This is a genomic window from Lentzea fradiae, assembly GCF_900100955.1.
Classification (GTDB): Bacteria; Actinomycetota; Actinomycetes; order Mycobacteriales; family Pseudonocardiaceae; genus Lentzea; species Lentzea fradiae.
Genome location: NZ_FNCC01000010.1, coordinates 319,628 through 377,298 on the forward strand (window position 1 = coordinate 319,628; position 57,671 = coordinate 377,298).

General features: G+C 69.5%; 52 protein-coding genes, 1 tRNA gene and 1 pseudogene (1 of these 54 cut by a window edge). 18 read left to right on the top strand and 36 right to left on the bottom strand.

Annotation, left to right across the window (positions count from 1 at the left end; all coding sequences use genetic code 11):
- The 3 genes in view from BLT23_RS24985 to BLT23_RS24995 are tightly spaced (at most 33 nt apart) and all read right to left on the bottom strand, a layout consistent with a single transcriptional unit that may run on beyond the window.
- Positions 1-329, bottom strand: the 5' end (the start) of a protein-coding gene (locus tag BLT23_RS24985) for a prenyltransferase/squalene oxidase repeat-containing protein (RefSeq protein WP_425434408.1). 607 nt of this gene lie to the left of the window's left edge; the window shows 329 of its 936 coding nt (coding positions 1-329); the start codon lies at positions 327-329; its stop codon lies off the left edge, out of view.
- 33 nt (positions 330-362) lie between these two features.
- Positions 363-698, bottom strand: coding sequence for a hypothetical protein (locus tag BLT23_RS24990; RefSeq protein WP_090052708.1), 336 nt, complete (start codon positions 696-698; stop codon positions 363-365).
- Positions 699-716: 18 nt separating this feature from the next.
- A complete protein-coding gene (locus tag BLT23_RS24995) occupies positions 717-1,031 on the bottom strand; it encodes a hypothetical protein (protein ID WP_143036026.1) in 315 nt (104 codons plus the stop codon).
- A gap of 68 nt (positions 1,032-1,099) precedes the next feature.
- Here BLT23_RS24995 and BLT23_RS40945 point away from each other — a divergent pair, with 68 nt between their 5' ends.
- Genes BLT23_RS40945 through BLT23_RS25010 form a run of 4 tightly spaced genes read left to right on the top strand, consistent with a single transcriptional unit; the run spans position 1,100 to position 3,507 of the window.
- Complete coding sequence (locus tag BLT23_RS40945; protein WP_176946908.1) at positions 1,100-1,252, top strand: hypothetical protein; 153 nt, start codon at positions 1,100-1,102, stop codon at positions 1,250-1,252.
- A gap of 55 nt (positions 1,253-1,307) precedes the next feature.
- A complete protein-coding gene (locus BLT23_RS25000; RefSeq protein ID WP_090052712.1) occupies positions 1,308-1,703 on the top strand; it encodes a GntR family transcriptional regulator in 396 nt (131 codons plus the stop codon).
- Positions 1,700-2,566, top strand: coding sequence for an ABC transporter ATP-binding protein (locus BLT23_RS25005; RefSeq protein WP_090052714.1), 867 nt, complete (start codon positions 1,700-1,702; stop codon positions 2,564-2,566). The genes BLT23_RS25000 and BLT23_RS25005 overlap by 4 nt, the downstream gene beginning before the upstream one ends.
- The gene (locus tag BLT23_RS25010) at positions 2,563-3,507 is read left to right on the top strand and encodes an ABC transporter permease subunit (protein WP_090052716.1); all 945 of its coding nucleotides are present in this window, start codon (positions 2,563-2,565) and stop codon (positions 3,505-3,507) included. Before BLT23_RS25005 ends, BLT23_RS25010 begins: the two co-directional genes overlap by 4 nt.
- Before the next feature lie 369 nt (positions 3,508-3,876).
- On the opposite strand, the gene BLT23_RS25015 is transcribed toward BLT23_RS25010, so the two are convergent.
- Both BLT23_RS25015 and BLT23_RS25020 read right to left on the bottom strand, forming a co-directional pair.
- Entirely contained in the window at positions 3,877-5,358 is a 1,482-nt protein-coding gene (locus BLT23_RS25015) for a flavin monoamine oxidase family protein (RefSeq protein WP_342713695.1), read from the bottom strand.
- 100 nt (positions 5,359-5,458) lie between these two features.
- Positions 5,459-5,803 (bottom strand): hypothetical protein, encoded by a 345-nt coding sequence (locus tag BLT23_RS25020; RefSeq protein ID WP_090052989.1) that lies wholly within the window; start codon positions 5,801-5,803, stop codon positions 5,459-5,461.
- A 272-nt stretch (positions 5,804-6,075) separates the two neighbouring features.
- On the opposite strand from BLT23_RS25020, the gene BLT23_RS25025 reads away from it, so the two are divergent.
- From BLT23_RS25025 to BLT23_RS25040, 4 genes are all read left to right on the top strand, one after another.
- A tRNA-Leu gene (locus BLT23_RS25025) sits at positions 6,076-6,158 on the top strand.
- A 243-nt stretch (positions 6,159-6,401) separates the two neighbouring features.
- The gene (locus tag BLT23_RS25030; protein ID WP_090052720.1) at positions 6,402-6,719 is read left to right on the top strand and encodes an AbrB/MazE/SpoVT family DNA-binding domain-containing protein; all 318 of its coding nucleotides are present in this window, start codon (positions 6,402-6,404) and stop codon (positions 6,717-6,719) included.
- Positions 6,716-7,726 (top strand): tyrosine-type recombinase/integrase, encoded by a 1,011-nt coding sequence (locus BLT23_RS25035; RefSeq protein ID WP_245744147.1) that lies wholly within the window; start codon positions 6,716-6,718, stop codon positions 7,724-7,726. Before BLT23_RS25030 ends, BLT23_RS25035 begins: the two co-directional genes overlap by 4 nt.
- Before the next feature lie 514 nt (positions 7,727-8,240).
- Positions 8,241-9,215 (top strand): LacI family DNA-binding transcriptional regulator, encoded by a 975-nt coding sequence (locus tag BLT23_RS25040; RefSeq protein WP_281248891.1) that lies wholly within the window; start codon positions 8,241-8,243, stop codon positions 9,213-9,215.
- A gap of 4 nt (positions 9,216-9,219) precedes the next feature.
- Here BLT23_RS25040 and BLT23_RS25045 read toward each other — a convergent pair whose 3' ends face one another.
- Genes BLT23_RS25045 through rhaI form a run of 6 tightly spaced genes read right to left on the bottom strand, consistent with a single transcriptional unit; the run spans position 9,220 to position 16,641 of the window.
- Positions 9,220-9,798, bottom strand: a complete 579-nt coding sequence (locus tag BLT23_RS25045; protein ID WP_090052727.1) for a LutC/YkgG family protein — start codon at positions 9,796-9,798, stop codon at positions 9,220-9,222.
- The gene (locus tag BLT23_RS25050; RefSeq protein ID WP_090052992.1) at positions 9,785-11,212 is read right to left on the bottom strand and encodes a LutB/LldF family L-lactate oxidation iron-sulfur protein; all 1,428 of its coding nucleotides are present in this window, start codon (positions 11,210-11,212) and stop codon (positions 9,785-9,787) included. Before BLT23_RS25050 ends, BLT23_RS25045 begins: the two co-directional genes overlap by 14 nt.
- Before the next feature lie 11 nt (positions 11,213-11,223).
- Positions 11,224-11,949 (bottom strand): (Fe-S)-binding protein, encoded by a 726-nt coding sequence (locus tag BLT23_RS25055; RefSeq protein WP_090052998.1) that lies wholly within the window; start codon positions 11,947-11,949, stop codon positions 11,224-11,226.
- A complete protein-coding gene (locus BLT23_RS25060; RefSeq protein ID WP_090052729.1) occupies positions 11,946-13,409 on the bottom strand; it encodes a rhamnulokinase in 1,464 nt (487 codons plus the stop codon). The genes BLT23_RS25055 and BLT23_RS25060 overlap by 4 nt, the downstream gene beginning before the upstream one ends.
- Positions 13,406-15,436: a bifunctional aldolase/short-chain dehydrogenase gene (locus BLT23_RS25065; protein WP_090052995.1), complete on the bottom strand. Its 2,031-nt coding sequence runs from the start codon at positions 15,434-15,436 to the stop codon at positions 13,406-13,408. The genes BLT23_RS25060 and BLT23_RS25065 overlap by 4 nt, the downstream gene beginning before the upstream one ends.
- A gap of 5 nt (positions 15,437-15,441) precedes the next feature.
- A complete protein-coding gene (rhaI, locus tag BLT23_RS25070) occupies positions 15,442-16,641 on the bottom strand; it encodes an L-rhamnose isomerase (RefSeq protein WP_090052731.1) in 1,200 nt (399 codons plus the stop codon).
- Between the two features lie 105 nt (positions 16,642-16,746).
- Here rhaI and BLT23_RS25075 point away from each other — a divergent pair, with 105 nt between their 5' ends.
- From BLT23_RS25075 to BLT23_RS41765, 7 genes are all read left to right on the top strand, one after another.
- Positions 16,747-18,054, top strand: a complete 1,308-nt coding sequence (locus tag BLT23_RS25075) for an MFS transporter (protein WP_245744149.1) — start codon at positions 16,747-16,749, stop codon at positions 18,052-18,054.
- Between the two features lie 10 nt (positions 18,055-18,064).
- Positions 18,065-20,554 carry a glycoside hydrolase family 78 protein gene (locus tag BLT23_RS25080; RefSeq protein ID WP_090052735.1) on the top strand — a complete coding sequence of 830 codons (2,490 nt, stop codon included), beginning with the start codon at positions 18,065-18,067 and terminating at the stop codon, positions 20,552-20,554.
- A complete protein-coding gene (locus BLT23_RS25085; protein ID WP_090052737.1) occupies positions 20,554-22,755 on the top strand; it encodes a glycoside hydrolase family 3 C-terminal domain-containing protein in 2,202 nt (733 codons plus the stop codon). The genes BLT23_RS25080 and BLT23_RS25085 overlap by 1 nt, the downstream gene beginning before the upstream one ends.
- A gap of 19 nt (positions 22,756-22,774) precedes the next feature.
- The gene (locus BLT23_RS42195) at positions 22,775-23,242 is read left to right on the top strand and encodes an SDR family oxidoreductase (RefSeq protein WP_342713693.1); all 468 of its coding nucleotides are present in this window, start codon (positions 22,775-22,777) and stop codon (positions 23,240-23,242) included.
- A gap of 23 nt (positions 23,243-23,265) precedes the next feature.
- Positions 23,266-24,210 (top strand): alpha/beta hydrolase, encoded by a 945-nt coding sequence (locus BLT23_RS25095; protein ID WP_090052739.1) that lies wholly within the window; start codon positions 23,266-23,268, stop codon positions 24,208-24,210.
- Positions 24,207-26,834 carry a family 78 glycoside hydrolase catalytic domain gene (locus tag BLT23_RS25100; RefSeq protein ID WP_090052742.1) on the top strand — a complete coding sequence of 876 codons (2,628 nt, stop codon included), beginning with the start codon at positions 24,207-24,209 and terminating at the stop codon, positions 26,832-26,834. The genes BLT23_RS25095 and BLT23_RS25100 overlap by 4 nt, the downstream gene beginning before the upstream one ends.
- A 131-nt stretch (positions 26,835-26,965) precedes the next feature.
- Entirely contained in the window at positions 26,966-27,925 is a 960-nt protein-coding gene (locus tag BLT23_RS41765; protein ID WP_090052744.1) for a MarR family winged helix-turn-helix transcriptional regulator, read from the top strand.
- Positions 27,926-28,003: 78 nt separating this feature from the next.
- Here BLT23_RS41765 and BLT23_RS41350 read toward each other — a convergent pair.
- From BLT23_RS41350 to BLT23_RS25165, 12 genes and pseudogenes are all read right to left on the bottom strand, one after another.
- A pseudogene (locus tag BLT23_RS41350) lies at positions 28,004-30,226 on the bottom strand (MMPL family transporter); the annotation flags it as partial.
- A gap of 19 nt (positions 30,227-30,245) precedes the next feature.
- Positions 30,246-30,917: a response regulator transcription factor gene (locus BLT23_RS25115; RefSeq protein ID WP_090052748.1), complete on the bottom strand. Its 672-nt coding sequence runs from the start codon at positions 30,915-30,917 to the stop codon at positions 30,246-30,248.
- Complete coding sequence (locus tag BLT23_RS25120; RefSeq protein WP_090052750.1) at positions 30,914-32,050, bottom strand: sensor histidine kinase; 1,137 nt, start codon at positions 32,048-32,050, stop codon at positions 30,914-30,916. The genes BLT23_RS25115 and BLT23_RS25120 overlap by 4 nt, the downstream gene beginning before the upstream one ends.
- The gene (locus BLT23_RS25125) at positions 32,047-33,282 is read right to left on the bottom strand and encodes an NAD(P)/FAD-dependent oxidoreductase (protein ID WP_090052752.1); all 1,236 of its coding nucleotides are present in this window, start codon (positions 33,280-33,282) and stop codon (positions 32,047-32,049) included. The genes BLT23_RS25120 and BLT23_RS25125 overlap by 4 nt, the downstream gene beginning before the upstream one ends.
- Complete coding sequence (locus BLT23_RS25130; RefSeq protein ID WP_245744150.1) at positions 33,279-33,620, bottom strand: 2Fe-2S iron-sulfur cluster-binding protein; 342 nt, start codon at positions 33,618-33,620, stop codon at positions 33,279-33,281. Before BLT23_RS25130 ends, BLT23_RS25125 begins: the two co-directional genes overlap by 4 nt.
- A complete protein-coding gene (locus BLT23_RS25135) occupies positions 33,617-34,837 on the bottom strand; it encodes a cytochrome P450 (protein ID WP_090052754.1) in 1,221 nt (406 codons plus the stop codon). Before BLT23_RS25135 ends, BLT23_RS25130 begins: the two co-directional genes overlap by 4 nt.
- Positions 34,838-34,858: 21 nt before the next feature.
- Positions 34,859-35,764: an SDR family NAD(P)-dependent oxidoreductase gene (locus BLT23_RS25140; protein WP_090052757.1), complete on the bottom strand. Its 906-nt coding sequence runs from the start codon at positions 35,762-35,764 to the stop codon at positions 34,859-34,861.
- Positions 35,765-35,862: 98 nt separating this feature from the next.
- Positions 35,863-36,789, bottom strand: a complete 927-nt coding sequence (locus tag BLT23_RS25145) for an SMP-30/gluconolactonase/LRE family protein (RefSeq protein ID WP_090052759.1) — start codon at positions 36,787-36,789, stop codon at positions 35,863-35,865.
- 36 nt (positions 36,790-36,825) lie between these two features.
- Positions 36,826-37,770: an alpha/beta hydrolase gene (locus BLT23_RS25150; RefSeq protein WP_090053004.1), complete on the bottom strand. Its 945-nt coding sequence runs from the start codon at positions 37,768-37,770 to the stop codon at positions 36,826-36,828.
- A 4-nt stretch (positions 37,771-37,774) separates the two neighbouring features.
- Positions 37,775-38,644 (bottom strand): SDR family NAD(P)-dependent oxidoreductase, encoded by an 870-nt coding sequence (locus BLT23_RS25155; RefSeq protein ID WP_090052761.1) that lies wholly within the window; start codon positions 38,642-38,644, stop codon positions 37,775-37,777.
- The gene (locus BLT23_RS25160; protein ID WP_090052763.1) at positions 38,641-39,795 is read right to left on the bottom strand and encodes a serine hydrolase domain-containing protein; all 1,155 of its coding nucleotides are present in this window, start codon (positions 39,793-39,795) and stop codon (positions 38,641-38,643) included. Before BLT23_RS25160 ends, BLT23_RS25155 begins: the two co-directional genes overlap by 4 nt.
- Positions 39,796-39,899: 104 nt before the next feature.
- Complete coding sequence (locus BLT23_RS25165; protein WP_245744151.1) at positions 39,900-40,310, bottom strand: nuclear transport factor 2 family protein; 411 nt, start codon at positions 40,308-40,310, stop codon at positions 39,900-39,902.
- A gap of 128 nt (positions 40,311-40,438) precedes the next feature.
- On the opposite strand from BLT23_RS25165, the gene BLT23_RS25170 reads away from it, so the two are divergent.
- Positions 40,439-41,230 (top strand): enoyl-CoA hydratase/isomerase family protein, encoded by a 792-nt coding sequence (locus BLT23_RS25170; RefSeq protein ID WP_245744152.1) that lies wholly within the window; start codon positions 40,439-40,441, stop codon positions 41,228-41,230.
- A 46-nt stretch (positions 41,231-41,276) separates the two neighbouring features.
- Here the strand turns inward: BLT23_RS25170 and BLT23_RS25175 are convergent, their stop codons facing one another.
- Complete coding sequence (locus BLT23_RS25175; protein ID WP_090052765.1) at positions 41,277-43,232, bottom strand: flavin-containing monooxygenase; 1,956 nt, start codon at positions 43,230-43,232, stop codon at positions 41,277-41,279.
- Positions 43,233-43,281: 49 nt separating this feature from the next.
- The gene (locus BLT23_RS25180; protein ID WP_090052767.1) at positions 43,282-44,115 is read right to left on the bottom strand and encodes an IclR family transcriptional regulator; all 834 of its coding nucleotides are present in this window, start codon (positions 44,113-44,115) and stop codon (positions 43,282-43,284) included.
- A gap of 174 nt (positions 44,116-44,289) precedes the next feature.
- Here BLT23_RS25180 and BLT23_RS25185 point away from each other — a divergent pair, with 174 nt between their 5' ends.
- Positions 44,290-44,889, top strand: coding sequence for a TetR/AcrR family transcriptional regulator (locus tag BLT23_RS25185; RefSeq protein ID WP_245744153.1), 600 nt, complete (start codon positions 44,290-44,292; stop codon positions 44,887-44,889).
- A 3-nt stretch (positions 44,890-44,892) separates the two neighbouring features.
- On the opposite strand, the gene BLT23_RS25190 is transcribed toward BLT23_RS25185, so the two are convergent.
- The 7 genes from BLT23_RS25190 to BLT23_RS25220 form a co-directional block, all read right to left on the bottom strand.
- Entirely contained in the window at positions 44,893-46,083 is a 1,191-nt protein-coding gene (locus BLT23_RS25190) for a CaiB/BaiF CoA transferase family protein (protein ID WP_090052769.1), read from the bottom strand.
- Entirely contained in the window at positions 46,080-47,096 is a 1,017-nt protein-coding gene (locus BLT23_RS25195; protein ID WP_090052771.1) for an acyl-CoA dehydrogenase family protein, read from the bottom strand. The genes BLT23_RS25190 and BLT23_RS25195 overlap by 4 nt, the downstream gene beginning before the upstream one ends.
- Positions 47,093-48,241 carry an acyl-CoA dehydrogenase family protein gene (locus BLT23_RS25200; protein ID WP_090052773.1) on the bottom strand — a complete coding sequence of 383 codons (1,149 nt, stop codon included), beginning with the start codon at positions 48,239-48,241 and terminating at the stop codon, positions 47,093-47,095. The genes BLT23_RS25195 and BLT23_RS25200 overlap by 4 nt, the downstream gene beginning before the upstream one ends.
- A gap of 80 nt (positions 48,242-48,321) precedes the next feature.
- Positions 48,322-49,008 (bottom strand): GntR family transcriptional regulator, encoded by a 687-nt coding sequence (locus tag BLT23_RS25205; RefSeq protein WP_090052775.1) that lies wholly within the window; start codon positions 49,006-49,008, stop codon positions 48,322-48,324.
- Positions 49,009-49,091: 83 nt separating this feature from the next.
- Positions 49,092-49,838, bottom strand: a complete 747-nt coding sequence (locus tag BLT23_RS25210) for an SDR family NAD(P)-dependent oxidoreductase (RefSeq protein WP_090052777.1) — start codon at positions 49,836-49,838, stop codon at positions 49,092-49,094.
- 41 nt (positions 49,839-49,879) lie between these two features.
- Positions 49,880-50,269 carry a VOC family protein gene (locus BLT23_RS25215; RefSeq protein WP_090052779.1) on the bottom strand — a complete coding sequence of 130 codons (390 nt, stop codon included), beginning with the start codon at positions 50,267-50,269 and terminating at the stop codon, positions 49,880-49,882.
- 200 nt (positions 50,270-50,469) lie between these two features.
- Positions 50,470-51,948: an NAD-dependent epimerase/dehydratase family protein gene (locus BLT23_RS25220; RefSeq protein WP_090052781.1), complete on the bottom strand. Its 1,479-nt coding sequence runs from the start codon at positions 51,946-51,948 to the stop codon at positions 50,470-50,472.
- A gap of 494 nt (positions 51,949-52,442) precedes the next feature.
- Here BLT23_RS25220 and BLT23_RS42300 point away from each other — a divergent pair, with 494 nt between their 5' ends.
- On the top strand, positions 52,443-52,571 hold the full coding sequence (locus tag BLT23_RS42300; RefSeq protein WP_425434409.1) for a hypothetical protein: 129 nt from the start codon (positions 52,443-52,445) through the stop codon (positions 52,569-52,571).
- 670 nt (positions 52,572-53,241) lie between these two features.
- Here the strand turns inward: BLT23_RS42300 and BLT23_RS25235 are convergent.
- The 4 genes from BLT23_RS25235 to BLT23_RS25250 all read right to left on the bottom strand — a co-directional run bounded on the left by BLT23_RS25235 (position 53,242) and on the right by BLT23_RS25250 (position 57,534).
- Positions 53,242-54,330 carry an integrase core domain-containing protein gene (locus BLT23_RS25235; protein WP_090052784.1) on the bottom strand — a complete coding sequence of 363 codons (1,089 nt, stop codon included), beginning with the start codon at positions 54,328-54,330 and terminating at the stop codon, positions 53,242-53,244.
- Between the two features lie 27 nt (positions 54,331-54,357).
- Positions 54,358-54,678, bottom strand: coding sequence for a hypothetical protein (locus BLT23_RS25240; protein WP_143036027.1), 321 nt, complete (start codon positions 54,676-54,678; stop codon positions 54,358-54,360).
- Positions 54,679-55,066: 388 nt separating this feature from the next.
- On the bottom strand, positions 55,067-55,450 hold the full coding sequence (locus tag BLT23_RS25245) for a hypothetical protein (protein ID WP_089926798.1): 384 nt from the start codon (positions 55,448-55,450) through the stop codon (positions 55,067-55,069).
- Between the two features lie 1,727 nt (positions 55,451-57,177).
- A complete protein-coding gene (locus BLT23_RS25250; protein WP_245744155.1) occupies positions 57,178-57,534 on the bottom strand; it encodes an HPF/RaiA family ribosome-associated protein in 357 nt (118 codons plus the stop codon).
- Positions 57,535-57,671: the final 137 nt, after the last annotated feature.

The following is a 57,671-nucleotide window of genomic DNA, read 5'->3' on the forward strand; positions in this document are numbered from 1 at the left end:
CAGTTCTCCGCGAGCAGCTCCGGAGTCCGCCGCTCCCGCAGCACGGCCGGGTCCAGCCCCCACTCCCGCAACGAGTTCAGCGACCACGTGGTGGCCGTCCAGGGTTGCCCCTCCTCCTTGCCGTGCTCGAACCCGGCGGGGAAGAACGCCCCACCGGCCCACATGCCGTCGCTGCCCTGCTCGGCCAGCAACCGGGCCCCGAACCCCTCCACCGCGACCCGCCGCCGCGTCGCCCGCCACACCTCGGCCGGCTCGTCCAGCAGGTCCCGCTGCACCTGCCACCGCAGTGCCGGGTCGGAGTCGAGCAGCCACCCCATCAGCTCATCCACGCCCGCGACCGTAGTGCAGGAACCGCCGGTTCCTCAGCGGGTGGAGCGGTGCCCGGCGAGGGCCGCGGCCAGGGCGGTGAGCGCCAAAGCCGCGGCGACGACCGCGAGCGCGCGCACCGCGCTGCTCGGGTCACCCGAGGACGCCAGGACGAGGTACAGGCCGCCGAAGACCGAGATGCCCAGTGCCGCGGCGACCTCGGTGGAGGTGTTGAGCAGGGCGCTGATGTCGGCTGCCCACTCCTGCGGAGCCGTCTGAGTGAGGGTGTGGACCAGGGCGTTGAACCCGAGGCCGAGTCCCCCGCCGAGCACCCCCAGCAGCACCACCAGGGCCACGTAGTTGTGACCGAACAGCAGGAGCTGGCCGGTCAACCCGCCTCCGGCCGACCGTCAGCTCTCCCACGTCGACGACGCCGGCCAGACCGGCGACCGCCTCCACCCCGGCGACCCGGTCGAGCACCCCGACCGGTCCGCCACCAGGAAGCGGATCGCCGCACCCCCGTGCCGCCGCGGCACGATGTCGACCAGGTGCCCCACCGCGCGCCCGACGACACCTCCCACGAGATCGACGCCCAGGGCGTGGTGCACCAGCCGGGGGATCATGCCGCCGGCCAGCCTGGGGTTGACCTCGATGATCGCGGGCCCGGCCGCCCCGAGCCGCAGCTCCGTGTGCGTCGCGCCCCAGGCCACGTCCAGCACGCGCAACGCGCGTTCGGTCGTCGTGACGAGCGCGGAACGGACCCCGATCCGGAGACCGGTTTCAAGTCCACCAGGTGCCCGAGCCGTCCGGCGACCTCGACGGCCTCCCGCACCTGCTGCACCACAAGGACGAGTTCCTCGTCAAACCGGCGATCGGCATGCAGGGCACCGGCGTGGTCAGCCGGGACACCGGCGGTGCGCAGCAGAACGCCGTCGTCGCCTTGTGACACGGAAGCCCCTTACTGCTTTACTATGGTACTAGCAAAGCAGTAAGGGGCTTCCGTGTTCGTCTTCCGGCTCGACACCCACTCCGGCGTGCCGCCGTACCTGCAGCTCGTCCAGCAGGTCCGCCAAGCGGTGCTGCTGGGCTTCCTCCAGCCCGGCGACCGCCTCCCGCTCATCCGCGAGGTGGTCGAGGACCTGGCGATCAACCCGAACACCGTCGCCAAGGCGTACCGGCAGATGGAACAGGAAGACCTGGTCACCGGCCGGCCAGGCCAGGGCACGTTCGTCAACGAGCAGCAGTCGGCCGTGATGGCGGCATCGACGTACACGTCCCTGCGCCGCGGCCTCGTGACCTGGCTGCGCCGCGCCTACGACGCCGGTCTGGACGAGCAGGCGGTCAACGCGCTCTTCACGTCCGTTCACCAGGAGACGCGGAACGAGGGCGTGGCGTGACCGAGCTCGCGTTGCGCACCGAAGGGGTGGGCAAGCAGTACCGGAAGAGCTGGGCGCTGCGCGACTGCACCCTGGCCCTGCCCGCAGGCGGCGTGATCGCCCTCGTCGGCCCGAACGGGGCGGGCAAGACCACGCTGCTGCGCCTGGCCGTCGGATTGCTCGCACCGACCACCGGCATGGTCGAGGTCCTCGGCCACGACGTCACGGCCAGCACCCCGCACACCCTGTCCCGCGTAGGGTTCCTCGCCCAGGACCATCCGCTCTACAAGCGCTTCACCGTCGCCGAGATGCTCCGCTTCGGCCGCGCCTGCAACCTCCGCTTCGACAAGGACCTCGCCGAACGCCGGCTGGCGAAGCTCGGCATCCCGCTCGACCGCAGGACGGGCACGCTCTCCGGCGGCCAACAGGCCCAGGTCGCCCTGGCCCTGGCCCTGGCCAAACGCCCGGACCTGCTCGTCCTGGACGAGCCGGTGGCCAGCCTCGACCCGTTGGCCCGCCACGAGTTCCTGCAGACCCTCATGGGCGCCGTGGCCGAGGGTGACGTGACCGTCCTGTTCTCCTCCCACGTGGTGCACGAGCTCGAACGCGTCTGCGACCACCTGATCGTCCTCAACAACGGCCGCGTCACCCTCGCCGGCGACATCGACACCCTCCTCGCCGAGCACCGCTTGCTGATGGGCCCACGCACGTCCGCCGATCCCGCTCAAGGCAGCTCCGTCGTGGAGACCGTCCACAGCGACCGGCACACAACCCTGCTGGTGCGCGACGGCGGCCTCCCCACAGCACCCGGCTGGCAGGCCCACCCGGTCGCACTGGAGGACCTGGTGCTCGCGTACCTGCGCCGTCCCGTGGAGGCGGCATGACCTGGCTGATCTGGCGCCAGCACCGCACCGAGGTCTGCGTCCTGGGCTTGCTGGTCGGCATCTTCGGCATCACCCTGCTGGTGCTCGGGGCACAGGCCCACGACCTGTTCCCCCAAGGCCCCGCCCACTGCGCGGGCCAAGCCGGCCTCGACGACGCCTGCACGTCCTCCTTCCGCCGCCTCGACGACGAGTACGGCTTCATCGAGAACCTCCTGGCAGCCTTCTACCTGGTCCCGGTCGTCATCGGCGCCTTCCTGGGCGCGCCACTGCTCGCCCGCGAACTGGAAGACGGCACCTGGCAACTAGCCTGGACACAGGCCGTTCCGCGAATGCGCTGGCTGACAGCCAAACTGACCGCCCTGGCGGGCGTCACCATCGCACTAACCGGCATGTTCACCGCGGTACTCACCTGGTTCCGCCAACCGTTCGACGCCTGGGAAGGCCGCTTCCAATACGACTCCTTCGACCTGCAAGGACTCGTCCCGGTGGCATACGCGCTGTTCGCGTTCGCCGTCGCCACCACCGCAGGCGCGATCCTGCGCCGCAGCCTGCCAGCGTTCGGCGTCGCGTTCGGAGCCTTCCTCGCCGCCCGCATGGGCGTGGCACTGCTGGCCCGCCCCGCCTACGCCACACCGCTCACCACCACAGAACCCATCGCCCCGAAGAGCGGCAACACCGACTGGACGATCGAACACGGCTACGCCAACGCCGACGGCCGCAGGCTGAGCTCGACCGAGTACTACGACCTGGAGTCCGCCGCCAACCGTGCAGGCACCACCCTCACCCAGTTCCTGCGCGAACAGGGCGTCCAGCAGTACCGGGTCTACCACCCGGCCGACCGGTTCTGGACGTTCCAGCTCATCGAGACGACCCTGTTCATCGCCGTCGCGGCGGCCCTGGTCGGCGTGGTGGTGTGGCGGGTGCGGCGCCGCGTCATCTGATGCGTGCGGCACCGGCACGGACCATTCTCGACCGGTGATCTTTCGCCGCGCCCCGGCGCGTCAGTCTGCGCCGCCCTCCAGGCCACCGCTCGCGATCACGCCAGACACGACCGTGGATCCCTCATCGCCGCAAATCTCAACGGCACGATCCTCACAAATGCGCACCACGACGAGCGGACCAACATCACCGACGTCACGACCGACGAGAACACCCGAGGCGCATGGTGGTGATGGCCCGCAGGTAGTCGCCGATCAGGTGCCGGTGGGCGCTCAAACGTCCCAGCCGACCATCGGCACCACCCACGAACCAGGTGGCCCACCGCTCGGCCGGCGGCAGGCCACCTGCAACGTCCTGTCACGTCAGCACGCCTAGTCCTTCCAGGGCATCTCGTCACGCAGCCCTTCGTTGATGGCGAAGGCGTTCTTCACCGCGGCCTTGAGCGCACCCTCCACCCAACGGCGGTGCCGCCGGTCGCACGCGTCGTTGGCGAACCACACCCGCCCCACCGGCCGGATCACGTCCTCGTAGAAGCCCTCGCTCATCTCGAACGCGCGGAACAGCGGACCGATCCCGCACGCGAACCAGTCCAGCGCCCAGTCCTTGTAGACGCCGAACTCGAACGTGTCCCGAGCCTCCGGGTGAATCTTGACCAGGTCCTCCAACGCCTGCTGCACGCTCTCCTCGCCCGCCAGCGGCGTGTAGGGCATGCTGTCCTGCTCCCAGCAGTAGGACGCGATCATCACGCCCTTGCGGTAACGGGTGTCCTGCCCAGCCGGCGGGTAGACGATGTTGCGGATGGCCAGGTCCGTCACCGTGAGCCCGTGCGTGATGCCGTACGCGCTCTCCCACCACCGCTCACTGAACTGCATGAACAGTTTGTGCGCACGCCCGTAGTAGGTGTTGCGGATCGCATACCACTTGTCCGGGTCAAGCCCCTGGATCTCCATGTGCCGCAGGCTCGCGAACGGCACAGTCACCACCACCTCGTCCGCGACGACCGTGTGCGACCGCCGCCCCGACCGGTAGTAGACGCGCACCCCGCTCTCGTCCTGGTCGATGCCGTGCACCTGCGCACCGAGCCGGATGTTGTCCATCAGGTAGGGCTCGAACGCACGCGGCAGCGAGTCAGCCCCGTCCACGAGATAGGAGAGGTCGCCGAAAACATCCTCGTAGTAGTGGGAGAACCACTCGACGAGCGAGAAGTGGTAGCGCCCCTCGAGGTTGAACAACGGCCCGAGCATGGACAACGCCCCGTCACCAAGCCCGCGCTCCTTGAGATACCCCAGCAGCGTGTACTTGTCGTAGTCGACAAGGATCTTCTGCCAAGCCTTCTCCTGCCCCTCACTCTCCATGACGTCGATCAACGGCTGCACCGTGTGCCGAAGCAGTTCGTGCGGCGCCTTGTCGGCCTCCGCCGCCGACAGGTCGAAGTCGAACGAGGTCGAGTCGAAGTCCCGCCGCCGCACCCCTTTGCCCTGCAGGTAGATGAACGTGTCCTCGTCGTACATCGGAAAGGGCTTGGTCTCGAGACCGAACTTGTCCTTGATGAGCCACTGCACCAACGGGTGCTGTTCAGGAAACCGCATAGCGCCGAACTCGCCGTACATGTCGCCAGCGAACTCACGGTGGGTGAGAATGCGCCCACCCAACCGGTTCTGCCCCTCCAAGACGGTGACCTCGTGCCCGGCTTCCTTGAGCAACAAGGCAGCCGTCAAACCCGCCATCCCGGCACCAACGACAGCAACCCGGCGCTTCGGCGCCGAACTCTCCGGCAACCCGTCCTTCAACAGGTCGAGCACGTCCACAGCCATGACCGAACCTCTCACTCCATCGTCACCCTGAGCTGGTATGAGAGGCGGCCGTCCTCACTTCGACCGTACTGCGGGATCAAACGCCCGACTACAACACGATGGGGTGGTTCGGCTCCCAACGGCCCGCACGCCTGTTAGATCAGTCGCCGAGTCCCGGCAGGTCATAGCCGGTGCGGTCGTCCCACTCGATCTCATAGTCGTCGAGGGTGAAGGCCCAGTCAGCGTCAGGCACCGCCCTACGCAGCGCGGTGACCCCAGCCAGCCAGTGCACCAGCGACGGCACCACCCGCTCTTCCTCGGCGGGCAGCTTGGTCGACCCGTCGAGCACCGTTCCGGACTCCAGCCCGTCGTAGAGGTACAACACCTCTTCTTCCGAGAACGGCGCGTTCGCGTTGAAGGTGTCAACGACTCGACCAACGGCCGCGAGCTCGCCGTCAGTCAGCGGCACCGAACGACGAGCCGTGTAGTAAAGAGAAACGCCCACGCAGACCACCCTAACGAGCTGCGTTCAGGCAGCCTCCGCTGCCGCCCACTCTCGGCCAGCCCAGCGCGCCGCCCTCGATCACCGGAGGGAAGCACCTCAGCCCGTCCAACACCTCGCCAGCGAACCACCACCCGAACAGACACTGCCTCCTTGCCGCAACCCTGGTGCTCTCACCTGCACAAACGCCGTGCGGAACCCCCGATTTTGGCGCGCGACGACGATCATGTAATCTATGCACACACCACGGCGAGAGCCGAGGCGGAACTGAATACGTCCGGGTGGCGGAATGGCAGACGCGCTAGCTTGAGGTGCTAGTCCCCGCAAGGGGGTGGGGGTTCAAGTCCCCCCTCGGACACGCAAAAGTGGCAAGTTTGCCACAACTACGTGACAGGTGCTCAGGTCTACTTGAGCACCTGTTTCGCGTCTCGGCACCACGAACGGGTGGTGTCCGATGACCCGCTCCTATATCCGCCCTCTCATCCCCACCGTTACTCCGGCGGGTCCCGCGGATATCTCTCAGCGCTTTGTCGGCCAGCCACTCCCCCTTATCTCCGTACCCGTTTCCAAGCCTCCCCGCTCGACCAACGTCGTGTACGGAATGGCCACGGTCGACGACCGCGGCCGGGTCGCTGACCGGCACATCACGGCCGCGCTGGGGTGGGACGGCAGCACCCGGTTGAGCATCCGTGAACACGACGGCCTGCTCGTCGTCACCGCCGACCCGCACGGTGTCGTCAAGCTGAGCGCACAGGTCTACCTCCGCCTCCCCGCCCAAGCCCGCCGCGCGGTCGGCATCGTCGTCGGCGACCGGGTCCTGCTCACCGCCCACCTCGACCACCACACCCTGACCGCCTTTCCGCCACGTGCCCTGGACGAACTGCTCCTACCCGCCCTGCCGGGAGGTGAGGATCAGTGACCGGCGCACCCACCCAAGCTGAACTGGAAGCCGCCCGACTGGTCTTGGACCGGATGGGCGTCACCGCCGAGGACCTGCTCAGGTCGGTGAAACCGCCGGCACCCACGTTCGCCGAGTACATCCCTGTCGTGGCGGCCGCAGTCAGCGACGGAACGCGCCGCGCCTACACGCCCTACTGGAACCGCGTGCTCGAACAGTGGGCGGACGTCTCGCTCAGCGACCGCACCCCGACCGACATCCAGCGCCTGGTGCAGCACCTCAAGGCCAACCTCACCGTCCGACGCAACACCCGCAACGGCAACTCCGCCGCCGAACACCTCATCGCCGCCCTGCGCTGCCTCTACCGCCACGCCGTCGACGACGAACTCATCGACGAACGCTCCAACCCCGCAGCAAAGGTAGCCAAACCCCGACGTCAACCCAGCAACCGACGGGCCCTGTCCGGCAAACAGATGGACCAACTCAACGATGTCGTCGCCACCACCGGCAACGATCCGCAGTTGGACTCGCTGATCGTCCGATTCCACACCGAAACCGCAGCCCGGCGTGGTGGCGCCCTCGCCCTGCGACCGAAAGATCTCGACCAGGAGCAGTGCCTGGTTTATCTGCGTGAGAAGGGCGAGACCTCACGCTGGCAACCGGTCTCCCCCACGCTGATGTGGCATCTCCTGCAACACGTCGAGCATCGCGGCGCGCCGATGAACGGGCGGCTGCTGCGCAACGCCAACGGCAGCCAGATCACCTACCACCGCTACGACTACCTGTGGAACCGCGTCGGCCAACAGTTGGCCTGGGCGGGGAAGCAGGGCGTCAGCACCCACTGGCTCCGCTACACCACCCTGACCTGGGTCGAACGGCATTTCGGCTACGCGGTGGCCCGTGCTTATGCCGGGCACAACGACTCCAACAGCGACGCGGGCAGCACCACCACCTACATCCGCGCCACCCTCGAAGAAGTCGCCACCGCACTCGCCACCCTCACCGGAGAACACCACCCACTGACATAACCAGTCGATCCCCTGGGCTGGATCGCACGACGTAGCGATCCAGCCCAGGGCCCGTCAGCCTCACCACATCACCGGATCGGTCCTGCATCTGGCCATAGTGGCCCAGTACATCTGACTTTGGTTGGCGACGCGCCCAGCAGACAGCAGCCATCCCAGTTGATAGCCGACGGGAGGTAGATGTGGGCAAACGCGGCCCAAGCCTCTACCAGTCCCGGTTGAACACCTGGGAGCAGTGGAAGCATGTCGCCATTGCCGCCAACGGCCATTGACTTCCACTGTCGCCGCTTCTCGCCGACGGTCACGCAGCTCTGGTAGCCACCGGCGAGAAGCCTCGATCAGGACGTTCGACCGATCCACGCCGGGCTCGCGAGGATTTCGTCGGCAATGGCTGCGGCGCCACCGAACAGTTCGCAGCGAAGCGAAACGCTGCTCCTGGGTGCTAATCTCACAGCTAGCACGTGCAAGTGGCCGTGGGGCGAGAGGGTGGACGTTGGGGACGAAAGCGGGCAAGCGGGTGACAGCCGCGGACGTCGCGCGGTCGTTGGGTCTTTCCAGGGCAACGGTGGGATTCGTGCTCAACGGAACGACCGAGCAGAGGATTTCCGAGGCGACCAGGGACCGCGTCCTGGCGGAGGCCGCGCGCCTCGGTTATCGGCCGCACACGGCCGCCCAGGCACTACGTCGCGGCAGCAGCAGGCTGATCCTGCTGATCATCCCGGACTGGCCGGTCGACTTCAGCGTCAGCAAGTGCGTCGAGGAGGCCTCGCACACCCTGGAAGAGGCCGGGTACTCGCTCGTCACCCAGACGCATCATCCGGTGGGGACGGCGCGCCCGCTCTGGGAGCTGCTCGATCCAGAAGTGGTGGTGGGCTTTGCGCCGTTCACCCCTGACGACGTTACGGCGATGCAGGGCTGCGGTGTCACGAAGATCGTCCCGGGGCTGGAGCCGAACCCGTCGACGCCTGACCCGCTCGGTCTGCACGACGGCCCGCGTTTGCAAGTCGAGCACCTGCGTGCCCGCGGGCACGAGCGCCTCGGGTTCGCCGCGACGAGTGACTCGCGAGTGTCCGGCCTGGTCGAGTCCCGGCTGGCAGCGGCCCAGGAAGCCGCTGCGGCCTCGGGGTTGCCTCCGCTCGTCGTCCGAACCGTCGACGGCAGCCCGGACGCTGCGGGGCAGGCGGTCCAGGACTGGTTGCGGGGGGACGTGACGGGAGTCGTGGCCTACAACGACGACAGCGCTGCCAGGGTGATCGGCGCCGCCATCCGCGCGGGCCGGGACGTTCCGGCCGACCTCGCCGTCATCGGGCACGACGACAGTCCGTACACCGCGTTGTTCGTCCCCTCGATCTCGAGCATCCGGATCGACTACGCGGGCCTTGGACGACACCTGGCCGAACTGGCACTCCACGCGGCCACCGGTCAGCCGCTGTCCGGCGATGGTGTCGACGCCGCGACGGCGGTGGTCGCTCGCGAGTCCACCGCGTCCTGACGGATCACGCGTCGACGACGACCACCCGCAGGCTTCTCGGTCCGTGCACGCCTTCCACCCGGTCGAGCTCGATGTCGCTGGTCGCGCTCGGGCCGCTGATCCAGGTCTGGGCGCGCAGCGGATCCAGTCCCGCGATCGCGGCCGGCACGCCGGGCACGATCTGGTCGCCGCGCACGACGCAGACGTGGATGTCCGGCAGCAGGGAGAAGACCCTGGGACCCTGGCCAGGTCCGTGGTCGAGCACCACGGTTCCCGTCTCGGCGATGCCGATGGCCACCGTGGTCACCACGGCATCGGCGGTGCGCGGGCCGGACGGCGCCGGTCCGGTGACCGGGTGGGGAAACCCGTCCGGCACCGCGACGGTCCTCGCGTCGGCGAGGGCTTCCGCGATCGCGCCGGCCACCTCGGATTCCGCACACCGGCGCACGACCACGCCGTAGTCGGCGACCCGCTCGACGAAGAGCCCGACCAGGTCCGGCAGCTTGACCGGCTTCCGGTGAACGCCGGGCACCTCGCTCTCCTCCGACCGGGCCTGCGCAAGTGCACCGCGGGCCGCGGCCAGGATCTCGTCACGAGCGTTCATCGCGCCTCCACCACTTCCTGAACGACTCCGCCGGTGGCGCCGGGAGGTCGCGGGCATCCGTCCACAGCGAACCGGGCCAGGGCAGTCTCGTCACAGCGCGCCGCCCACCGGGAAGTCGCCTCCGGCCCAGCCTGCTGAACACGGCTGACACGCGTTCGGCGATCCGCAGCCGACCTGACCTGGCCAGCGTCCACGACGCCGCCTTCATCGCCACCGCCTCGGCGTGCGGTCGTGGTCCGCGTCGGACGTCGACGACCTGCGACCGCAGGTGAACCAACACCTCGGGGATGTCGATGCGGACCGGACAGGCGTCGAAGCAGGCACCGCACAGACTCGACGCGTAGGGCAGGGAGTCGGTCTGGGCGTCCGTTCCCACACCTTTGAGCAACGGGTTGAGGATCGCCCCGATAGGACCGGGGTAGACGGACCCGTACGCGTGCCCGCCGGTCCTCTCGTACACCGGGCAGACGTTGAGACAGGCGGAACACCGGATGCACCGCAACGCCTGACGGCCGATCTCGTCGGCCAGTGCGCGGGTACGGCCGTTGTCCAGCAGGACGACGTGCATCTCCTGCGGTCCGTCGCCCGGGGTCACACCGGACCACGTGGAGGTGTACGGGTTCATCCGCTCGCCGGTGCTCGACCGCGGCAGGAGCTGGAGGAACACGTCCAGATCGGCCCACGTGGGCACGACCTTCTCGATGCCGACGACCGACACGAGGATCTCCGGCAGGGTGAGGCACATCCGGCCGTTGCCCTCGGACTCGACGACCACGAGCGTTCCGGTGTCGGCGACGGCGAAGTTCGCGCCGGAGACCGCCATCCTCGCCGAGAGGAACTTCTGCCGCAGGTGCCGCCGGGCCGCTGCCGCCAGCTCGGCTGGTTCATCGCTCAGCTCAGGATCGGTTCCCTCCATCTTGGACAGGAAGATCTCGCGGATCTCCGCGCGGTTGCGGTGGATCGCGGGCACCAGGATGTGGCTGGGCAGGTCGTCACCGAGTTGCACGACGAGCTCGGCGAGATCGGTTTCCCACGCGGTGACGCCTTGGGCGGCGAGCGCCTCGTTGAGCCCGATCTCCTGCGTTGCCATGGACTTGACCTTGACCACTTCGTCGACACCGTGGCTGCGTGCGATGCGACCGACCACGTCGCACGCCTCGGCGGCGTCCCGCGCCCAGTGGACCGTGACTCCATGATCGGTCAGCGACCGTTCCAGCCGGAGGAGGTGCCGGTCGAGTTGCCGAAGGGTGTTGTCCTTGATGGCGGCGCCGGCTCGGCGCAGCTCTTCCCACTCCGGCACCTCGGCGACCACCGCCGCGCGCTTGGCGCGGATGGTGGCTGTGGCGTGAGCGAGGTTCCGCCTGAGCTGCGTGTCGCCGAGGGCTTCGCGGGCTGCCTGGGGAAACGGCGGCATGCCGAGGAACGTCACCGCTCCCCCTCCGTGCCGGCCAGGACGTCGGCCAAGTGCATCACCTTCACTCCGGAGCGCTGTCGTGAGAGCAGGCCTCCTATGTGCATGAGACAGGAGTTGTCGCCCGCGACGAGGACCTCGGCGCCGGTTTCCCGGACGTGCCGTGCCTTGTCGGCCCCCATCGCGACGGAGGTGTCGGTGTTCTTGAGGGCGAAGGTGCCGCCGAACCCGCAGCATTCGTCCGCTGCGGGCAGCTCGACCAGGTCGATGCCGCGAACAGCCCGCAGCAGGCGCAACGGCCGGTCACCGACCCGCAGCATCCGCAGCGAGTGGCAGGTCGGGTGGTAGGTGACGCGGTGTGGGAAGTAGGCGCCGACGTCCTCGACGCCCAGTACGTCGACGAGGAACTCGGACAGCTCGAACACCTTCGACGAGGCCGCTGCGAGCCGTTCGTCATTGCCCCGGCGAGCCACGATCCCGTGCTGGTGCCGGACCGACCCGGCGCACGAACCGGACGGCGTGACGATCGCGTCGTACCCGTCGAACGCCTTGGCGAAAGTGCGCACGACGGGCACGGCCTCGTCGAGGTAGCCGGTGTTCACCATCGGCTGACCGCAGCACGTCTGCGCGTCCGGGAAGTCCACGTCGACCCCGAGCCGGCGCAGCAACCGGACGACGGACTTGCCGGTCTCGGGGAACAGCGCGTCGTTGACGCAGGTGACCAGGAGCGCGACCTTCACGGCACCTCCGCCCCGCTCCACAGCGCTGTCCGCGCCGAAGGGGTGTACCTGCGCACCGGGTGGGTGCTGCGGATCAACGCGCGCATCGAGGCCAGGTCCGGCAAGTCCTCACCGAGGGCGCGGGCTTGCACGAGCACGTTGCCGAGCGCCGTCGCCTCCACGGGGCCGGCCACGACGGGCACGCCGCAGGCGTCGGCGGTCAGCTGGCAGAGCAGTTCGTTGCGAGCTCCTCCCCCGACGACGTGCACGACGTCGACCGGACGGCCGGTCACATCCGCGACCTCGCGCACCGCGCGCCGGTAGGCCAGCGCCAGGCTGTCGAGAACGCACCGCACGAACTCCGCCGGGCTGGCCGGGGGTTCCTGCTCCGTTGCCCTGCACGCGTTCTCGATCCTGGCGGGCATGTCACCAGGCGGGAAGAACTCCGGTGTGTTGATGTCCACCACAGCACGCAACGGTGGTACCTCGGCCGCCTGGGCGAGCAGGTCCGGCAGGTTCACCTCGAAGCCGCGAGCGCGCCACGCCCGCACGCACTCGGACAACACCCACAGGCCCATCACGTTGCGCAGGAAGCGGATCTTGCCGTCCACTCCCACCTCGTTGGTGAAGTTGGCCGCCATCGCGGCATCCGACAGCACGGGTGCGTCCAGCTCGACACCAACCAACGACCACGTGCCAGAGGAGATGTAGGCGAAGTTGGTTCCCGGTTCCGCGGGAACTCCCACGACCGCGGAGGCCGTGTCGTGGGAGCCGACCGCGATCACCGGGAGGGTCGGCAAGCCAGCCTCCCCGGCGACTTCCGGCAGCAACGGGCCGATCACGTCCCCAGCTGACCGCAGTGGCGGGAACAGCCCGCGCGGCACGCCCACCGCATCGGCGAGCCCGGTTGCCCAAGAGCGGGTGCGCACGTCGTAGAGCTGGGTCGTCGACGCGTTCGTGTGTTCGGCGCCGATCTGCCCGGTCAGCCAGTAGGCGAGCAGGTCGGGAACCATCAGCATCGTCGAGGCGTGGCGCAGCCGTGGACCGTCGAGCTCGGACACCAGCTGGTACAGCGTGTTGAACGGGAGCTGCTGGATCCCTGTGGTGGTGTAGAGGTCGCGGTCCGGCACGACCAGGCGCACCTGGTCGATGACACCGTCGGTCCGGTCGTCCCGGTAGTGCACCGGGTTGCCGAGCATCGTCCCGTCGGCAGCGAGCAGACCGTAGTCGACCGCCCAGGAGTCGATGCCGATCGCGTCGACCGGGGTCTGTGCGTGGGCGGCCCGGATCCCTTCCAGGACCTTCGCGTAGATGCCCAGGACGTCCCAGTGCAGGGTCGGCTTCTGGCGGCCGGCCACGCGCACCGGCCCGTTCGGGAACCGGTGCGCTTCCTCGAGCACGAGCCGGCCGGTGCCGACTGTGCCCACCATGACCCTGCCGCTGGTGGCGCCCAGGTCGACAGCCGCGACGCGCACGGTCATCGCAGGAATCCCGCGGCCACGCCCGCGTCGACGGGGATGTGCAGGCCGGTGGTCTGGACGAGGTCGCCGCCGGTGAGCGCGAACACGGCGGCGGCGACGTGCTCGGGCAACACCTCGCGCTTGAGCAGCGTGCGCTGGGCATAGAACGCGCCCAGCTCCTCCTCCGGCACGCCGTACACGGCGGCGCGCTGGGCTCCCCAGCCGCCGGCGAAGATGCCGGAGCCCTGCACCACGCCATCGGGGTTGACCCCGTTGACCCGGATGCCGTGGGCGCCGAGCTCGGCGGCCAGCAGCCGGACCTGGTGGGCCTGGTCTGCTTTCGCGGCGCCGTAGGCGACGTTGTTCGGCCCGGCGAACACGGAGTTCTTCGACGAGATGTAGACGATGTCGCCACCGATGCCCTGTTCGACCATCGCTTTCGCCGAGGCCCTGGAGACCAGGAACGAACCCTTGGCCATCACGTCGTGCTGCAGGTCCCAGTCGCGGTCGGTGGTCTCCAGCAACGGCTTCGAGATCGACAGGCCGGCGTTGTTCACGACCAGGTCGAGCCCGCCGAACGCCAACGTGGTGGCGTCCACTGCCGCCTGCACGGCGCCGGTGTCGGTGACGTCCGCGGTGATCGCAACGGCGTGGTCCGTGGAACCGATCTCGGCGGCTGTCCTGGCAGCGGCTGCGGCGTCGAGGTCGGCGATCGCCACGCAGGCACCCTCGGCGGCGAGCCGCAGGGCGATTGCCCTGCCGATGCCCGAGCCCGCACCGGTCACGAGGGCGATCCGCCCGGCGAGGGGTTTCGGCTTCGGCATCCGCTGCAGCTTGGCTTCTTCCAGCGCCCAGTACTCGATCCGGAACTTCTCGCTTTCCGGGATGGGTGCGTAGGAGGACACGGCCTCGGCGCCGCGCATGACGTTGATGGCGTTGACGTAGAACTCACCGGCCACGCGCGCCGTCTGCTTGTCGCGTCCGAACGAGAACATGCCGACGCCGGGAACCAGCACGATCGCCGGATCAGCACCGCGCATCGCTGGGGAGTCCGCGGTCGCGTGTCGCTCGTAGTAGGCGCGGTAGGAGTCGCGGTAGTCCGCGTGCAGCTGCTTGAGCCGCGCGATCACGTCCTCCAGCGGTGCGGTGCCCGGCAGGTCCACCACGAGTGGGCGGACCTTGGTCCGCAGGAAGTGGTCGGGGCACGAGGTTCCCAGTTCGGCCAGCGGTCCCAGCTTTTCCCGCGAGAGGAAGTCGAGCACGGCCTCCGAGTCGGTGTAGTGCCCGACCACGCGCTGGTCGGTCGAGGCGAGTCCGCGGATCAACGGCGCGAGTGCCGCCGCACGAGCCCGCCGGTCGGTTTCGAGCAGGGCCTCGAAGCCTGGTACCACCGCACCGAACGGCTCCGCGCAACCGCGCTCGACCAGGAACCTCTCGGCGGTCCGGATGATCTCCAGCGAGTTCTGCCGGCATTCCTCGGAAGTGGCTCCCCAGGCGGTGATGCCGTGCCCGCCGAGGATGACGCCGATCGCCTGCGGGTTGGCCGCCTTGACCGCGGCGATGTCCAGCCCCAACTGGAAACCGGGGCGCCGCCAGTCCACCCAGACGACGCGGTCGCCGAAGCACTCCTTCGTCAGGGCGGCACCGTCGGCGGCGGTGGCGAGCGCGATGCCGGAGTCCGGGTGCAGGTGGTCGACGTGTGCCGCGTCGACCAAGCCGTGCATGGCCGTGTCGATCGAGGGCGCCGCACCGCCCCGGCCGTGCAGGCAGAAGTCGAACGCGGCGACCATCTCGTCCTCACGCTCGACCCCGGGGTAGATGTCGACGAGCGCACGGAGCCGGTCCAACCGCAGCACGGCCAGCCCTGTCTCGGTCAGCGTGCCGAGGTCACCGCCGGATCCCTTGACCCACAACAGTTCCGCGAGCGAACCAGTCACCGGGTCGGTCGTGACGCCTTTCGCCGAGGTGTTGCCACCGGCGTAGTTGGTGTTGCGCGGGTCGGCGCCGAGCGCGTTGCTGCGCGCGATGAGCTGTTCGGGCACGGTCATGGTGGTCATGCTCCCCATCCGGCCTGAGCACCGCCTGCGCGGTCGGCCACGATCTGCTGCTGGTAGCCGCTGCGGTGGTACGCGGCAACGGGGTCCGGGTCGAGCCCGGCGTCTTCCCGGAGTTCGGCCAGCAACGGCCGTACGTCGGTGTTGTAGGCGTCCATCAGCACGGCGTTCGCCGCGAGGACATCACCTTCCCGCTGGGCGGTCCGCAGCGCGTCCCGGTCGACCAGCAGCGCCTTGGCGGTGGCCTCCTGGATGTTCATCACCGACCGGATGATCGCGGGGATCTTCGCCTCGATGTTGTGGCACTGGTCGAGCATGAAGGCGATGCCGGGGCCGAGCGCGTCGCCGCGGACGATCTCGTACATGATCCGGAACAGCTGGAACGGGTCCGCGGCACCGGCCATGAGGTCGTCGTCGGCGTAGAAGCGGGAGTTGAAGTCGAACGCGCCGAGCTTCCCGGCCCTCAGCAGGAACGCCACGATGAACTCGATGTTCGTGCCGGGCGCGTGGTGCCCGGTGTCGATGCACACCGTCGCCTTGTCCCCCAGCTCGAGGCAGTGGGCGTAGGAGGTTCCCCAGTCCGGCACGTCCGTGGCGTAGAAGGCCGGTTCGAACAGCTTGTACTCCAACAGGATGCGCTGGTCGGGACCGAGCCGGTCGTACGCGACCCGCAGCGCCGCCGCCAGCCGGTCCTGACGGTCGCGCAGGTCGTCCTGGCCGGGGTAGTTGATGCCGTCGGAGAACCACAGCTTCAGGTCACGCGAGCCAGTCTCGTCCATGATGGACACCGCGTCGACGAGGTGGTCCGTCGCCTTGCGGCGAATCCTCGGATCCGGGTTGGTCACCGACCCCAGCTTGTAGTCCTCGTCCTGGAACACGTTGGTGTTGATCGCACCGATCTCGACGCCCAGATCCCGCGCGTACTTGGACAGCGCGGCGTAGTCGTCCACGCGGTCCCAGGGAATGTGCAACGCGACGGTCGGAGCGACGCCGGTGAACCGGTGCACCGTCGCCGCATCGGCGATCTTCTCCTCCGGCGTGCGCGGTACGCCCGGTTGCCCGAACACCTTGAACCGGGTGCCCGAGTTCGCGTACGCCCACGACGGCGTCTCGATGCGCTGCTCCCGCAGGGCCTGCTTCACAGCCGTCAGGTCAGGCACGTCGGTCGACCTCCGCAAGTGTTTGAAACGTTTTAACATGAACGATGCTTGCACGTGCTAGCTCGGCGAGATTAGCATCGCCCTCCACGATCCGCTAGCACGTGCTAATGCTCTGGACCTCGACCTTTGGACAATGGAGTCTCCATGATCGACAGCCAAGCTGCCGCCGGCACGCCACCGCCGAAACCACTCCCGGTCGAGTCCTCTGCGGGCGCGGAGCTGCCCAGGGTCTCCTCCCGTTACATATGGCTTATGGTGTTCGCCCAGTTCGGTGTCTTCATGGCGTTCATCACGCCGCTCGCGATCTCTCTGTCGGTCCGCGTCGCCGCACTCGCACCCGGACACGAGGAGTACCTCGGTTACATCACCGGCGCAGGCGCCGGCGCGGTCGTCATCGCGGGTCCGCTGCTCGGGGTCCTCAGCGACCGCACCCGCAGCCGGCTGGGCCGCCGCCGCCCGTTCATGATCGTCGGCACGCTCGTCGGGATCGTGTCGCTGGTGGTCATGGCGACCGCTCCCAGCGTGCTCGTGCTCGGCGCCGGGTGGATCCTGGCCCAGCTGAGCTGGGGGCAGGCCCTCGGCGCCCTGATGAACTCCCAGGCCGACCGCCTGCCGGAGTCGCAGCGCGGCAAGGTCGCCGGTCTCGTGGGGTTCAGCACTCTCGTCGCGCCGGTGGTCGGCGTCACCCTCGCCAGCGGCTTCGCAGGCGATCCGCTGCTGCTCTTCCTGGTTCCCGGCGCGATCGGCAGCGTGCTGGTGGCGCTCTTCGTGTTCCTTGTGCACGAGCCGGACAGCCGCGGGATGACCTTCGACGACGCGCTGACGATCCGCACGCTCGGCCGCAAGTACGTGTTCGATCCGCGCAGGTACCCGGACTACTCCTGGGCCTGGCTCAGCCGCTTCCTGTTCTACTTCGGACTGACGCTCAACACGACGTTCGTCGCGTTCTTCCTCGCTTCCCGACTGGAAGTCGACGTGCAGGAGGTGGCCGGCACCATGGCCGCCCTGTCCGGGCTCGGCGTGCTCGCCACCTCCGCCGGAGCACTGAGCGGCGGCTTCCTGTCCGACAAGGTGCGCAAGCGCCGCGTGTTCGTCCTCGCCGGCGGCATCATCTTCGCGGTCGGCGCAGTGGTGATGGCCTCCGCCTCGGTCCTGCCCGTGCTGTTCGTGGGATCACTCACCACCTCGGTCGGGCTCGGCATGTTCTCCGCGGTCGACCAGGCGCTGGTGCTGGACGTCCTGCCGGAACGCGAGAGCGAGGCAGGGCGGTTCATGGGCATCATCGGCTTCGCGACCAGCATCCCGCAGTCCGTCGCTCCCCTTGTCGCCCCGGCGTTCCTGGCCATCGGCGCGACCGCCACCGAGAAGAACTACACCCTGCTGTTCCTCGTCGCCGCAGCGTGCACCGTCCTGGGTGGACTTGTGGTGCTACGCGTCAAGTCCGTCCGCTGAGGAGATCACCGTGTCACACACCTGGCAGGCCAGGTTCATCACCACGTCCAGGTCCTGGACCGAGCCCGGCGAGCCTGCGGCGTACTTCCGGCGCGCGTTCACCGTCGACGAGGCTCCCCGCCGTGCGACGGTGCACGTCACAGCAATCGGGCTGGTCGAGGCTCATCTCAACGGCGCCCGTGTGGGCGACGACGTGCTGACGCCCGGCTGGACGGCCTACCGCCACCGGCTGGCGGTCAGCAGCTACGACGTCACCGGCCAGATCGCGTCCGGCGCCAACGTCATCGGAGCGATCATCGGTGAGGGGTGGGCGATCGGCCGGATCGGCTACGAGGGCAGGCGCAACCACTACGCCGATCGCCCGGGGCTGTTCCTGCAGCTCGAACTGGAATACGACGACCATGTCGAGATCATCGGCACGGACGAGTCGTTCACCACCGGAACCGGAGCCGTGCTCGCCAACAGCCTGTACGACGGTGAAGAGCACGACGCGCGCCTCGAACCCGTCGGCTGGGATCTCCCCGGCTTCGACGACAGCACGTGGACACCGGCGGAACCCTTCGACTGGGATCTCGCTGCCCTCGTCACCACCGGTGCGCCGCCGATTCGCCGGACCCAGGAACTCGCCCCGGTCTCGATCCAGCAGAACCGCGGCGGAAACCCAGTCGTCGACTTCGGGCAGAACATCTCGGGCCGGGTCAGGCTGAGAATGCGCGGGCAGGCCGGGCAGACCGTGACGCTGCGGCACGCCGAGGTCCTGACCGACGGCGAACTGAACACCGAGACGTTGCGCACCGCCGCGGCGACCGACCGGTACACCTTGTGCGGCGACGGCGAGGAGACGTGGGAGCCGAGGTTCACCTTCCACGGCTTCCGTTACGTCGAAGTCGACGGCTATCCGGGCACGCTGACAGCAGATGACGTCACGGCGGTCGTCGTCCACAGCGACATGACCCGCACCGGCTGGTTCGAGTCCTCCAACGAGCTGCTCAACCAGCTGCACGCCAACGTCGTGTGGTCCATGCGGGACAACTTCGTCGGCGTTCCCACCGACTGCCCGCAACGCGACGAGCGCCTGGGCTGGACCGGGGACATCAACGCCTTCGCCCCCACCGCGGCCTTCCTCTACGACGTGCGCGGAGTGCTCGGTTCCTGGTTGGCCGACCTCGCCGCCGAGCAACGGAAGAAGGGCTACGTCCCCTGGGTGGTTCCCGACGTGCTGTCGACGCCGTCCTCCCCCACCGCGCTGTGGAGCGACGTCTCGGTCAGCCTGCCGTGGACCCTGTACACCGAGTACGGCGACGTCGAGATCCTGCGGCGCAGTTACGAGTCCATGTCCGCGTTCATCCGGGACGTCGAGACCCGGCTGAACGAGAACGGCCTGTGGGACAAGGGCTTCCAGTTCGGAGACTGGCTCGATCCGGACGCACCGATGGACAACCCTGCCGGCGGGAAGACCGACCGCCATCTCGTGGCGTCAGCCTTCCTGTGCCGCACCACTGCCGAGATCGCGAAGACCTCACGGTTGCTGGGCGAAACCGGCGACGCGGAGCACTTCGCGGCACTGGCGGACCGGGTGCGGACCGCCTTCCGCCACGAGTACGTCACCCCGTCCGGCCGACTGGCCAACGAGTCCGTCACAGCGCTCGCCCTCGCGATCTGCTTCGACATCCTCGACGAGCGGCAGGAGGTGAGGGCAGGCGAACAGCTGGCGACGCTGGTGGCCAAGGCCGGGTACCGGATCTCGACCGGTTTCGCCGGCACCCCGTTCGTCACCGAGGCGCTCAGCAGGACCGGCCACCTGGACGCCGCCTACCTCCTGCTCCTGGAGACCGGGTGCCCGTCGTTCCTCTACCCGGTCACCATGGGAGCGACGACGATCTGGGAACGCTGGGACTCGATCCGGCCGGACGGCACGATCAACCCGTCCGGGATGACGTCGCTCAACCACTACGCGCTCGGCGCGGTCGCCGACTGGCTGCACAAGGTGGTCGGCGGTCTGTCCCCCGCCGAACCCGGTTACCGCAAGATGCGCATCGCCCCACGGCCAGGCGGTGATCTCACCCATGCGACCGTCACCCACGACACGGTGCACGGACCCGCGTCCGTCGCCTGGCGCATCAGCGAGAACCAGCTGCACCTCGACGTGATGGTTCCGGAAGGCACCTCCGCGACCGTCGTGCTCCCACTCCACCCTGACGGCCTCGTCGCCGAGGTCGAGGCCGGTGAGCACAGCTGGCAGTACGACATCACAGGTGAGGGCGCAGCCGTCGTTGAGTACACGATGGACACACCGCTGCGGACCCTCGCCCAGGACCTCAAGGTCTGGCGCGCCGTCACCGAGGCGTTCGGCAAGCACTTCCCCGGCGTTCCCCTCGACGCCTCCGCTCCGGAGGCGGCAAGCATCTCGCTCAACATCGTTCTCGAACACGTGCCCGGCGCCTCGCCGGAACTCGCAGACGATCTCATGGCCGCTGTCGGCCAGGAAGGACACCGGTAATGCCACAGCACGATCCCTCCGACCTCACGCTGGAGCTGAAGGCGTCGCTGCTGTCGGGTAGCAACTTCTGGAGCACCAAAGCGATCGACGCCGCCGACGTGCCGTCGATGGTCCTGGTCGACGGACCGCACGGACTGCGTTACCAGGACGCCGAAACCGATCACCTGGGTGTGCACAGCAGCCAGCCCGCGACCTGCTTCCCCACCGCGGCTGCGGTCGGCAGCAGCTGGGATCCCGAGGTGGCCGCGGAGATCGGTGCCGCTGTCGGCCGCGAGGCACGCGCGGTCGGGGTGACCGTCAGCCTCGGTCCGGGCGTGAACATCAAGCGATCACCGCTGTGCGGCCGCAACTTCGAGTACTACTCAGAAGACCCGCTGCTCAGCGGCCTCCTCGGGGCTGCGCACGTGCGCGGCCTGCAGAAGGAGGGCGTGGGTGCGTCGGTCAAGCACTTCGCCGCCAACAACCAGGAAACCGACCGGATGCGGGTCAGCGCGGACGTCGACGAACGCACGCTGCGCGAAATCTACTTCCCGGCGTTCGAGACGATCGTGACCGAAGCACATCCGGCCACGGTCATGTGCTCCTACAACAAGGTGAACGGCGTCCTCGCATCGCAGAACCGCTGGCTGCTGACCGACGTCCTGCGCGACGAGTGGGGATTCGACGGTGCGGTCGTCTCCGACTGGGGTGCGGTGGCCGACCGGGTCGCGGCGCTCGCCGCCGGACTGGACCTGGAGATGCCGGGCACCGGCGGCACGACCGATGCCGAGATCGTGGCCGCGGTACGGCGCGGCGAACTGGACGAAGCGGTCGTCGACCGGAGCGTGCGACGCGTCGTCGAGCTGGCCAAGAGGGCCGCTCCCCCGACCGGCAGCGTCGACGTCGAGGCGCACCACGCGCTGGCGAAACGGCTCGCCGCCGACTGCGCCGTACTGCTCAAGAACCAGCAGGAGACCCTGCCCATCACGCCCGGTTCCACGGTCGCCGTCATCGGTGAGTTCGCCACAGAGGCTCGCTTCCAGGGCGGCGGCAGCTCCCACGTCAACCCGACTCGGGTCGACACCCCGCTTGACGCGATCCGGGCGCTGGGGACACCGGTCAGCTACGCCCGCAACCTCGACGACAACGCGGCGGAGATCGCCCGCGAGGCTGAGGTGACCGTCGTCTTCGCCGGATTGGAGGAAGCCGACGAGTCCGAGGGGTACGACCGCGAGAGCATCGATCTGCCGGCTGCGCAGGTGGAGTTGATCCGTCGCGTCGCGGCAGTGAGCCGCCGGACCGTGGTCGTGCTGTCGCACGGCGGGGTGGTCTCGCTCGAGGGCTGGCACGACGACGTCGACGCGATCCTCGACTGCTGGTTGCTCGGCCAAGCCGGTGGTGCCGCGATCGCGGATCTGCTGTACGGCACCGCTTCCCCCTCGGGCCGGCTCGCCGAGACCATCCCGGTCCGTCTCCAGGACAACCCGAGCTACTTCAACTTCCCCGGCGAACAGGGCCACGTCCGCTACGGCGAAGGCGTTCTGGTGGGCTACCGCTACTACGAGACCGCCGAGGTAGAGGTCCGGTACCCGTTCGGCCACGGCCTGACCTACACCACCTTCGAGACCAGCGGCCTCTCCGTCACGCCGACCGGCGACGACAGCGCACTCGTGTCGGTGACCGTCACCAACACCGGCCCCGTCGCCGGCAAGCACGTCGTGCAGGTCTACGCCGCCACCAGCGCGGGGCCCGTCCGCCGCCCCGCCCGTGAGCTCCGCGCGTTCACCAAGATCGCGCTCGCGCCCGGAGAGTCGCGCACCGTCGAACTGGAGCTGGGCCGCCGCGCCTTCGCGTACTACGACATCGAGCTCAGCCGGTGGGTGGTCGCTCCCGGTGACTACACCGTCCAGATCGGAGAGAACGCCGCGGTCGTCGTAGCCGAGGAACAGATCACCCTCGTCGGAGACGTGATCAGGCGCGAGCTGAGCCTCGACTCACCGGTCCAGGACTGGTTCAGCCACCCGGCCGTCGGCCCGGTCATCACCCGCACACTCGAAGCGGGGATGACCGCCGAGCACGCGAACCTGGCCGCGGAGAGCCCTGACGCCATGCGCATGGTCGCCTCCCTACCGATGAAGCAGTTCACCCACTTCCTGTCCCAAAGCGGGCTTCACCTGTCACCGGAGGCGCTCGCCGACATGATCGAACTCAGCAGGAGCTGACCTCAGAGGGGAACCACTGGTGTTCCGATCCACCGACCAGTGCGTCCTCGTCACGGGAGGTGCCTCCGGTGACGAGGACGTGCTGGTCGACGGCGCTCTCGTAGTCGCCCTCGACGTGAACGAAGCCGGGCTCGCGGAAACCGCCGAGCGTGCCGGCACCGACCGCCTCACCACGGCGTGCTGCACATCTCTCACGAGGAAGCGGTCAACGGTGTCGTCCCGAGACCGGCAACGGCGTGGTCGTCAACTTCAGCTCGACGTCCGCGTCCTTCGCACACCCGTACATAGCGGTCTACTCCGCGAGCAAGGGCGGCATCCGGTCGTTCACGCGCTGCTCGCCCAGGAGTACTCGAAGCAGGGGCTGCGGGCGGTGTGCGTCGCTCCCGGCAGCATCCGGCCTCCGGAAACCGTCGCCGGAGTCGGCGCCATGCTCGCCTCCGAAGACGGCGCGTTCGTCACCGGGACCGAGGTCCGTGTCGACGGCTGAACCGACCAGCAGCAAGGAAAGCCGTGCCCAGCAACACTTTCGACCAGCTCGTCGGCTTGTTCAGCAAGTCCGACGAACCAGTCGACCTCGCGACCGAGCGCGCCAACGCCGCTGCGGTCGGCGCCCTCTACCAAGCTGTCCCAGGCGTGGCCGACGAGCCCATGGCGGAACTGCGCGCCGGTTCCTACCTGATGACCCCGGAGGAGCCGCGAGAGGATCTGGTGATCGTGCTCGTACACGGCGGTGGGTTCCGATCGGGCAACGCGGCCGTGGTGCGCCCGCTCGCCGCCAGCCTCGCCGCGGACACACGCGCTCGCGTGATCCTGCCCGAGTACCGGCTGGCTCCCGAGAACCCGTGTCCGGCCGCGCTCACCGACTGTCTCGAGGCCTTCGACCACGCCGCGACACTGGCGCCGAACGTGGTGGTGATCGGCGAGTCCGCCGGTGCCAACCTCGCCGCGGCCGTGTTGCTGCAGCGCCGTGAGCAAGCCCTGGCGGGCGTGCTCCTCTGCGGCGTGTTCGACCTGCGGGAGGAGCGGTTCCACAGTGGCAGCTGGGTCGAGCACGCAGCCACGGAGTACCTCCTCAAGGCACACCTCGGACCACAGATGCGCATCGACTACCTGGGCACCCGTCCCGCTGACGACCCACTGGTCTCACCCGTGCTCGCCGATCTGCGTGGACTGCCTCCACTGCTCATTCAGGTGTCAAGCGCCGAACGCCTGCTCGACGACTCGTTGCACCTGACTACCGCGGCAGCGCGTGCGGGCGTGCACGTCGAACTCGACGTCTGGCCTCACATGTTCCACTGCTGGCAAATCGTCGCGGGGTTCCTCCCCGAAGGAACCGAGGCGGCGAACCGCGTCGCGGCGTTCGTGAACCGTGTGGCCGAAGGCCGTGTCGTCGACGGCGCGGCCCTCTCCACCGGCCCGTCGATTCCGCGACCAATCCGGAAGGATCATCCATGACCGCACCAACGCGTCTGCGTGTCGAACATCTCGACAACCCACTGGGCATCGATGTCGCCCGCCCGCGGTTGTCCTGGTGGCTGCCCGCCGGTGCCGTGGCGCAGTCGGCTTACCGGATCCGGACGGACGACTGGGATTCCGGGCGTCTGGACAGTGACCAGCACGTGCTGGTCCGGTACACCGGCCCGGATCCCGGTCCCGCACGGCGAGTGACCTGGCGGGTCAAGGTGTGGACCGACCTCGGTGAGAGCGACTGGTCGCAACCCGCGCACTGGGAGACCGGGCTCGGCGCCGAGGACTGGACGGCCGCCTGGATCGAACCTCACGAGCAGGAGCTCGCCGAACCGGGACATCGACCCGCACACCTGCTCCGGCGCGATTTCCCGCTGGCACAACCTGTCGTAAGAGCACGGCTGTATGCGACGGCCCACGGCATCTACGAGGCGTTCCTCAACGGGACGCGAGTCGGAGACCTCGAACTGACACCCGGCTACACCGCGTACCGAGATGTGCTGCACGTCCAGACCTACGACGTCACCGACCTGCTCCGCGCGGGTGACAACACGCTGGGCGCCATCCTGTCCGACGGCTGGTTCCGCGGCCGCACCGGCGCGATGCGAATCGCGAACTCGTTCGGCGACCGCACCGCACTGTTGTGCCAGCTGCACGTTGAGCTCAAGGACGGGTCCACAACGGTACTGGGCACCGATTCCGCGTGGACGACCACACCGGCGTGGATCACGGCGGATCTCATGGACGGTCAGACCACAGACCTGCGGCGGGCGATGCCCGGTTGGTCCGCTCCCGGCTACTCGGACGCGTCCTGGTCCAAGGCGTCGGTCGTCAGCGGCGGGATCTACGACGACTTCGCCCGTCTCACCGCATCGCCGGCGCCACCGGTACGGCGCATCGAGGAACTGACGCCGGTGTCGGTCGCCCAGCTGCCGTCGGGACGGCAGGTCATCGACCTCGGGCAGAACATCAACGGCTGGCTGAGGCTCGACGTTCCCGCTGGAGAACAGCTCCTTCTCACCCACGGCGAAGCACTCGGCCCGGACGGTGAGGTGACCCTCGATCATCTGCGTGGCGTCGACTGGCAGACCCGTGCACCGCTCTCAGCCGGTCAGGTCGATCAGGTGATCTCGGGCAGCAAGTCGGTCGAGGTGTTCGAGCCGCGGCACACCACACACGGATTCCAGTACGTCAGCGTGGAAGGCTCATCGCGTCCGCTCACACCGGACGACGCGCGGGGTGTCGTCGTGCACACCGACCTCCGGCGTACCGGCCGATTCCGGTGCAGCGACGAACGAATCAACAAGCTTCACGAAGCTGCCGTGTGGAGCTTCCGCGACAACGCCTGCGACGTCCCGACCGACTGTCCTCAGCGCGAGCGCGCCGGCTGGACCGGCGACTGGATGCTGTACGTGCCCACCGCCGCGTTCCTCTACGACGTCGCGGGGTTCTCGGTGAAATGGCTGCGCGACCTCGCGGCCGACCAATGGGACAACGGCTGCCTGACCAACTTCGCGCCCGACCCCGGCGGACGGGCCGTCCAGCTCCTGCCACCAGAAGTCCTGGACCAGTTCGCCGGCTCCTCCGGATGGGGCGACGCGTCGGTGATCGTGCCGTGGGAGCTGTACCTCGCCTACGACGATCTCGACGTGATCGAGGAGTTCCGGCCGATGATGACCCGTTGGGTCGACTTCGCCGCCGAACGCGCCCGTACCCTGAGTCACCCGAGCCGGACAGCCTGGGCGCCACACCACGAGTTCATCTGGGACGGCGGCTTCCACTGGGGCGAATGGTGCGAGCCGCACGTCGACGAAGAGGCCTTTCGCACCGCGGACCACGGCGCGGTGGCAACCGCGTACCTCTACCGCTCGGTATCGCTGCTTTCCAGGATCAGCGTCCTCACCGGACACCACCACGAGGCCCGCCGGTACGCGCTGCTCGCGGCGAACACGCTCGACGCCTGGCGCACGGAGTTCATCGCCACCGACGGCTCGCTGATCCCGGACACCCAAGCGACCTACGTACGGGCGCTCGCTTTCGGCCTGGTTCCCGATGATCTGCGCGCAGCCACCGCGGACCGGCTCGTCGGGCTGATCCGCGCAGCGGACACCCACCTGGGCACCGGATTCCTCGCCACGCCGTACCTGCTGCCCGTGCTGGCGGACACGGGTCACCTCGACGTGGCCCATGAGCTGTTGTTCCAGGACACGGAACCGTCGTGGCTGACGATGATCGATCGCGGGGCGACGACGATCTGGGAGCACTGGGACGGACTCGACGAGCACGGCACCCCGCACGCCTCGCTCAACCACTACAGCAAGGGCGCGGTGATCTCGTTCCTGCACCGCTACACCGCGGGAATCCGGCTGCTCGACGACGCACCGGGATACCGCCACTTCGAGGTGCGTCCACAGCTCGGCGGTGGCCTCACGTGGGCAGAGGCCGAGTTCGACTCCGTACGCGGCCGCATCACCTCTCACTGGCGCGTCACGGACGGTGTGTTCCACCTGTCCGTCACGGTGCCGCCAGGAACAACGGCGACCGTGACCATGCCGGACGGGCGGAGTTTCACCGCAGGCCCCGGCACCCATCGCGACAGTTGCAACGCCTAGCAAGACCGGATTCGAACCTCGTGGTGCGCACGACCGGTTCGGAGAAATACCGAACCGACGGCGACCACCAGTGATCCGTCCCCTCTTCTCGTCCGCCGACTAGGCTGGTCGGACGCGAAGAGGAGGACGGGGTGAGCGAGGCCGCGGACCAGGTCGTGCCGGTCGACGTCGACGAGGTCCGGTTGGTGTCCGCGACGCTGGACCTGGTCAACCTGATCGCCTTCACCGCGCACGGCCGCGCGTTCTCCCGCCGTTTCCGCGACGCCACCGGCGTCGACCTGCCCGCCGCCGAACTGCGCACGCTCCTCGTCCTGGCCCAGGGGGACGCGCGCAGCGGTGGTGACCTGGCGGCCGCGCTGGCGATCGACCTGGGTCAGGCCAGCAGGCAGGTGTCGGCGCTGGAGCGGGCCGGGTTGGCCGAGCGCTCTCCCGACCCGGCCGATCGCCGGCGCAGCCTGGTCGCGCTGTCCGAGCGCGGCGCGGAGGTGGACCGCCGGTGGCGGGCGGCGTGGTTGCAGGACTACCTGCGCGCGGTGGCGCGGTGGCCGGAAGCCGACATCGCGGACCTGACCCGGTGGCTGCGGCTGGTGGACGCCGCGTTGCGTCGAGGGCTGGGAGCGCCAGGTGGTCGGCGGGCCGCGGGGCTGGGCGCCGTTGCGCCGCACCTGCGTTCCTACGCCGACAGCGTCGTGAGCGTGGTGGAGCTGGTGGGCACCTCGCACGGGTTCGACGACCTGCTGCGAGAACTGCGGGCGCCGATCCGGCAGTCCGCTTACTTCATGTTGCGCCTGATCGACATCCACGGCCCGCTGCCCATCACCGAGGTGGGACAGCGGGCCGGGGTGGACCAGTCGCAGGCCAGCAAGCAGGTGCAGGTGCTGGAGGAGCACGAACTGGTGGAACGGGCCGCGGACGGCTTCGACCGGCGCAGCACGCTGGTCAGGACGTCACGGCGCGGCAGGACCCTGGTGCGACGGGTCCGCGACTTCCAGCTGGCCGGGTTGCGCGGACTGCTGAGCGGCGCTCCCCACGGTGACCGGGACCGCTGGGCGGAGCCGGTCGCCGGTCTGGTGGACGAGCTGGGCCGGTGACGACTCGTCCAGTGCCCGTCCTTCGGCGTCGAGCTGGGGCAGAAGGCGGTCCAGCCACTCGGGCAACCACCACGCGGCGCGGCCGAGCAGGGTGAGCAGGGCGGGCACGACGATCATGCGCACGACGAACGCATCGGCGACGACACCGGCGGTCAGCGCCAGGCCGATGGAGCCGATCAGCGACGACGGGCTGAGCGCGAACCCGGCGAACACCGCGGTCATGATCGTCGCCGCGGACACGACCACGACGGCGGTGCGTCCGAAGCCGTCCAGCACCGCCTCGACCGGGTCGAGACCGCGTACGTGCGCCTCGTGCATCCGGGAGACCAGGAACACCTGGTAGTCCATCGCCAGGCCGAACAGGATGCCGACGATGAGCACGGGCAGCAGGCTCAGCATCGGGTTGCCCTGCGGGGCCGCGAAGACCGGGTCGAGCCAGCCCCACTGGAACACCGCGACGGTGACGCCCACGCCCGCGCCGAGTGAGAGCAGGAAGCCGGCCGTGGCGATCAGCGGTACGAGCAGGGAGCGGAAGACGACGATGAGCAGCAGCAGGGACAGGCCGACGATGACGACCAGGTAGGTGACCAGGGCGGTGGACAGCCGTTCGTCGGTGTCGATGCCGATCGCGGTCTGTCCGGTGACCAGCAGGGTCACGCCGGGCACGGCGTCGGCGCGGTCACGGATGTCGTGCACGAGCTGTTCGGTGCGCTCGTCGACCGGGCCGGTGGTGGGCACGACCTGGAGCAGGGCGGTGTCACCGGTGGGGTTGACGCCGGCCGGGACGACGGAGGCGACCCCGTGAAGAGTGGCGAGGCCGGAGGTCACCTCGTCCAGGCGAGCCCGCACGCCGTCTCCTTGTGCGAGCACGACCAGCGGTCCCTGGGAGCCGGCACCGAACGCCTCGGCGACCTGGTCGTAGGCCGCGCGCTGGGTGCTGGTGGGGTCCTCACCGCCGGGGGTGGTCAGCGAGGTCGTCAGCGAGAGCACCGGCACGGCCAGCACGAGCAGCCCCGCCACGGCGCCCACCAGCACCGTGACCGGACGGCGGACGACCAGCTTGATCCAGCGGTCCAGGAAACCGATCCGGTCGGCGCGGACCGGCGTGCCACCGGCGCGCTCACGACGCGGCAGGGCTTTGCGTCCCATCAGCTTCAGCGCGGCGGGCAGCAGCGTGAGCGACATCAGCACGGCGACCGCCACCCCGACCGTGGCGGCCAGGCCCATCTCGGTGATGAAGCCGATGCCGACCACCGCCAGCCCGGCCAGGGCGATGATCACGGTGCTGCCGGCGAACACGACCGCCGACCCGGCGGTGCCGGTGGCACGCCCGATCGCGTCCTCCACCGGGCGGCCCGCGCGCAGTTCGGCTCGGAAGCGGGCCAGGACGAAGAGGCAGTAGTCGATGCCCACGGCCAAGCCGAGCATGACGGCCAAGACGGGTGTCATGGTGCCGATGGGCGAGAACGCGGAGAAGGCCAGCACCCCGAGCACCCCCACCGCGACGCCGATCAGGGCACCGGCCATGTTGGCGCCGGCGGCGGCCAGTGAGCCGTAGGTCAGCAGCAGAACGGCGAAGGCCAGTACCGCGCCGATGATCTCGGTGGGCCCGAACACCTCGGGCACGGGGTCGCTGAGCGAGCCGCCCACCTCCGCACCCAGGCCGCGGTCCCGTGCCTGGTCCGCCAAGGCGACGACGGCGTCGTGCACCGCGTCCCTGTTGTCCTCGGTGAGCTCGCGCAGCGACAGGGTGGCGACCGCGGTGGTGCCGTCCGGGGAGACCGACGGGCGAGCCGGGTCGAACGGGTCGGAGACCACGGCGACGTGGGCGGTGGCGGCGGCGCGGGCGAGCACGTCGGCGACGACGGTCCGCTGCGCCGCGCCCAGAGGTGTGCCGTTCTCCGTGAACAGCACGAGTTGCAGACTGCCGGTGCCCGGTTCCGGCTGCGGGGACGGGAACTCGCGCTCGACGACCTCCAAAGCGGTGCTGGACTCGGTGTCGCCGATCTCGAACCCGCCGTCCGCGAAGCGCATGCCGCCGATCGCGGCGGCGGCCAGGCCTGCGGCGAGCACCAACCAGGCGGTGATGACCAGCAGTGGGTGTCGGGCGCTGCCGGCACCCAGCCGGTAGAGTAGTCGTGCCATGCGGTTTTCTCTCCTGCGACGTCCCGGTGGGAGGCGCGGCGCGGTGCGCCGCCCGACCAGTCCCAACCAGGCACCAGCCTTCCGGCGAGACGCCGGCACGTCGTCGTCCGAGCACGGCATCCCTGCTGCTGTCCTGGCGGTAGACCCGCGAGGCATACCGCGCCTGCGGTACGTCTCAGGGAGAGCCGAGCAGACCCGAAGAGTGCACGGTGACGACCAAGGCCGCCCGGTCCCGTGCGCCGAGCTTGGTCATGGCGCGGTTGACGTGGGTCTTGGCCGTGAGCGGTGAGATGACCAGGCGCAGGGCGATCTCGTCGTTGCTCAGTCCCCGTGCCACGAGCAGTACGACCTCGCGTTCGCGGTCGGTCAGCGGGGCCAGCGACGATCGAGGTGGCGCCGGTGGCGAGACCGCACGGGTGGCGTGTGCGGCGAGGGCGGTCATAGCCCGCGCGGACAGCAGCGTCTCGCCTCGAGCGACCACGCGCACGGCGTCGACCAGCGCTTCGGGGGTCGAGTCCTTGCCGAGGTAACCGCGGGCCCCGGCGGCGACGGCGGACAGCACGTGCTCGTCGGTCTCGAAGGTGGTCAGCACCAGTACGGCGACCCCGCTCGATGCGCCGGGATCCGCGGTCAGCCTGCGGGTGGCCTCGACTCCGTCCACGTGCGGCATGCGCAGATCCATGAGAACCACGTCGACCCCACCTTCGCGGACGCGTCGCACCGCGGTGTCACCGTCGCCGGCTTCACCGACGACGGTGACACCGCTCTCGGACTCCAGCACTCCGCGCAGGCCCGCCCGGATGAGGGCCTGGTCGTCCACGACCAGGACGCGCACTGCGCGGGTCATCGCTCGTCCCCGCTCCGGCCGGACGAACCGCGGCCGACGGGCAGGGTCGCGCGGACCCGGAACGCCGCGCCGTCCCGTCCCGCCTCCAATTGCCCGCCGATGGCGTCCACGCGTTCCCTCATCCCCACCAGGCCATAGCCACCGGTCCGCGACGGCGTGGCATCGGACACCGGGTTGACGGCCTCGACGACCACGGTGTCGGACAGGCGGCGCACGCTCAGTTCAACGCGGCCGGTGCCGTGACGGGCAGCGTTGGTCAGCGCCTCCTGCACCACGCGGTAGCCGGTCACCGACACCAGATCGGGTACCTGCCCGTCGTCGAGACGCGCTACGACCTCGACACCTCCCCTCCGGACCGCCTCGACCAGGTCCTCGACCCGCTCCAACCCGGGCACGGGGGTGGCGGTGTCCACGTCGTCGGCGCGCAGCAGACGCAGGATGCCGGCCATCTCCCGCAGCACCGCGCGAGCCGCGCTCTCGGTCTCCACCAGGGCGTCCTCCGAGCGGGCGAGGTCGGTGCGCAACGTGCGGCGCGCCAGTCCGGCGTGGACGGTGATGACCGCGACGTGATGACCCACCACGTCGTGCAGCTCCCGCGCGATGCGCAGCCGCTCCTCCACCACCCGCCGCCGCGCCACCTCTTCCCTCAACTGCTCTGCCCGCAGCGCCCGGTCCTCCACCGCCAGCACGTAGTCCCGGCGCGAGCGCACGGCGTGACCGACGCCCACCGCCCCCGCGGTCCAGGCGACCATCGCCGCCACATCGGCCTCGACCGCGGCGCCCGCACCGCCGAGCAGCGACGGGAGGCAGAACACCAGTGCGGTGACGACGGCTGCAACCACCCACCTCCGTCGCCTGGCGGTCGACACCAGGTGGAGCAGGGCGAGCTGGCTCAACGCACCCAGCGACACCCACGCCGGGTCGGCGTGGCCGACCAGCGCGGCACCGGCCGTCGTGGCCGCCCACACCGTCGGCGGGTGCCGGTGCCGCAGCAGCACCGCAGCGAAGCCGGCGACGACGAAGGCGGCCGAGGGCCACGGACCGCCGGCGGCGATGATGCGCACCAGGGCGAGCCCCGTGACCAGGACGGCGACCAGGGTGACCACGGTGTCGACCCGGCTGAAACGGCTCACGCCACCAGCCTCTTCAGGGGCACGCCGATGATCGCCGCGGCGTCGCGGGACACCTCCCTGCCCTGTGCGAGCGCCTTGCGCACGACCATGAAGTCGGCGGGAGCGTTGACGCACTCGGCGGCGGTGAGGCGGTCACCGCGGTAACGCAGTGCGGTGAACCGGCCGGGTCGCTCGCCAGGACGGAGGACCACCTCGTCGCCGGGATGCGCCAGACCGGCGATCTGGATCTTCAGGCTGCCCTGGTCCGACCAGAACCACGGCACACCGGTGTAGGGGCGCGGGTCGCCCACCAGGGTGGTCGCGGCGGCCTTGGCCTGTTCCACGGCGTTGTCCACGCTCTCCAGCCGCAGCCGCCGATCGGAGCCGGGAGTGGGATCGGGCAGGTCGGCGCAGTCGCCGACGGCGAGTGTGTGTCCGTCGGAGGCGCGGGAGAAGGCGTCGACGACCACGCCGCCGTCGCAGTGCAGTCCGGCGCCGCGCGCCAGGTCGTCGCGCGGCCGAGCACCGACGCCGACCAGCACGAGACCGGCGGGCAGGCGCGTGCCGTCCGCCAGCTCGACGGCGGTCACCGAGCCCCGCTCGCCGCGGAAGCGCAGCGGGCGCACCCCGGTCAGCACCCGCACCCCGGCGTCCTGGTGCGCGGCTCGCACCAACTCGGCCGTCACCGGGCTGACCACGCGGCCCATCAGTGAGGGGCCGGCCTCTACGACGGTCACCCGCACACCGGCCGCCGCCGCGGTGGCGGCGACCTCCAGTCCGATGAACCCGCCGCCGACCACCACGAGGTCGGCGACGTCGAGGCGGCGAGCCAGCACCTCGGCGTCGGCCAGGTCGCGCAACACCACGACCCCGTCGAGGTCGGCGCCCTCCAGGTCCAAGCGGCGTGGTTCCGCGCCAGTGGCCAGCACGAGGCGGTCGAACAGCCAGGACCGGCCGGAGGCGGCCACGGCCGTACCCGCACCCTCACCGGACAGCTCCAACCGTGTGACGCGCTCGTCGAGGACGAGGTCCACGTGCTGATCACGGTAGAAGGCGGTGCTGCGCAGCACCAGCGACTCGGGAGTCGTCTCGCCGCGCAGCACCGCCTTGGACAGCGGCGGCCGGGAGTAGGGGGCGTGGGGCTCCTGCCCGACCAGGGTGATCGAGCCGTCCCAGCCGAGCTCGCGGACGCTGCTCACCACCTGGGCACCGGCTTGGCCCGCGCCCACGACGAGCAGGTGGCCGGTGCTCACAGCTGGGTCTCCGGGATGGTGACGTGGACCTCCTGCCCGGGGGCCAGGACGAGCTGGCAGGACAGGCGGGAGTTGTCCTCGCGGTCGGTGGCCGCGACGTCGAGCATGTCGTCCTCGTCCTCGCCGACCGGCGGGAAGTCGTCGGCGTGGCGCTCGTCGAGGAAGACGTGGCAGGTGGCGCAGGACAACGACCCGCCGCACTGGCCGAGGATGCCGGGGACGCCGTTGCGGACCGCGGTCTGCATCACCGAGTCGCCCGCCTCGGCCTCCACGACCCGTTCGATGCCGTCGGACTGGGTGTAGAACACCTTGGGCACGATCGTGTTCTCCTTCGTCACCAGGTGACCGGCAGGCTGGTCATCGGCTGGGTGAGCACGTCACGGCTGAACACCGGTTCACCCGCCAGCCGGAGGCCGGGGACGCGCTTGAACAGCTCGGCCAAGCCGACCTGCAGCTCCATGCGGGCCAGCGGAGCGCCGAGGCAGTGGTGCAGGCCGTGGCTGAGCGTCAGGTGGGGGTTGTCGGGGCGGCCGATGTCGAACCGCGCGGGTTCGGTCACCACGGCGGGGTCGTGGCCCGCGGCGCTCGGGTCGATGCTGACGGCCTCGCCCTTGGCGATGAGCTGCCCGTCCACGACAACGTCCTCGGTGGCGACGAACGGCACCAGGCCACCGCCACCGCCGGCGGGGCGGCCGGTGGCGAACCCGCCGTGCCGCAACACCTCCTCGGCGGCGGTGGCCGCGAGGCCGTCCGGGTCGGCCGCGAAGCGGGCGCGCTCCTCGTCGTTGCTCAGCAGGGCGAGCACGCCGGTGGACAGGAAGGTGGCGGTGTTGTCGAAGCCTCCGACGATGAGGATGAACGCGATCGGCAGGATCTCGGCGTCGGTGAGCGTCTCGTCCCGGTCGCGGGCGTGGGCCAGGGCGCTGAGCAGGTCGTCGCGCGGCTCCTCGCGGCGCTCGGCGATGAGTCCGGTCATGTAGGCGGCCAGCTCGGCCATGTCGGCCGCGACCTCGGCCTCGGTCTTGCCCGCCACCGCCAGGGTGGACGAGCTCCACCGCTCGAACTTCTCCCGGTCCGACGACGGAACTCCGAGCAGGTTGCTGAGCATCTCGATCGGCAGCGCCAGCGAGTACTCGGGTACCAGGTCGCGCACACCGCCGCGGCCGATCATGCCGTCGATCAGCTCGTTGGCGAAGGCCACAGCGGAGTCGCGCATCTCGCGCACCCGCTTGGGCGAGATGGCCTTCTGCACCAGCTTGCGCAGCTTGGTGTGCTGCGGCGGATCCTCGAACTGGAGCGTGCCGCGCAGGAAGTCGGGGAACGGCACGAAGAACGGCACGACGCGCTCGCCCGTGCGGAACGGCTCGCGCACGAACCGGCGGTCGCTGAGGATCTCGCGGGCGGCGGCGTTGCGGTGCACCAGCCACACGTCACCGCCGTACGGCATGGTCATCTTCGTCATCGGCCGGTCGGCGATGATGCGGCCCAGGTGCTCGACCGCCTCGGCCGGGGGCACCGGTGCGAAGGGGTACTCGGTGCCGGGAGTGGTGGTCATCGACAGGTCTCCGGAATCGGGTCAGGCGGTGGGCAGCTGGGGGACGGCGACCAGCTCGGGCCGCGCATCAGGGGTGAGGGCCATGACCTCGTCGAACCTCTCGGCGACGGTCTCCACGGTCAGGGCGGGGTCGTGGATGCCGGTGGTGGTGACCACGACGGCGCGGTTGACCGTGCCGCCGGCGGCGTTGAACAGCTCGCCGGTCACCGTGCACGAGGGGTGCACGAGGTAGGCGGCCAACGGGGCGACGTGCTCGGGCAGCAGCTGGGTCCGCAGGTACTCCATGACCTCGGGCGGCAGCGACGCCGCCGAGCTCTCGGCCATGCGGGTGCCCGCTCCCGGCGCGACGGCGTTGACCAGGATGCCGTGCTCGGCGCCTTCGAGGGCGAGATTGCGGGTCAGGCCGAACACCGCGCCCTTGGAGCTGCCGTAGTGGGTCATCATCGGGTTGCCGAGCATGGCGGCGGAGACGGTGTTGACCACGCGACCGCTGCCGGAGGCGATCAGGTGCGGCCAGGCCGCCTTGCAGATGTTGAGCGAGCCGAAGAAGTGCACGTCGAGGTGCCGCTGGTACTCGCGCGTGTCGACCTCGTCGAAGCGGGCCGTGCGCACGATGCCGGCATTGTTGATCACCGCGTCGAGGCCGCCGAACTCGTCGACCGCGGTGGAGACGACCTCGGCTGCGCCGCTTTCGGTGGAGATGTCCGCGCGACAGGCGACAGCGCGGCCGCCGGCGGTGCCGATCTCGGCCACGACGGCGCCCGCCGGGTCGTCTCCGTCCACGCCACCGCCGTCGACCTTCGCGCCGAGATCGGCCACGACGACGGACGCGCCGCGGGAGGCCAGCAGCAGAGCGTGGGCGCGGCCGATGCCGCGCCCGGCTCCGGTCACGACCACGGTGCGGCCGGTGAAGGAAAGGGTGTCCACGGGTGTTCCCCTCTGCTCGGCGCGCTCGCTGCCGCACCTGGGCACGACGCCAACGCTACCGAATACATGAGTTTGGTCAGGTAATGTGACGCGGTCGGTCAGGGGCGGTTGGCGCCTCCGCCGACCGCGACGTCGGCAGCCCAGACCGAGCCCCGGCGCCGGCGCCGGGACTCCTCCCAGTCCAGGACGTCCAGGCCCGCGCAGATGTAGAGGGTCCGGCGATCCTCGCCGCCGAGCACGCAGGCGGGAGGCAACGCCACCTGCGGGTCGAAGCGCACGACATCGCTCACCGCCCCGCCTTCGAGAACGCGGGCCACGGCGGCCACCGAGGGCATGCCCGTCCACACGCCGCCCTGCTCGTCCAGGCAGATGCCGTCCGGCAGCGATGAGGTGGTGGCGAACACGCGACGATTGCTCAGTCGACCGTCGACGTCGCGGTCGAGCACGGTGATGCGGTTGGCGAACGCCTCCGCGGTCACCACGCGAGTGCCGTCGGAGCTGACGGCGATGCCGTTGGCGCCGCCGAAGCCGCCCAGTTCGGTCAGGGCACGGGCGGTGCCGTCCGGTTCGACGACGAGCAGCGCGGAGTCGCGCGGCTCCTCTCCTGCGAACAGCTCGAAGCCCAACTGGGTCACGTAGGCGCGACCGTCGGCGTCCACGACCATGTCGTTGATCGGCCCGGTGGCCAGCTCCCGCAGGTCGGCGTGCACGGTGACCTGCTCGCCGTCGAAGGCCAGGACCAGGCGCTCGTGCATCGAGGTGACGATCAGCCGGCCGTCGGGCAGCCAGCCGAAGCCGCCGGGGATCACCTCGGCGCCGTTGACCGACGTGCGGCCGGACAGGTCCAGCACCGTTTCGGCCTCGCCCGCGGCGTCGAGGCGAACGAGGCGGTGGGCGTACATGTCGCTGAACCACAGCGCCCCGTCGTGCCAGCGCGGACACTCCGCCCACGTGTAGCCGCGCGACAGCTCACGCGGTGCGGTCTCACGCGCATCGGCCAGGGGATCGACGTCGACGTCGGTCACGATTTCTCCAAAGATGAGTTTGGTCAAGTTTTGTGGTCAGAACGGCAGCGGGTGGGCGAACTTGGCCCGCAGCAGCGCGCCGGTCTCGGCGAGGGCAAGACGGCCGCGGGCGAGGTAGTCGGCCTGGAGCACGAAGCCGTGCGGGACACCGGGGTAGCGAGTGAGTGTGGTCTGCACGCGCGCGTCACGCAGGCGGTGCGCGTAGCGCTCGCCCCAGTCGCGGATCGGGTCGCACTCCGCCGTCACCACGATCGCCGGCGGCAGACCGGCCAGGTCGGCCGCGTAGGCCGGGACGCGGTAGGGGCTGTCGGGCACGCCCTGCCCCGCGTCGGCCAGCCCGTTGAGGTACAGCACGTCGTCGCGGCTCAGGATCGGGGCGTCGGCATAGCGGGTGATCGACGCGGCGGCCAGGTCGCGGTCCACGCCGGGGTAGATGAGCACCTGACAGGTGATGATGGGTCCGCCTCGATCGCGGGCCGCCAGCGCGACAGCGGCGGCGAGGGTGCCTCCCGCGCTGTCGCCGGCCACGGCCAGCCGCGCCAGGTCCACCCCCAACTCGTCGGAGTGCTCGGCCACCCACGTGGTGGCGGCCCAGGCGTCGTCGAACTGCGCGGGCGGCGGGGCCTCCGGTGCCAGCCGGTACTCGACCGCCACGACCACCGCACCGCTGTGGTGGGCCAGGTTGCGAGCCACCGGCTCGAACGAGTGGTTGGAGCCCATGCACATCCCGCCGCCGTGGAAGTAAACGATCACCGGTGTCCCCCTGTCGGCGGTGGGGCGGTGCACGCGCACCGCGATGCCGCCGTGCGGACCGGGAACCACGTGGTCCTCGGTGGCGGCCATGACGGGCAGGTTCGGCGGGTGGGGCGCGGCCTCCAGGGACGCGCGGACGGCATCGATACCCCGCTCGCGCATGGCCGGGGCATCGGCCACGGCCGCGGCGATGGCCGCGGCGTCGGGATCCAGCGGGAACGCGGTCACGGTCTCACCCCTCACTCGCGGGGACGGTGAACTCGCCCTGGAGCAGAACCGGGGCACGACGGTGGATCAGGGTGTCGGCGCGGGCGGCCATGGTGTCGACGACGAAGCGTTGCGAGGTCAGGTAGAACTCGCCGGATGCCGCCTGGTCGAAGAAGACGCGAGCGGCGTCGAGGGGGTCCATCGCCTGCGACTTGACCTTGAGCATGGCCTCGCGGTGCTCCTCGGCGGCCGCGGTGTCACCGTCCTCGACAGCGCCCGCCGACTCGAAGATGTTGGAGGCGACCGCGCCGGGCAGCACCGCCTGGACGTGGACGTGATCAGCGTGCCCGGCCAGTTCGACCTCCTGGTGCAGACACTCGGTGAGGGCGAGCACGGCGTGCTTGCTCATGATGTAGGGAGCTTGGAGGGGTGCGGCGCTGACCCCGCCGATCGAGGACAGGTTCCACACCCACGACCGCGCGGGCTCGGCGAGCATGCGCGGCAGGAACGCGCGGATGCCGTGGAAGACGCCGCTGACGTTGATCGAGACCAGGCGCTCCCAGTTGGCGACCGGGGTGTCCCACAGGTAGCCGAACTGCTCGACGCCAGCGTTGTTGACCAGCAGCCGAACTGGGCCCACTTCGGTCACGGTGCGTTCGGCAAGCCGTTCAAGTGCCTGGGGATCACGCACGTCGCAGGCGATGTCGACCGCGCGGGTGCCGGCCGCCTCCAGCTCGGCGCGCAGGGCCGCGATGGCGGCGGTGTCGACATCGGCGAGCACGACGGTCATGCCCAGCTCCAGCGCGGCGTGGCGGGCCAGTCCCGCGCCGATGCCGGCGCCGGCGCCGGTGATCACGGCGACACCACCGCCGAACAGGGTCCTCGCGTCGTTCATCGGATGCTCTTCTCACGTTCGGCGACGATCTCGCGGATGGCCCGGACGACCGGCGCGAACGTCGTCTCCGGATCGGTGACGGCCGGGGTGTCCATGTTGTTGTGGCAGATCGCCACGGCGATGCGGTCGCGCAGGTCGGCCCAGGCGATCGACCCACCCGCGCCGGGGCTGTAGACGATCTCGCGGTGCTCGCCCACCAGCGGATCGGAAGCCCCCGGTTCACCGCCGAGCCAGTAGCCGGCCGCGCCGAACCACACCGGGATGGGCAGCACCCGGTCCGGGTCGTGCGCGTTCTGCCGCAGCCGGGTCAGGGACGCGGCCCGTTCACGGGACAACAGCCGCACGCCGTCGAGCTCGCCGCTTTCGGCCAGCAAGGCGAAGATCCGGGCCACGGAGGGTGCGGTGGCGATGGCACCCGCGCCGGGATCGACGGCCTGCCGCACGACCCGCTGGTTGTGCACCTCGGAGCCGGGGAACACCGCGGGCGGGCTGATGTTGTGCTCGTCGACGATGGCGAAGGTGTTGCCGCCGTAGAGCGTGGCGACCCTGGGCAGGTCCGCGTCGGACACGCCGAGGTGGAAGTCGGTGACGCCGAGCGGTGCGCAGATCTCCTCGCGGACGAACACGTCGAACGGCCGCCGGCCGGGGTCGGTGCGGCGCACGACCTCACCGAGGATCCAACCCCACACCAGCACGTGGTAGGCGTTGGCCGTGCCGGGTTCGAAAATCGGGGTGTGCGCGGCAACGCGTTCGACCATCCAGTCCCAGTCGGCCATCAGCTCCCGCGTGACCCCGTCGGGCATCTGTGGGATGCCTGCCCGGTGTGACAGCGCGTGCTCGACGGTGGTGGTGTCCTTGCCGTTGGCGGCGAACTCCGGCCAGTAGTGGGCGATCGGCGCATCGAGGTCGAGCAGGCCGCGCTCGGCCTGCAGGTGCACGGCGAGCGCGGTGACGCCCTTGGTCACCGAGAACACCGGGAAGAGCGTGCGGTGGTCGGCCGGGGTGCCGCGCTCGGCGTCGGCCGCCCCCGCGACGGCGTCGACGATCAGCTCGCCGCGGTGGTAGGCGGCGACGGCAATGCCGGTCTCCCCCAGTTCGAGGGCGCGCTCGAGCGCCGTGCGGATGCGTGGGTCGTCGTGCGAGACGGTCATGGATCTCCTCGTGCGGCGGCGAACGGCGGAGTCGGGCCTGGGGTCGCACGAGACTAGGGAGCCGGCGTCCACGCGGGAGTGCGGTGTTCCGGTGAGTGGACGGATCAGGAGGTCACCTGGCGACCGGCGAACAGCCAGCGGCCGTCGGCATCGCGTCGCAGTTCGTCGGTGTAGGAACCGATGGCGAGGATGCTCGACGGCGTGTCGCCGGACAGGAGCTGGAAGTAGGAGTGCGCCGCGGCTCGGTCGCCGTCCACGTGGATCTCGTGGTTGGTGATGACGTGTCGATTTCGGGAGGCGGGGCCGGCGTATCCCAGCTCGCGCATCGCTTCGAGTCCTTTCAGGACCTCCTCATGGCCCTGCCACGTCACCTCGGGCATCCACCACTCCACGTCCTGCGTGCAGAGGGCGCCGATCTCGGGAATCGTGCCCTCGTCGGCCATGCGGGCGAACTGGTTGAGGAGGGTGACGATGCGCAGCACATCGTCGGCGGTGTTCTTCTCGTCGTTACTCATCGGTTCTCCATAAGCTTGCCGGTGTCGGATCGGCGATGGTCGCCCCGAGTGCCCGGCAATGACGGTGGTCGTCCCGGTGAGCGGGACAACGAGCTCACCGAGCGCAGCCGTGCGGCAACCTCCGTGCTGTGACGACTTCTGCTGACGACGCGCACCTCGACCTGGCGGTGTCCGTGCGGGACGGCATCGCGCTGCTGGAGATGCGCCGCCCACCCGCCAACCACTTCGACGAACGGCTCATCGGCGAGATCGTCGACGCTGCTCTCGCACTCGACGACGACACCGCCTGCCGGGTGATCGTGCTGGCCTCGCAGGGCAAGCACTTCTGCGCGGGCGCGGACTTCGGCGGCGGTGGAGGTTTCGACCGGGACCGGGTGGCCGTGTCCGAGCGGTTGTACCGCCGGGCCGCGCAGCTGTTCGACGTGCGCACGCCGATCGTCGCCGCGGTGCAGGGTGCGGCGGTGGGCGGAGGCTTGGGCCTGGCGTGTGCGGCGGACTTCCGGGTCGCCGAGGCGTCGTCGCGGTTCGTGGCCAACTTCGCGTTGCTGGGCTTCCACCAGGGCTTCGGCCTGAGCGTGACGCTGCCGGAACTGGTAGGCCGTCGCGTCGCCGCCGATCTGTTGCTGACCGGACGGCGGGTCGGAGGCGAGGAAGCCGTCCACATCGGACTGGCTGACCGGCTCGCCGAACCCGGCCGTGTTCGCGAGACCGCGCTGACGTGGGCTCGGGAGATCGCGGCGGCGGCACCGCTGGCCGTGCGGTCGATCCGGGCGACGCTGCGGGCCGGTCTGGCCGACCGCGTCCGGGCGGCGTTGGAGCACGAACTGGCCGAGCAGGCCCGGCTGTGGCAGACCTCCGACTGCGCCGAGGGCATCGCGGCGAGCCTGGAGCGGCGTCCACCGGTGTTCCACGGCGAGTGAGAACGGGGGCGTCGCCGGTGTCCCGCCGACGCCCCCGGCACGTCCGTCAGCTCCTCGCGCGAGGAGTGAACGTGTAGTCCTGCGGCTCGGGGGCGCGCAGCATGGCCCAGTAGTCGACCAGCCGCCACGGGCAGGTCACCCACGCCCGCCCGTTCTTGTTGCGGTAGTAGCCGTTGGCGGTGCCGCCGTGCTGCCACACGGTCTTGTCCAGCGACTCGTCCACGCGGCGGTTGTAGTCGTCGGTGGCCTCGCGGGTCGGCTCCATCGCGGCGAGGTCGTTCTCCACCAGGTACTGCAGGCTCTCCACGACGTAGTGGACGTGTTCCTCGCTGGTGATGTTGTGCCCGCCGCCGTGGTTGGGCGCCGCGTTGGGACCGGCGGTGACGAAGAGGTTGGGGAAGCCGGGAACGGTGATGCCGAGGTAGGCGCGCGGGTCCTGGTCGGCCCACGCCTCGGACAACCTCAGCCCCTCACGGCCGACGACGTCGAGGAAACCCAGGTACTCCAGCTTGAAACCGGTGGCCCAGATGATGACGTCGGCCTCGATGAACTCGCCTTCGGTGGTGATCACCCCGTCGGGGCGGATCTCGCGGAAAGCTGCGCGGTGCACGGTGACGTGATCACGCTTGACCGCCTCGAAGAAGCCGGGGTCCTTGACGATGCGCTTGGCGAACGGCGGGAAGTCGGGGGTCAGCTTCTCCCTGAGGTCCGGGCGGTCGCTGAACGAGCGGTCCAGGTGGTCGAGGCAGACCTGCATGACCGCGTCGTTGGCTGGAGACGCGGAGACGTGGGTCGCGTACCAGTCCTCGTCGATGCGGGCGATCGGCCATCCCTTGTCGGCGGCCCACCAGTAGGACTTGAGCCGGAACCACTGGTGGTAGTACGGGATGTTCTCCAGTGCCCACCGCGCGCCCTCGGGGACGTCGGCGGCCACAGCGCGTTCGGGGATGACCCAGTGGGGCTGGCGGGCGACGACGTGCAGTGCCTCGACCTGGTCGACCACGGCGGCCACGACCTGTACGGAGGTGCACCCGGCGCCGAGCACGACGACCTTCTTCCCGGTCAGGTCGACGTCCGGTCGCCACTGCGCGGTGTGCATCGTCTGGCCGCGGAAGGTCTCCGCGCCCGGGACGTCGGGGATCGAGGCGGCGTTGAGCACGCCGGTGGCGGTGACCACGGCGTTGGCGCGGTGGGTGCGCGTCGTGCCGTCCGGTCCGCGCACGGTGAGCGTCCAGGCCTGGTCGGCCTCGTCCCAGGTGCAGCCGAGCACCTCCGTGGAGAAGGAGATGTGGGGGTGCAGGTCGTACTTGCGCGCAACACCGCGCAGGTACTCCAGGTACTCGGGGCCGGTCGGGTAGTACTTCGACCAGGTCGGGTTCAGCTCGAACGAGTACGAGTAGAAGTGGCTGGGCGTGTCGACCGCGGCGCCGGGGTAGGTGTTGCGCGACCAGGTTCCGCCGAGGTCGTCGCTCTTCTCGAACACGTGGTAGCGGAAGCCGGCCTCGCCGAGCTTGATCGCGGCGTTGAGGCCGATCATGCCGGAACCGATGACGGCGACGGTGAAGTCCTGCGGCGGCCGGCGGGTGGCGGGCACGACGCGGCGGGCGGGTTCGAACCCAGCCTGCTCTCGCAGGTGAGGCACGTACTCGGCGTCCACGATGTCGTTGACGCAGACGCCGGCGAGTCGACGGAAGAGCTCGTCGTCGGGGACGCCCACGCGCGGCACGAGCGAGGTGTCCAGCAGACGGTGGGCGCGGTCGCGGACCTCGGCGGCGACTTCCTCCGGGTACGCGCCCAGCCACGCCGGACCGTCCACGGCGCGGTGCCGGGCGAGCTTGGCCTCGAACTCGTCGACGAGTGCGGTGTCCCCGGTCAGGTGCACCAGGGTGGCGAGCAGCGCGCCGGGGTCGGCGGCGTCGATGGCGGCAGCCAGGGCACCCCGGTCGACGCCGGTCACGGGCGAGACGACGTAGGTGGGCTGGTCGTGGGTGATCACGGTCATCGGGACACCGGTTTCTCGTGGTGGCGGGGCGAAACGACGGATGCGCGGTTCAACCGCGGGCGACGGCGGTCAGCGCTTCGGCGAGCGGCAAGGCCGCGTGGACGGGGCGGGTGGGACGCCCCCGCAGGCGGGTCACGCCGGCAGCCGCGTACCAGATGTCGGTGGCCGCCCGGCGCACCGCGGCGACGGCACGGTCGACGGGAACGGCGGCCGCCGGTCCGCACAGCGACAGGGCTGCGGACAGCCCGTCCTCGGCTGGACCGATGGCGGCGGCGACCGCGATGACGCCGGCGGAGCAGCCCTCGGCGTCCACCGCGACGCCGTCGTGGTCGCGCACCCGGTCGATCTCACGGCGCAGGTCGGTCTCGGTGCGGACCCCGCCGGGCGTGGCGGGCGCGGGGTAGGTCAGGTCGGGCCAGTCGGCGTCGTCGAGCTGAGCGAGCAGGGCGCGACCCGCGGCCGAGTGCACGGCGGGTTGCCGGGCGCCCAGCCGCCAGCCCTCCCCCTTCTCCGGCCAGCCGCCGATGCGTTCCAGGTGCAGCACGTCCCCCGACTGCAGGGCGCTGAGGTGGACGGTCAACCCGGTCGAGCGGTGCAGGGCGTGCATGTGCGGCAGGGCGGCCTGGTGCACACCGTCGCGGCGGACCACCTGGGACCCCAGTTCGAACATGCGGATGCCCAACGCGTACTCGAAGCCACGGCGCTCGATCCAGCCGAGGTCGACCAGGCGGCCGAGGATGCGGTGCGCGGACGAGCGCGGCAGACCGGCACGCCGGGAGACCTCGGCCAGGGTGAACCGGTGGCCGCCGTCGAAGACCTGGAGCAGGGAGGCCACTCGGTCGATCATCGCGGCGGGCGCTTCGTGGCTCCGGGCCGTCGTCATCGGCACCTCCCGGCAACATCGCCTTATTGCATAATCTGCCGACATGGCAGAAACTGACATGTGTGAGCGTAGCCGCACATCAGCATCGTGTAAACAAATCGTGTCCAATTTCCGCATACGATCCTGCATCCCGTCTTGCGGCCGTAGGCGGTCGTCGCGTGGAGAGGTGTGGCCGTGCCGAGGGGTGAGCGCCCGACGCTGACCGAGCGACGCGCCGAGGAGCTGCGCGCCGCCATCGCCCGCACCGCGATGGAGATCTTCGTGGCCGACGGCGACACCTCGGCGAAGGTGGAACGGATCGCCGAGGCCGCCGGCGTCTCCCCACGCACCTTCCACCGACACTTCCCCGTCAAGGAGGACGTGGTGCGCCCGCTTTTCCGTGCCACGTCCGAGGCCGTCGCGGCCGCTCTGCGGGACGTCCCGGACACCACCGATCCGGTCGAGGCCCTCGTCGTAGCCTGGACCGCCGCCATGCCAGGTGGCCGCCTCAGCGAGTTCGACCGGCGCTTCCTCACGCTGATGGTGACCACCTCGGAGTACCGCCTGCGCTGGCAGGAGGCCGACCAGGAGCTCTGCGAGGTGATCGCCGGGTACCTCGACCGCCGCCTCCCGGCCGGCGGGCACCCGCTGCACCGGACGCTGCCCGCCTACCTGGTCGTGCACGCCACCCGGCACGTCTTCGAGCACTGGATCACGTCCGGCTCCGAGGAGGACCTCGCCGGGCTGTTGCGCGACGCGCTGCGGATGGTGCTGGCCGGCGCGGCCGTGCGGTGATGCTCAGCCGAACGCGCCGCACTCGCGCAGAGCCGCGAGATCCTCTACCCCGTAACCGCGGGCGGCCAGCACGCGTTCGGTGTCGGCCCCCTGGGCGACGGGCGCACGAGGCGGCACCGGTGCCGAACGGCTGAGCTTGATCGGCACGCCGATCCCCCGGTAACCGCCGTCGGAGACCACCATCCGCCGGTGGCGGACCTGGGGCGCGGCCAAGGCGGCTGCGACGTCGTTGACCGGACTCGCGGGAACCCCTCGCACCCTCAGGGCTTCGGCCAGTTCACCAGCGTCCCGGGCGCGGAACAGCGGGTCGAGCAGGGCCAGCAGGTCGGCGCGGTGCTCGACGCGGTCCCGGTTGCGCAGGAACCTCTCGTCCCCGGCAAGGTCCGGCCGGCCCAGCACTTCCGTGAGCGCGGCGAAGTGGGCGTCACTGGCCGCCGCCACGAACAGGCTGCCGCCGCGGGCGGTGCGGAACACCTGGTACGGCGCGACGGTCGGGTGCGCTGCCCCGGTGCGGACCGGCACGTGCCCGGACGCGAGGTGGGCGGCCGAGTGCGGGTGCATGAGCGACACCACGGCGTCCACCAACGTGATGTCCACCAGCTGCCCGCGACCGCTGACCGTCCGCTCGGCGAGAGCCAGCAGGACGCCCGCGAACGCTTGGTGCGCGGCGGTGATGTCCACGACCGGCACGCCGACGCGCAACGGGTCTCCGTCCGGTTCGCCGTTGACGCTCATCAGCCCGCCGTGGGCCTGCAACACCGCGTCGTAGCCCGGTTCACCGCCCAGCGGACCGTCCACGCCGTAGCCGGTGATGCGGCAGTACACCAGGCGCGGGAACCGTGCCGCCAGGTGCGACTCGTACCCCAGTCCCCAGCGTTCCATGGTGCCGGCTTTGAAGTTCTCCACGACCACGTCCGCGTCGGCGATGAGGTCGAGCACCACCTCCCGGGCCCGTCCGATCTTGAGGTCGAGCACGACGTTGGCCTTGTTGCGGTTGAGGCCCTGGTAGTAGGCGCTGGTGGTCTGCTCCTCGTCCACGAACGGCGGTCCCCAGCGCCGGGTCTCGTCCCCCGCAGGGGGTTCGACTTTGATCACCTCGGCTCCATGGTCGGCGAGCATCTGCGTGCACAGCGGCCCGGCCAGCACCCGGCTGAGGTCCAGGACCTTCAGGCCGCGCAACGCTCCCCCGCTCATCGGGCACCTCCTGCGACCGTCGACCACCAGGAGCCTTCCGCCACCACGGCGGCGGCCAGCCGGTCCTGCCAGTGGGCCTCGTTGCCGAACTCCTCGCGCCACGACCACAGCCGCGTGGTCGCCGCGCCGAGGTGGTGCTCGGCGGAGTAGCCGAGCGCACCGTGCAACTGATGTCCGATCGTGGCGACGACATGCGCGCCGGCCGACGTGGTGGCCTTGGCGGCGGCCACGGCGAACTCGGGCCGGTGGTGCGCCTCGACCGCGAGCAGGGCGGCGTCTGCGCTGATCCGCATGGCGGTGACCTCCGCCGCGAGCGCGGCCAGGTGTTGCTGCACGGCTTGGAAGCGGGCCAGCGGGCGGCCGAACTGCTCGCGTTCGGCCACGTACTGCCGCGCGGACTTCAGCACCGCACGCGCCGCACCCGCCAACTGCACCGACCGTGCCAGCGCCCCTCTCAGCCGCAAGTCGTCGACGTCGACCCCGACCGGTGCGGCGGTGAGCGCCTCGACATCGTCGAAGACCGCGATGTCGCGCGGTTCCCCGGCGAGGTTCTCCGCCTTCTCGAGCTCGCCCACAGGTACCACGGCCACCGACACCTCGTCACCGTCACGGGCGAGAACGACGATGTGGTCGGCATGTCGCGCCCACGGCACTGCCGCCCGGCCCGACAGCCGCAATGAGCCACCGCGCCGGTGCGCCTCGACCTCGTCGAGCGAGGCCACGACCAGACCACCTGGCACGGCCACACCGGCTTGGGCCAACAACCATCCCGCCAGGAAGGCCGACTCGGCGACCGGGGCGGCGGAGGCGTGGAAGGCGACGAGGTCGACCACCACCGCGAGGTCGCGCAGTCCCCCACCGCTACCGCCGACCTCCTCGGGCACGCCCAGTAGGTGGAAGCCCGTGTCGGACAGGTCTTTCCACAGCGCGGCGTCGAAGCCGCCGCGCGCCGACCGTCCTTTGAGGATCGCGCCGACCGCGGCCCGGATCTCCTCGTGCAGCTCGTCGTTCACCGGACCCCCAGTCCGCGGGCCACGACGGACCGCAGGATCTCGTTCGTCCCGCCGCGCAGGGTGAACGCGGGGGTGTGCGGGATCGCGTCCGCGAGCAGTCCCGCCAGTCCGTCGGCGCCCGGTCGGGGTTCGATACCGGCCAGCCTCCGCACGGTCTCCACGACATCGCCCTCGAAGCGCGAGCCCAGGTCCTTGACGAGTGCCGCGGCCACCTCGGGGGATCGTCCCGCAGCGAGTGCCGCGGCCACCGCCAGCGAGAGCTGCCGCAGCGTCCAGGCGCGGGCCGTGAGCCTTCCGACCTCGCGTGCGGCCACCGGGTCGGTGAGGCGAAGTTCCGACGACCACGTCTCGAGCAGCGGGGCGGTGCTGAGGAACCGCTCGGGACCGGAGCGCTCGTGCGCCAGCTCGGCGACGACCTGCCGCCAGCCCGCGCCACGTTCGCCCAGCAGCGCGCCGGCCGGGACGACAGCGTGGTCGAGAACGACCTCGTTGAAGTGGTGCTCGCCGTCGATCGTCGTGATCGGCCGGACGTGCACCGCCGGGTGCGGCAGGTCGACCACGAACTGCGACAGGCCGTTGTGCCGGTCCCCCGGTGCGCCGTCCGTACGTGCGAGCAACACGATCGCGTGGGCGAAGTGCGCGCCGGTGGTCCACAGCTTGGTGCCGGTGATCTCCCACCCGCCGTCCGCTTCGCGGGCGCGGGTGCGTACGGCGGCCAGGTCGGACCCCGCGTCCGGCTCGCTCATGCCGATGGCGAAGAAGCACTCGCCGCGAGCTATCCCGGGCAGGTAACGCCGCCGCTGTTCTTCGGTTCCGTTGCGCAGAACGGAAGGGGCCATCTGGCGGTCGGCGATCCAGTGCGCGGCGACCGGCGCGCCCGCTGCCAGCAGTTCCTCGACGACCGCGAAGCGCTCCAGTGGAGAGCGGTCGTGGCCGCCGTAGCGGGTGGGCAGGGTCATGCCCAGCCAACCGCGTGCGCCGAGCCGTCTGCTGAAGGCGGGGTCGGCGGCGGACATCCATGCGTCGCTACGCGGCCGGAACGCGCCTGCGGCACGCTGGTCGTCGAGGAACTGCCGCACCTCGTCCCGGAGCCGCAGCTCCGAGTCGCCGGGGCGGTGGGCGGCGAGGTCGATCGTGGCTGTCACCCGGACTCCTCTCTCGGGGTCCGGATCACACTAGAAAATTGGATCCAATCCTGAATCCATAGTTCCGCTGAGTGGACTCCTCATCCAGCTGACGGCCGAGGCGTCGCGCCGGCGCGGAACATCAGCGACAGTTGCGCCTCGGAACCCGCCCGGTGCGTGTCCATTAGCTCGACCAGGCGGTCCAGGTCACCCGAGCCCAGGGCGGCCACCATGTCCCGGTGCTCGGTGAGGATGCGTGCCCGCGCGGCCTCGTCGTAGAGGTACACCGCGTGGTAGGGCAGCGCCCACGTCCAGATGCGGTTGATCTCGGCGACCACCAGGTTCAGGCTGCTCATCTCGAAGATCGCCTGGTGGAAGGCGCTGTTGGCCTCCCTCATGCGGGGCAGGTCCAGATCGGCGGCGGCCCGTTCGACGTCCTCGGCGAGTGACCCGATCCGGTCCAGCTGTCCGGCGTCCGGGCGCGGCAACCCGCGGATCACCTCGGTCTCCAGCAGCCGGCGCATCAGGTACACCTGGTCGAACTCCGGACGGCTCAACCGCGCTACCGCGAAGCCCACGTTGTGCTCGTGCGCGACCAGCCCGTCGGCGACCAGCTGGCGCAAGCCCTCGCGCACCGGCAGCCGGCTCACCCCGAGCACGGCGGCCATCTGCTCCTGCCGGATCTGCTGCCCCGGCAGCAGGTCACCCGAGACGATCATCCGCTTGATGCCGTCGACCACGCGCGACACGGCCTGGTCGGCGGCGTCCGCGCTCCTCTTGGCTGGCATGGGCACTCCTCACGATCCGCACCACCGTACGGTGCGCGGTCGGGTGGGCGGGTGACGGCGCACCGGCCCGGCCCACCCACCGGTCAGGACGTGACGCTGCCGCCGTTGAGGTTCAGGATCTGCCCGGTCAGCCAGGACGCCTCCGGCGAGGCGAGGTAGACCACGGCCGCACCGACGTCCTCGGGCCTGCCCAGCCGCCGGGTGGGGATCTTCTGCGCGAACACCTCGGTGGCCGCCCCGGCGGCGTTGGTCTGCAGCCCGAGGGCCAGCGTGTTGACCGTGACGCCGGAGGGCGCGAGCTCTTGCGACAGGTGCCGCATGAAGCCCTCTACCCCGCTCTTGCCCGCCCCGTACAGCGACAAACCTTGGTCCGAGCCCGTGCGGGCGGCTCCGGAGGAGATCTGCACGATGCGTCCCCACCCGGTCTCGCACATGTCGTCCACGACCGCCGAAACGCAGTTCATCGCGCCGAACAGGTTGATCTCGATCGGCGCGCGCCACCGGCTCGGCTCCAGGGTGCGGAAGTGCCCCTGCCCGAAGTCGGCGGCGATACCGGCGTTGTGCACCATGATGTCGACGGACCGCCCCAACCCGTCACGAGCTCGCGCCACGGCCTCCCGGACCGCGTCGCGGTCGGTGACGTCGAACGGCACCGCCAACGCCGTGCCGCCCACCGCCGTGATCTCCTTCGCGACCGCCTCGGCCCGCTCGGCCACCAGGTCGTTGACCGCCACGGCCGCGCCCCGAGCCGCCAGCGCACGGGCGATGCCCGCACCCGCGTTCTGACCGGCTCCGGTGACCAGGGCCGCGTGGCCCGACAGATCGAACATCGTCGTCCTCTTCCCGTGTGTTGTGGTCGTCGAGACAGCTCTCACGAGCCCTGCACCAACTCCAGCGCGTGCCCCTCCGGATCGGTCACCACGGCCACCCGCATCCCGGTGCCGGGCAGCGCCCTGGGTTCGACGCGCACGGAGCCACCGGCCGCCACAGCGGCGCGCACGACCTCGTCGACATCGGTGACGCCGAAGCCGAGAACGACCTCACCGGCCGGCGGAACATCCCGATCGAGATACCGCACCAGCAGCACCGTCGGCCCCGCACCGGAGCCGGCGAGCACGAGCTGCTCGTAGCGACCCTCGCCCTCACCACCGGACAGCCGGTGCACGGCCGCCAGCGCGACGACGGACCGGTAGAACTCGGCCTGCGCGTCAAGGTCGTTCACGACGACCTTGACGAACGTCAACTGCCCACCGTCGCCCATGAACCCTCCGGAAGTGGCGTGTCACGACGGCGCGCAGTACAGCCGTTCCGGCTGCGACGAATCGGCCGGTGTTCCACTGAGCGGGAGCACGGACATCACCTGAGCGGTGTGCGGCGCCTTGGTCGTGAAAGTCAGCCCGCACCGATCACCGCGAAGACCGGAGACACCGATCGCAGCGGCAACAAGGCGAGTCTTCTGCTTCACGAGGTGCTGCCCGTGGCCGCCCGCGACTGAGCTCCCTCAACGGATTCGAGCTGAGCGAGAAAGGCGTTGCTCTCGGCCTGGCGCGGGTAGCCAGCGACGTCCTTGACGCATTCAGGGCACCAGTGACCGCCGGTCAGGACCAGACGCGGGCTGCCGATGAACTCATGGCCGAACGCGCACCGCCAGGACAGCGGCGTGGCGATATCGCCCTTCGGCACATCACCGGAGAGGAGCTCTCCCCCGCGGAAAGCGGCAGCGTCGCCGTAATCCGAGGCCGTCCACCGGGCGGGGTCCTTGTCCTCGTCGTAGCCGTGATCCAGCCGGGATGGCATGCGGTCCGGTTCAACGGGGTGGAAGCTGTCCCAACCGCCGATGGCCTCGAACTGCGCACGGGAACCGTAGTAGGCCGCGATCGCCTCCTCGTCCCGATCGCGGACGTAGGCAATGGTGCCCCGCTGCTTGCGGGTGAGCGGCTTCATGACGAAGTTCTTCACAACCCACGCCGGTATCCGACCCGCCATCTTCAACGAGGGGTTGGCGCGCAACGCCCGATCGAGTGCGGCGTCGAAGGTGTCACCGCGGAACGGCACCAGCTCCTGCAACCGGTCGGAGTCGGTGTACCACTGGCCGTGGAAGTTGCGGGTGGCGAACCAGTTCCGGTCGTACCAGCGCCGCGGGTCCCCGACACCCAGCGCCGCACTGATGCGTGTCTGCAGCTGCCAGTTGGTCAACCGCCATCCCTCGCCGCCGCCGATGTTGTAAATACCGCCCCAGAACTCATCGGGTATATCGGGTTCGCAGGCGTTGGCCAGCAACCGCGCCGCGTCCTCGGCAGACACCCACTCCATGACGCCGCCGAGCGTGGAGTGCGTCATGATCGGGTCGCGGATCTGCAACATGCCGGGGTGAAAGATGCCGGTCTGGCGCAGCCACGCCCAGCGGGGCAAGCCGGAGTCGACGAGTTCCTTCTCGGCGATCACCTTCGTCTGCCCGTACTCGTCATAGCGGGAAACGCGCAGCGGGTCTCCGACACGACCCCAATGGTGCGGCGGGTTGCGATCACCGGTCTGCGCGACGGAACCAATGCCGACGACGGCAGTACGGGCGGGGTCGGGCTGGGCACGCACCGCGCGGACGATGTTGCGGATGCTGCCCACGTTGACCCGGTGAGCCAACTCGGGGCGATCATCGGCGTACGGCGAAACCACCGCGCCGACGTGCAGAACGAAGTCCGCACCGCGCACGCAGCGCTCGACCGCCTCGTAGTCGGTGAGGTCCCCGTGGACGACCTCGAGGTTCTCCATGTCCGCGTAGCGGCGAATCACTTCGGTGTCGCGCTTGCTGGGCAGGACCAACGCCACGACCTCGACGTGGTCTGCGCGCACGCGGAATTCGTCGAGGACTGCGCGCCCCCAGTTACCTGTGGCACCGGTGAGGAAGACCCGAGTTCGCCTGTTTCGCAAGTGTGGCCTCATTTCGCGTGGTGAGGGCGTTGTGGAGCGACGTGAGCCGCCCCGACCTGGTGGGCGATTGCGCTGTCATGGGGAACTGCTGCTCAGGTCTGGACTCGACCGGCCCCAGCTCGCTCGGTATTTCGGCCGGAGCCGTCGAAGGCAAGGGCCGTAAAGCCGGCGGCAGATGCGTTAGATCGTTGAACAGCGCTCCGTCGTCGGCACTAGCACGTGCTAGCCGCCGTGCCGCAAAGTACACGCGAGAGCTAGCACGTGCAAGCAAAGGTGGCGTCAAGCTAACCGACAGGTTCCAGCTTGTACGTGCCGACTAATGCATCTGCGCAGATCAAACGGGTGGCGGCGCTAGGGCGTGTCCTGCGGATCTTTCTCATGATCGTGTGCAGATGATGGTCTGTGGTCGGACGTGGTGAGCTGACGGACAAGGCCTGGGCGGCGATCGCGCCGTACTGCCTGCGCAGAGCGGGCAGCGCGGTGGCCGGTGGCGCAGCCACCGGCAGGTGATCAACGCGATCCTCTGGAAGGAACGCACCGGCGCCCCGTGGCGTGACCTTGCGCGTGCCGGAAACTACGTCCATGCAGGTCAAGGCACATGGCGATACTCGTGGATGACTCAGTCGAGAAGATAATGTCGGTCTATGATGCGGCGTTCAATCTGAGCGGGTTCGCCAGGCTGAGGCCGGCCCCGCAGGGGTGCCGCGTCGGCGAGCGATCGACGGGCTCGATGCTCGCTGTAGTACCGCTCGTACTCACCCAGCGCATATCGCAGATGGGCCTGATTCCAGATAAGCGGGCAATAGAAGAGGTCGCCGCGGAAGTTCTTGCTCCAGTCGATACAGATCAGCCCGAAAGATTGATTAGTGTCGGCTGGCCCTCTATACTGAATTCGAGCTATCCAATAGCGCGTGAACACACGAGTTGCGCAAGCTTGCTACATATGGGAACTCAAGTCTGGGACACGGAATTACCCCACGGGAGCAATTTATTCGTGGGGTAATTGCTTTATATAGGCACTTCTGGTGTCCCCGATCCCCAATCCAGCGCTAACGCCGCTTGCGTTGTACGTTGAGTTCGAGCGGGACTTCGACTGGTCGGCGAGGGTCTTAATCTCAGATCAGACCCGACGTAGGTGATTTCTAGCCGCAACTCGTGGAGTTGTGCTGTCAGGTCGGAATCCGGATTGTGCCCGCGCTCAGCGATCAGCCTCGGGAGCGTCTGAAGTACGACGTCCTCGCGGACGTAGGTGTTGGCCGGCGCATCCGGAGGCCGGTGTGACGCCCGGAAAGTCATCGCTGCCGCTCAAGCTGCATATCGGTACTCGTTGATCGCCCCACCGAGGATCCGCGTGCGGACGGGTCGACGGCCAGAGACGTCAAGATCATGCGCCACTCGGAGGTGCTCGTGAGCGTCTGGTGGTAGCTGGTCGCGGGCCTGGTGAGGCCGGTGTTCGTTGTAGTGCGTCTGGTAGGCCGCGAGTACTCGACGCGCATGGCTTTCTCCCATGATGAGGACGTGGTCGAGAACCTCGCGGCGGATGCTGCCGATGACCCGTTCGCAATGCGCGTTCATCCGAGGAGCTCGCGGCGCGGTCGCAATCACACGCAGTTCCTCTGCCTCAAATACGGCGTCGAACGCGTCGCCGTACTTGCCGTCGCGGTCACGCAGCAGGAACCGGAGAGACTCCATGCGCGCTCCGAGCTCGCCGGTCAAGTTCCTCGCCTGCTGCACCGTCCAGTTCCGTGTCGGATGGGCGGTGACGCCGGTGATGTGCAGACGCCTGGTGCCGTGTTCGAGAAACGCCAGCGCGTACAGACGTGCGCCGAGCACGGTGTCGATGTGGAAGAAGTCAGCCGCGATGATGCCTTCAGCCTGCGCGGTCAGAAACTCCCGCCAGGTCGGACCGCCTCGCCGAGGTGCCGGATCGATACCCGCGCGGTTCAACACGTCCCAGACTGTCGAGGCGCCGATGCGATGACCAAGCCGAACCAGCTCGCCATGAATCCGCCGATGTCCCCACCGTGGATTTTCCCTGGCAAGCCGGAGCACGAGCGCCCTGATCGCCGTCTGGGTGGAGGGACGCCCGGTCCGCCGACGTGCGCTGTAGTCCCACTTCCAAGCGACGAACCTGCGATGCCAGCCGAGCAACGTCCCAGGAGTAACCGGGAAAACCACCTTCCAGTGCGAGCGGTCCACCAGTCTCGACAGCGCAGCGAACCAGAACCGGTCCGCGGTCTCATAACGGACCGGCCCGGTCAGCTGCCGACGAAGCACGACGTTCTCGTGCCGCAGCACGAGAAGCTCCGCGTCCTTGGCTGCCTCACTGCGAAGCAGCATGGCAGGGACAGACATCAGCTTGCAGACCACCTTGTACAACAGCGAAACGATCACCCGAACATGCTCGCAGCCGGAATAACATCACTGCTCAGAGCGGCGATGACTTTCCGGGCGGCACACCGCCGCTTGGCGTCCGATGGGCCAGCTGAACTGCGCCAGCTGCGTGGCGACGACGAAAACGAGCTCTGCCAGCGCCCAACCGAAGCCCGCCCAAAGCGCGGAAGCGGATCCACTGACGACGACCAGCACGAACGCGAGCCGGACGCCTTCGTCCGTGACCGCTGAGGTTGCCGCGAGGATCGTGCGGCTGCGTTCCGGATCTCGGAGCCTGCCAGCGGAGGCGAGCGCCGGCACTCGCGCCGCCAGCGCGACCAGCCACGCGAGAACACCCAGCAGCGCCACGCCAGCCTCTGAGACACCTAGCAGTATCGCCAGGACGGCCGCGAGCAGCACGAGAACGGCCGACACCACGGCGGCGCCCGCTCGGATCCTCCCACCGACCCGAGCAGAACCCGTCACGGGGTGTTCTTCTGCGCCTGCAGGTCCATCGATGATTCCAACGCTACTCCGCACACAGCCGCACCACGCGCCAGCACGCCTCTAGCCGAGTTCGAGTGGCGGGGACGGACCACAGCGCATCTGGTCGTCGCGGTACGACCGCAGGGAAGGACTGCGCCCCGGCCTGGCGGTGACGACGCTTGAATGCGCAGCCAGCCGCAGGGTGCCTGCGCCGCCCCGCTCAGCACGTCCGGACGTCAACCGTCTGAGCATCCGTGCCGGCCGCGTGGCCCTAGTCGCTGTCGGGCAATCCGGGCACCAACCTCAGTGTGCGGTTGCTGCGTGGATCAGTGCGCTTCTCGGCCTCGTCGACCTGCCGGATCAGCTCGTTGCGAACCTCGCCCAGCGCCGCGGACAGATCGCGCGACGAGGACGTGGCGATGAAGTGCAGGCGGGGCCGGCAGTTGATCCAGCATTCCAGGGTGACTCGCTGCTCTGCGCCCTGACGGTCCTTCAGGCTGATTTCCAGATCGACCTCGTCGTTGCGGAATGACCGCAACCTCAGGCCGAGCGCAGCCAGGCGTTCCGAGACCCAGCCGCGTTCGGATGAGAGAAATCCGGTGGCGAGGCGTAGGCGCTGGGCGACGATTGCCACGCCTTCACGAGTGTCGGGCATGCGCCTTCCGATCCTTTGTGGAGTGTGCGCCTCTGTTGCCGGGCAATGACTTACCGGCGTTTCAGGCTGTACTTCGCGGTTCCTGCACAGGTTCGAGGAAGAGGTTCACGCAGGACAGCTGCTCGTCGGGGGAACCGGATTTTGCGAGTTAGTGGTGTTCTTCGGGATGACTGAACAGCTCGTCCACCGTTTCGGGACGCGACATGTTCTGGTTTCTCATGGTTCCGACTTTCTTCGCGTCCCGCGCTGAAGCCGAAGTGGCTACACGGCGCGAGGGATTGGGAAGTGCGAAAGCGCATCTGCCCCACAGACACAACCCTACACCTCATCGTGTTCGCACGAATCCTCTGTGGCACCTCCCTTGCGGGACAAGCGAAGTCGTTCGGGAAGATTCCCGAAGCCCCAGAACAGTCATGCGCAGATGTTGATCCGGCCGCAGTGGCGAGCGCACGTGGGATCGGTGTAGTGGGAGCAGAAGTCGCCGCACACCGTCGTTCACACCCGAAGCCTGAACGGCGGCCGCAGGACGCGCCCGAGACTGAAGTCAGTGCGTCGCTTCGCTACTGAGGTCGTCCGCCCTTCGTTGCGCGCGCTTGCACTGACTCCCACGCCATCGCCCGCGTGTCGCGCACCGTCTCCATCTGTGCTTTCAGGCTCGACCACATCGAGCTCGCCCCGATCATCGAACTGACGACTGCACACCCAGGAATACCCAGAACTCCGCGACCTGTACATCCGACGAACCAAGCCCGCCGACGCCACACGCTGCGTCTCGCAAATCTCGAGCTGTTCGACCGCACAGCGCGTCGCCGTTCTGGCCTGATTCACCACCTGCCTGCAGCGCAGCAGCTGCTCAGGTATGACGGTGCTGGCGATCGGCCTGCGGGCTCGGCCACGGAGGCGCAGGTGACGCGTGTGACCGAGCGACGGTGATACTGGCGGTGGACGAGTAGTTATCCATGAATGCGACCGACATCGCGCCCAGGATGTCCGCCACCGGGCTGCCCCCTACAAGCCGGGAGCCGGTCTTGAGCACGACTCCGGTGTCACCAGGGTCGCTTGGCCGGAGCGACGAGCGCAGGGACATCGATGGCCGGGTCGGTCGACAACGGTCGCCAGCCCCCGGAAAGTGCCTGTCGGACATCGCGTCTGGTTTCAATGGCAGCCTCAGACCGTGTCGTACGGTCAACGCCGCAGTAGCGCAGAGCAGATCCGAGGTCATCTCGGCGCTCCCGCCTCCAGCTGAACCAGCCGGGCTTCCTGATGCGCCCAAGGCGGCACCAGCTTGACCGCCGGTGCTACGACATGCCTTCGGTAACCTCATCCTACGCTGCTCCAGCTGCGGGGTCGAATGTCAACGCCGTGGCGAAGGGCAACAATGGGCAGCAGGGATCAGCGTGTGCGTGTCGCCCCTGCGCGTCCTGACGCCCCTTGGTGCGATCATCGGCGGGCAGCTCCTCCGGTTCGTGATGACGACCTCGCGACCTCATGGCACGCCGCCTCCCCCGTATCGTCCATTATGGATCGGCAGTGCAGAACCCCAGCGGACGAAGCCCGAAGCCGAGTACGAACACGACCGGGATCGCGAGCAGGGATCAAATCGAGTTCGTCCACCAACGCTGTCATGTTGCGGAAAGTGCCTACTCGCCTCACGGACACTTGAATGGCACATCCCAATCACGCGCTCTGATGTCGGGGCGTTGCCGGACCGACCGATGCCTGTGCCGCTAGCCGAGTTCGGGTGGTGTCGGGACGGACCGCAGCGCGCGGTTGCTGCGCGGCTCGGTGCGGGTCTTGGTCTCGCCGACCTGACGGATCAGTTCGTCGCGGACCTCGTTGAGCGCCGCGGGAAGCTCTCGCTGGGACGAGGTGGCGACGAGGTGCAGCCGATGGCCGTGGTTGATCCAGCACTGCAGCATGACGCGCTGCTCGACGCCCTTGCGGTCTTTGAGGCTGATCTCCAGTTCGATCTCGTCGTCGCGGTACGACCGCAGACGGGAACCGAGCGCGGCCAGGCGATCCACGACCCAGTCGCGTTCGGACGAGTGGAAGCCGGCGGCGAGGTGCAGTCGCTGCGCGATCACTGAAGCATCTTCGGGAGTTGCGTTCATGCGTTGTCGCTGACGGTGCTCACTGAAATCTCTCCTCATGACCAAGACGAACCGCCTGCCCGACGAGCGAGCGGGAAGCTGCCCTCAGCCTCAAATCTGAAAACGTCGAA

What these genes read in the sequence shown, in the direction of transcription:
- BLT23_RS25010 (WP_090052716.1), top strand. Translation starts at nt 2,563, where the DNA reads ATGACCTGGCTGATCTGGCGCCAGCACCGCACCGAGGTCTGCGTCCTG.
- BLT23_RS25030 (WP_090052720.1), top strand. Translation starts at nt 6,402, where the DNA reads ATGGCCACGGTCGACGACCGCGGCCGGGTCGCTGACCGGCACATCACG.
- BLT23_RS25045 (WP_090052727.1), bottom strand. Translation starts at nt 9,798, where the DNA reads ATGAACGCTCGTGACGAGATCCTGGCCGCGGCCCGCGGTGCACTTGCG.
- BLT23_RS25050 (WP_090052992.1), bottom strand. Translation starts at nt 11,212, where the DNA reads ATGCCGCCGTTTCCCCAGGCAGCCCGCGAAGCCCTCGGCGACACGCAG.
- BLT23_RS25060 (WP_090052729.1), bottom strand. Translation starts at nt 13,409, where the DNA reads ATGACCGTGCGCGTCGCGGCTGTCGACCTGGGCGCCACCAGCGGCAGG.
- BLT23_RS25065 (WP_090052995.1), bottom strand. Translation starts at nt 15,436, where the DNA reads ATGACCGTGCCCGAACAGCTCATCGCGCGCAGCAACGCGCTCGGCGCC.
- rhaI (WP_090052731.1), bottom strand. Translation starts at nt 16,641, where the DNA reads ATGTTAAAACGTTTCAAACACTTGCGGAGGTCGACCGACGTGCCTGAC.
- BLT23_RS25075 (WP_245744149.1), top strand. Translation starts at nt 16,747, where the DNA reads ATGATCGACAGCCAAGCTGCCGCCGGCACGCCACCGCCGAAACCACTC.
- BLT23_RS25085 (WP_090052737.1), top strand. Translation starts at nt 20,554, where the DNA reads ATGCCACAGCACGATCCCTCCGACCTCACGCTGGAGCTGAAGGCGTCG.
- BLT23_RS25100 (WP_090052742.1), top strand. Translation starts at nt 24,207, where the DNA reads ATGACCGCACCAACGCGTCTGCGTGTCGAACATCTCGACAACCCACTG.
- BLT23_RS25115 (WP_090052748.1), bottom strand. Translation starts at nt 30,917, where the DNA reads ATGACCCGCGCAGTGCGCGTCCTGGTCGTGGACGACCAGGCCCTCATC.
- BLT23_RS25135 (WP_090052754.1), bottom strand. Translation starts at nt 34,837, where the DNA reads ATGACCACCACTCCCGGCACCGAGTACCCCTTCGCACCGGTGCCCCCG.
- BLT23_RS25155 (WP_090052761.1), bottom strand. Translation starts at nt 38,644, where the DNA reads ATGAACGACGCGAGGACCCTGTTCGGCGGTGGTGTCGCCGTGATCACC.
- BLT23_RS25160 (WP_090052763.1), bottom strand. Translation starts at nt 39,795, where the DNA reads ATGACCGTCTCGCACGACGACCCACGCATCCGCACGGCGCTCGAGCGC.
- BLT23_RS25165 (WP_245744151.1), bottom strand. Translation starts at nt 40,310, where the DNA reads ATGAGTAACGACGAGAAGAACACCGCCGACGATGTGCTGCGCATCGTC.
- BLT23_RS25175 (WP_090052765.1), bottom strand. Translation starts at nt 43,232, where the DNA reads ATGACCGTGATCACCCACGACCAGCCCACCTACGTCGTCTCGCCCGTG.
- BLT23_RS25180 (WP_090052767.1), bottom strand. Translation starts at nt 44,115, where the DNA reads ATGACGACGGCCCGGAGCCACGAAGCGCCCGCCGCGATGATCGACCGA.
- BLT23_RS25190 (WP_090052769.1), bottom strand. Translation starts at nt 46,083, where the DNA reads ATGAGCGGGGGAGCGTTGCGCGGCCTGAAGGTCCTGGACCTCAGCCGG.
- BLT23_RS25205 (WP_090052775.1), bottom strand. Translation starts at nt 49,008, where the DNA reads ATGCCAGCCAAGAGGAGCGCGGACGCCGCCGACCAGGCCGTGTCGCGC.
- BLT23_RS25210 (WP_090052777.1), bottom strand. Translation starts at nt 49,838, where the DNA reads ATGTTCGATCTGTCGGGCCACGCGGCCCTGGTCACCGGAGCCGGTCAG.
- BLT23_RS25215 (WP_090052779.1), bottom strand. Translation starts at nt 50,269, where the DNA reads ATGGGCGACGGTGGGCAGTTGACGTTCGTCAAGGTCGTCGTGAACGAC.
- BLT23_RS25220 (WP_090052781.1), bottom strand. Translation starts at nt 51,948, where the DNA reads ATGAGGCCACACTTGCGAAACAGGCGAACTCGGGTCTTCCTCACCGGT.
- BLT23_RS25245 (WP_089926798.1), bottom strand. Translation starts at nt 55,450, where the DNA reads ATGCCCGACACTCGTGAAGGCGTGGCAATCGTCGCCCAGCGCCTACGC.